The 55,649-nt window shown below is 64.9% G+C and carries 51 protein-coding genes, 1 tRNA gene and 1 other RNA gene (1 of these 53 only partly in view); 31 read left to right on the top strand and 22 right to left on the bottom strand.

Going from position 1 to position 55,649, the window contains the following annotated elements; genetic code table 11:
• On the top strand, positions 1 to 59 hold the 3' end of the coding sequence (locus QAZ47_RS00270; protein ID WP_278232091.1) for an efflux RND transporter permease subunit. The gene continues 3,046 nt to the left of window position 1, outside the view; 59 of the gene's 3,105 nt are visible here — the last part of the coding sequence; its start codon lies off the left edge, out of view; the stop codon is at positions 57 to 59.
• A 10-nt stretch (positions 60 to 69) separates the two neighbouring features.
• On the opposite strand, the gene QAZ47_RS00275 is transcribed toward QAZ47_RS00270, so the two are convergent.
• From QAZ47_RS00275 to ffs, 11 genes are all read right to left on the bottom strand, one after another.
• Positions 70 to 816: an ABC transporter ATP-binding protein gene (locus tag QAZ47_RS00275; protein ID WP_278232092.1), complete on the bottom strand. Its 747-nt coding sequence runs from the start codon at positions 814 to 816 to the stop codon at positions 70 to 72.
• The gene (locus QAZ47_RS00280; RefSeq protein WP_278232093.1) at positions 813 to 1,661 is read right to left on the bottom strand and encodes an ABC transporter ATP-binding protein; all 849 of its coding nucleotides are present in this window, start codon (positions 1,659 to 1,661) and stop codon (positions 813 to 815) included. Before QAZ47_RS00280 ends, QAZ47_RS00275 begins: the two co-directional genes overlap by 4 nt.
• The gene (gene nikC / locus QAZ47_RS00285) at positions 1,658 to 2,578 is read right to left on the bottom strand and encodes a nickel transporter permease (RefSeq protein ID WP_278232094.1); all 921 of its coding nucleotides are present in this window, start codon (positions 2,576 to 2,578) and stop codon (positions 1,658 to 1,660) included. The genes QAZ47_RS00280 and nikC overlap by 4 nt, the downstream gene beginning before the upstream one ends.
• Positions 2,575 to 3,642, bottom strand: a complete 1,068-nt coding sequence (locus tag QAZ47_RS00290; RefSeq protein ID WP_278232095.1) for an ABC transporter permease — start codon at positions 3,640 to 3,642, stop codon at positions 2,575 to 2,577. The genes nikC and QAZ47_RS00290 overlap by 4 nt, the downstream gene beginning before the upstream one ends.
• Before the next feature lie 13 nt (positions 3,643 to 3,655).
• Positions 3,656 to 5,281 (bottom strand): ABC transporter substrate-binding protein, encoded by a 1,626-nt coding sequence (locus QAZ47_RS00295; RefSeq protein WP_278233927.1) that lies wholly within the window; start codon positions 5,279 to 5,281, stop codon positions 3,656 to 3,658.
• A 271-nt stretch (positions 5,282 to 5,552) separates the two neighbouring features.
• Positions 5,553 to 6,827 carry a lytic murein transglycosylase gene (locus tag QAZ47_RS00300; RefSeq protein ID WP_278232096.1) on the bottom strand — a complete coding sequence of 425 codons (1,275 nt, stop codon included), beginning with the start codon at positions 6,825 to 6,827 and terminating at the stop codon, positions 5,553 to 5,555.
• 194 nt (positions 6,828 to 7,021) lie between these two features.
• Positions 7,022 to 7,627 (bottom strand): recombination mediator RecR, encoded by a 606-nt coding sequence (gene recR, locus QAZ47_RS00305; RefSeq protein WP_278232097.1) that lies wholly within the window; start codon positions 7,625 to 7,627, stop codon positions 7,022 to 7,024.
• A gap of 104 nt (positions 7,628 to 7,731) precedes the next feature.
• On the bottom strand, positions 7,732 to 8,712 hold the full coding sequence (locus QAZ47_RS00310; protein WP_278232098.1) for a cell wall hydrolase: 981 nt from the start codon (positions 8,710 to 8,712) through the stop codon (positions 7,732 to 7,734).
• Positions 8,713 to 8,929: 217 nt separating this feature from the next.
• Positions 8,930 to 9,253 (bottom strand): YbaB/EbfC family nucleoid-associated protein, encoded by a 324-nt coding sequence (locus QAZ47_RS00315; protein WP_071101772.1) that lies wholly within the window; start codon positions 9,251 to 9,253, stop codon positions 8,930 to 8,932.
• A 118-nt stretch (positions 9,254 to 9,371) separates the two neighbouring features.
• Positions 9,372 to 11,183: a DNA polymerase III subunit gamma/tau gene (locus QAZ47_RS00320; RefSeq protein ID WP_278204966.1), complete on the bottom strand. Its 1,812-nt coding sequence runs from the start codon at positions 11,181 to 11,183 to the stop codon at positions 9,372 to 9,374.
• A gap of 106 nt (positions 11,184 to 11,289) precedes the next feature.
• Positions 11,290 to 11,386: signal recognition particle sRNA small type (ffs, locus tag QAZ47_RS00325), an RNA gene on the bottom strand.
• Positions 11,387 to 11,566: 180 nt separating this feature from the next.
• On the opposite strand from ffs, the gene QAZ47_RS00330 reads away from it, so the two are divergent.
• The 3 genes from QAZ47_RS00330 to QAZ47_RS00340 are packed head-to-tail and all read left to right on the top strand — an operon-like array spanning position 11,567 to position 13,289.
• Positions 11,567 to 11,986 carry an HIT family protein gene (locus QAZ47_RS00330; protein ID WP_278204967.1) on the top strand — a complete coding sequence of 140 codons (420 nt, stop codon included), beginning with the start codon at positions 11,567 to 11,569 and terminating at the stop codon, positions 11,984 to 11,986.
• Positions 11,987 to 12,031: 45 nt separating this feature from the next.
• Entirely contained in the window at positions 12,032 to 12,973 is a 942-nt protein-coding gene (gene nudC, locus QAZ47_RS00335; protein WP_278204968.1) for an NAD(+) diphosphatase, read from the top strand.
• A gap of 13 nt (positions 12,974 to 12,986) precedes the next feature.
• Entirely contained in the window at positions 12,987 to 13,289 is a 303-nt protein-coding gene (locus QAZ47_RS00340) for a Dabb family protein (RefSeq protein ID WP_278204969.1), read from the top strand.
• 260 nt (positions 13,290 to 13,549) lie between these two features.
• Here QAZ47_RS00340 and QAZ47_RS00345 read toward each other — a convergent pair whose 3' ends face one another.
• Complete coding sequence (locus QAZ47_RS00345) at positions 13,550 to 14,413, bottom strand: prephenate dehydratase (RefSeq protein WP_278204970.1); 864 nt, start codon at positions 14,411 to 14,413, stop codon at positions 13,550 to 13,552.
• A 26-nt stretch (positions 14,414 to 14,439) separates the two neighbouring features.
• Positions 14,440 to 15,168: a 3-deoxy-manno-octulosonate cytidylyltransferase gene (locus QAZ47_RS00350; protein ID WP_278232099.1), complete on the bottom strand. Its 729-nt coding sequence runs from the start codon at positions 15,166 to 15,168 to the stop codon at positions 14,440 to 14,442.
• Between the two features lie 191 nt (positions 15,169 to 15,359).
• Here QAZ47_RS00350 and QAZ47_RS00355 point away from each other — a divergent pair, with 191 nt between their 5' ends.
• The 7 genes from QAZ47_RS00355 (at position 15,360) to QAZ47_RS00385 (ending at position 25,157) form a co-directional block, all read left to right on the top strand.
• Positions 15,360 to 16,025, top strand: a complete 666-nt coding sequence (locus QAZ47_RS00355; RefSeq protein ID WP_278204972.1) for a cytochrome c family protein — start codon at positions 15,360 to 15,362, stop codon at positions 16,023 to 16,025.
• 257 nt (positions 16,026 to 16,282) lie between these two features.
• Positions 16,283 to 18,163, top strand: coding sequence for an extracellular solute-binding protein (locus QAZ47_RS00360; RefSeq protein WP_278204973.1), 1,881 nt, complete (start codon positions 16,283 to 16,285; stop codon positions 18,161 to 18,163).
• A 14-nt stretch (positions 18,164 to 18,177) separates the two neighbouring features.
• On the top strand, positions 18,178 to 20,040 hold the full coding sequence (locus tag QAZ47_RS00365) for an extracellular solute-binding protein (RefSeq protein WP_278233741.1): 1,863 nt from the start codon (positions 18,178 to 18,180) through the stop codon (positions 20,038 to 20,040).
• Between the two features lie 279 nt (positions 20,041 to 20,319).
• The gene (locus tag QAZ47_RS00370) at positions 20,320 to 21,414 is read left to right on the top strand and encodes a microcin C ABC transporter permease YejB (protein WP_278232100.1); all 1,095 of its coding nucleotides are present in this window, start codon (positions 20,320 to 20,322) and stop codon (positions 21,412 to 21,414) included.
• On the top strand, positions 21,414 to 22,553 hold the full coding sequence (locus QAZ47_RS00375; protein ID WP_278076056.1) for an ABC transporter permease: 1,140 nt from the start codon (positions 21,414 to 21,416) through the stop codon (positions 22,551 to 22,553). The genes QAZ47_RS00370 and QAZ47_RS00375 overlap by 1 nt, the downstream gene beginning before the upstream one ends.
• On the top strand, positions 22,550 to 24,178 hold the full coding sequence (locus QAZ47_RS00380) for an ABC transporter ATP-binding protein (RefSeq protein ID WP_278232101.1): 1,629 nt from the start codon (positions 22,550 to 22,552) through the stop codon (positions 24,176 to 24,178). The genes QAZ47_RS00375 and QAZ47_RS00380 overlap by 4 nt, the downstream gene beginning before the upstream one ends.
• A 37-nt stretch (positions 24,179 to 24,215) precedes the next feature.
• A complete protein-coding gene (locus QAZ47_RS00385) occupies positions 24,216 to 25,157 on the top strand; it encodes a glyoxylate/hydroxypyruvate reductase A (protein WP_278232102.1) in 942 nt (313 codons plus the stop codon).
• On the opposite strand, the gene QAZ47_RS00390 is transcribed toward QAZ47_RS00385, so the two are convergent.
• Both QAZ47_RS00390 and QAZ47_RS00395 read right to left on the bottom strand, forming a co-directional pair.
• Positions 25,151 to 25,537 (bottom strand): hypothetical protein, encoded by a 387-nt coding sequence (locus QAZ47_RS00390; RefSeq protein WP_278232103.1) that lies wholly within the window; start codon positions 25,535 to 25,537, stop codon positions 25,151 to 25,153. The genes QAZ47_RS00385 and QAZ47_RS00390 overlap by 7 nt on opposite strands.
• Before the next feature lie 143 nt (positions 25,538 to 25,680).
• Complete coding sequence (locus QAZ47_RS00395) at positions 25,681 to 26,598, bottom strand: methyltransferase domain-containing protein (RefSeq protein WP_278232104.1); 918 nt, start codon at positions 26,596 to 26,598, stop codon at positions 25,681 to 25,683.
• Positions 26,599 to 26,705: 107 nt separating this feature from the next.
• Here QAZ47_RS00395 and QAZ47_RS00400 point away from each other — a divergent pair, with 107 nt between their 5' ends.
• Both QAZ47_RS00400 and QAZ47_RS00405 read left to right on the top strand, forming a co-directional pair.
• The gene (locus QAZ47_RS00400; RefSeq protein ID WP_278232105.1) at positions 26,706 to 27,716 is read left to right on the top strand and encodes a ligase-associated DNA damage response exonuclease; all 1,011 of its coding nucleotides are present in this window, start codon (positions 26,706 to 26,708) and stop codon (positions 27,714 to 27,716) included.
• 238 nt (positions 27,717 to 27,954) lie between these two features.
• Positions 27,955 to 29,556 (top strand): cisplatin damage response ATP-dependent DNA ligase, encoded by a 1,602-nt coding sequence (locus tag QAZ47_RS00405; RefSeq protein WP_278232106.1) that lies wholly within the window; start codon positions 27,955 to 27,957, stop codon positions 29,554 to 29,556.
• Positions 29,557 to 29,731: 175 nt separating this feature from the next.
• Here the strand turns inward: QAZ47_RS00405 and QAZ47_RS00410 are convergent, their stop codons facing one another.
• Complete coding sequence (locus QAZ47_RS00410; RefSeq protein WP_278232107.1) at positions 29,732 to 30,934, bottom strand: hypothetical protein; 1,203 nt, start codon at positions 30,932 to 30,934, stop codon at positions 29,732 to 29,734.
• A gap of 347 nt (positions 30,935 to 31,281) precedes the next feature.
• Here QAZ47_RS00410 and QAZ47_RS00415 point away from each other — a divergent pair.
• The 9 genes from QAZ47_RS00415 (at position 31,282) to QAZ47_RS00455 (ending at position 36,996) form a co-directional block, all read left to right on the top strand.
• A tRNA-Thr gene (locus tag QAZ47_RS00415) sits at positions 31,282 to 31,357 on the top strand.
• Positions 31,358 to 31,519: 162 nt separating this feature from the next.
• Entirely contained in the window at positions 31,520 to 31,651 is a 132-nt protein-coding gene (locus QAZ47_RS00420; RefSeq protein WP_278232108.1) for a hypothetical protein, read from the top strand.
• Between the two features lie 144 nt (positions 31,652 to 31,795).
• On the top strand, positions 31,796 to 32,227 hold the full coding sequence (locus tag QAZ47_RS00425; RefSeq protein WP_278232109.1) for an acid-shock protein: 432 nt from the start codon (positions 31,796 to 31,798) through the stop codon (positions 32,225 to 32,227).
• A gap of 45 nt (positions 32,228 to 32,272) precedes the next feature.
• Entirely contained in the window at positions 32,273 to 32,815 is a 543-nt protein-coding gene (locus QAZ47_RS00430) for an RNA polymerase sigma factor (protein ID WP_278232110.1), read from the top strand.
• 65 nt (positions 32,816 to 32,880) lie between these two features.
• A complete protein-coding gene (locus QAZ47_RS00435) occupies positions 32,881 to 33,330 on the top strand; it encodes a hypothetical protein (protein WP_278232111.1) in 450 nt (149 codons plus the stop codon).
• A complete protein-coding gene (locus tag QAZ47_RS00440; RefSeq protein ID WP_278232112.1) occupies positions 33,327 to 33,773 on the top strand; it encodes a periplasmic heavy metal sensor in 447 nt (148 codons plus the stop codon). The genes QAZ47_RS00435 and QAZ47_RS00440 overlap by 4 nt, the downstream gene beginning before the upstream one ends.
• 107 nt (positions 33,774 to 33,880) lie before the next feature.
• Complete coding sequence (locus QAZ47_RS00445; protein WP_278204992.1) at positions 33,881 to 34,165, top strand: hypothetical protein; 285 nt, start codon at positions 33,881 to 33,883, stop codon at positions 34,163 to 34,165.
• 102 nt (positions 34,166 to 34,267) lie between these two features.
• Positions 34,268 to 35,722: a DUF1800 family protein gene (locus QAZ47_RS00450; RefSeq protein ID WP_278232113.1), complete on the top strand. Its 1,455-nt coding sequence runs from the start codon at positions 34,268 to 34,270 to the stop codon at positions 35,720 to 35,722.
• A gap of 35 nt (positions 35,723 to 35,757) precedes the next feature.
• Positions 35,758 to 36,996: a DUF1501 domain-containing protein gene (locus QAZ47_RS00455; protein WP_278232114.1), complete on the top strand. Its 1,239-nt coding sequence runs from the start codon at positions 35,758 to 35,760 to the stop codon at positions 36,994 to 36,996.
• 354 nt (positions 36,997 to 37,350) lie between these two features.
• On the opposite strand, the gene QAZ47_RS00460 is transcribed toward QAZ47_RS00455, so the two are convergent.
• Positions 37,351 to 37,614, bottom strand: coding sequence for a hypothetical protein (locus QAZ47_RS00460; protein ID WP_278232115.1), 264 nt, complete (start codon positions 37,612 to 37,614; stop codon positions 37,351 to 37,353).
• Between the two features lie 226 nt (positions 37,615 to 37,840).
• Here QAZ47_RS00460 and QAZ47_RS00465 point away from each other — a divergent pair, with 226 nt between their 5' ends.
• A complete protein-coding gene (locus QAZ47_RS00465; protein ID WP_278232116.1) occupies positions 37,841 to 38,287 on the top strand; it encodes a pyridoxamine 5'-phosphate oxidase family protein in 447 nt (148 codons plus the stop codon).
• Positions 38,288 to 38,407: 120 nt separating this feature from the next.
• Here the strand turns inward: QAZ47_RS00465 and QAZ47_RS00470 are convergent, their stop codons facing one another.
• The 5 genes from QAZ47_RS00470 to QAZ47_RS00490 form a co-directional block, all read right to left on the bottom strand.
• On the bottom strand, positions 38,408 to 39,994 hold the full coding sequence (locus QAZ47_RS00470; protein WP_278232117.1) for an indolepyruvate oxidoreductase subunit beta family protein: 1,587 nt from the start codon (positions 39,992 to 39,994) through the stop codon (positions 38,408 to 38,410).
• Positions 39,987 to 42,140 (bottom strand): indolepyruvate ferredoxin oxidoreductase subunit alpha, encoded by a 2,154-nt coding sequence (locus QAZ47_RS00475; RefSeq protein ID WP_278232118.1) that lies wholly within the window; start codon positions 42,138 to 42,140, stop codon positions 39,987 to 39,989. Before QAZ47_RS00475 ends, QAZ47_RS00470 begins: the two co-directional genes overlap by 8 nt.
• A gap of 61 nt (positions 42,141 to 42,201) precedes the next feature.
• On the bottom strand, positions 42,202 to 42,684 hold the full coding sequence (locus QAZ47_RS00480) for a MarR family transcriptional regulator (RefSeq protein WP_278232119.1): 483 nt from the start codon (positions 42,682 to 42,684) through the stop codon (positions 42,202 to 42,204).
• Positions 42,684 to 44,255: an NAD(P)/FAD-dependent oxidoreductase gene (locus tag QAZ47_RS00485; protein ID WP_278232120.1), complete on the bottom strand. Its 1,572-nt coding sequence runs from the start codon at positions 44,253 to 44,255 to the stop codon at positions 42,684 to 42,686. Before QAZ47_RS00485 ends, QAZ47_RS00480 begins: the two co-directional genes overlap by 1 nt.
• Before the next feature lie 304 nt (positions 44,256 to 44,559).
• Entirely contained in the window at positions 44,560 to 45,351 is a 792-nt protein-coding gene (locus QAZ47_RS00490) for a cyclase family protein (RefSeq protein ID WP_278232121.1), read from the bottom strand.
• A 117-nt stretch (positions 45,352 to 45,468) separates the two neighbouring features.
• On the opposite strand from QAZ47_RS00490, the gene QAZ47_RS00495 reads away from it, so the two are divergent.
• The 8 genes from QAZ47_RS00495 to QAZ47_RS00530 all read left to right on the top strand — a co-directional run bounded on the left by QAZ47_RS00495 (position 45,469) and on the right by QAZ47_RS00530 (position 55,526).
• Complete coding sequence (locus tag QAZ47_RS00495) at positions 45,469 to 47,043, top strand: NAD(P)/FAD-dependent oxidoreductase (protein ID WP_278232122.1); 1,575 nt, start codon at positions 45,469 to 45,471, stop codon at positions 47,041 to 47,043.
• A 110-nt stretch (positions 47,044 to 47,153) separates the two neighbouring features.
• Positions 47,154 to 48,683 carry an ABC transporter substrate-binding protein gene (locus tag QAZ47_RS00500; protein WP_278232123.1) on the top strand — a complete coding sequence of 510 codons (1,530 nt, stop codon included), beginning with the start codon at positions 47,154 to 47,156 and terminating at the stop codon, positions 48,681 to 48,683.
• A 187-nt stretch (positions 48,684 to 48,870) separates the two neighbouring features.
• Positions 48,871 to 49,878, top strand: coding sequence for an ABC transporter permease (locus QAZ47_RS00505; RefSeq protein ID WP_278232124.1), 1,008 nt, complete (start codon positions 48,871 to 48,873; stop codon positions 49,876 to 49,878).
• Positions 49,871 to 50,719, top strand: a complete 849-nt coding sequence (locus QAZ47_RS00510; protein WP_278232125.1) for an ABC transporter permease — start codon at positions 49,871 to 49,873, stop codon at positions 50,717 to 50,719. Before QAZ47_RS00505 ends, QAZ47_RS00510 begins: the two co-directional genes overlap by 8 nt.
• Positions 50,716 to 51,594, top strand: coding sequence for an ABC transporter ATP-binding protein (locus tag QAZ47_RS00515; protein WP_278232126.1), 879 nt, complete (start codon positions 50,716 to 50,718; stop codon positions 51,592 to 51,594). The genes QAZ47_RS00510 and QAZ47_RS00515 overlap by 4 nt, the downstream gene beginning before the upstream one ends.
• Positions 51,587 to 52,417 (top strand): ATP-binding cassette domain-containing protein, encoded by an 831-nt coding sequence (locus tag QAZ47_RS00520; protein WP_278205006.1) that lies wholly within the window; start codon positions 51,587 to 51,589, stop codon positions 52,415 to 52,417. The genes QAZ47_RS00515 and QAZ47_RS00520 overlap by 8 nt, the downstream gene beginning before the upstream one ends.
• A gap of 78 nt (positions 52,418 to 52,495) precedes the next feature.
• Entirely contained in the window at positions 52,496 to 53,095 is a 600-nt protein-coding gene (locus tag QAZ47_RS00525; RefSeq protein ID WP_278205007.1) for a VOC family protein, read from the top strand.
• Positions 53,096 to 53,231: 136 nt separating this feature from the next.
• On the top strand, positions 53,232 to 55,526 hold the full coding sequence (locus QAZ47_RS00530; RefSeq protein WP_278205008.1) for a bifunctional salicylyl-CoA 5-hydroxylase/oxidoreductase: 2,295 nt from the start codon (positions 53,232 to 53,234) through the stop codon (positions 55,524 to 55,526).
• Positions 55,527 to 55,649 lie beyond the last annotated feature (123 nt).

The raw sequence follows: 55,649 nt of genomic DNA on the forward strand, positions 1-55,649 counted from the left end.
GGGGACCGGAGGACGAGACTGGGCACAACGAAGCGGTATCGGAGGGCGCGACAGCCTGAGGCGGTCGCCCTACACTCTCACAAACCCCTCGCTCGCCCTGAGCAGATTGCGCGTATAGTCCTCGCTGACGCGATGGCCGATAAGCTGGCTGGCGGTCAGCGTCTCGACCGCCTCGCCGTTCTGCATCACCATCAGCCGCTCGCACATATGGGTGATGATGGCGAGGTCGTGGCTGACCATCAGGAAGGTGAGCTTGCGCCGCCGCCGCACCTCTTCGAGCAGGTTCAGCACCTCGGCTTGCACGGAAGCGTCGAGCGCCGAGGTCGGCTCGTCGAGCAAAAGGATCGAGGGTTCGAGGATCAGTGCCCGGGCAATCGCCACGCGCTGGCGTTGGCCGCCGGAAAGCTGGTGCGCGTAGCGGAAGCGGAAGCCCTTGCCGAGGCCGACCTCGTCCAGTGCGCGCTCGATGCGCTTCTCGCCGTCGGCAATGCCGTGGATGGCTAAAGGCTCCTGCAGCAGCCGGTCGATCGTCTGGCGCGGATGCAGCGAGCCGTACGGATCCTGGAAGACCATCTGCACATCGCGGTAGAAGGCCTTGTCGCGTGTCTTGCCGAGCGTTTTGCCGTTGACGGTGATAGTGCCGCCGGCGACAGGAGCAAGGCCGGTGATTGCTCTCAGCAGCGTCGACTTGCCGGAGCCGCTTTCGCCGACCAGACCGTAGGATTCGCCTTCCCGCACTTCGAGGTTGACGCCCTTCAGCGCACGAAAACGGTCGAAGACCACCTCCAGCCCTTCGACGGAAAGTGCTGCCGTCATGCCGCCCACTCCGGCTTGCGGTCGAGCACCGGCAGCGGGTGGCGCTCGAAGCCGATCCTCGGCATGCAGTTGAGCAGGCCGCGCGTGTAGGGATGCCGGGCATCGCGCAGCTCGGAGGCCTTGAGCTGCTCGACCACCTTGCCCGCATACATGACGACCACGCGGTCGCAGAATGACGAGACCAGGCGCAGATCGTGCGAGATGAAGATCAGCCCCATGCCGCGCTCGGCGACGAGCCTGTCGAGGATGTTGAGCACATCGAGCTGCACGGTGACGTCGAGAGCCGAGGTCGGCTCGTCGGCGATCATCAGCTCCGGCCCGGCGATCAGCATCATGGCGATCATGGCGCGCTGGCCCATGCCGCCCGAGACCTCGTGCGGGTGGAGATCGAAGACACGCGCCGGATCGCGTATCTGCACCGCCCGCAACATCTCCAGGGCACGCTCGCGGGCTTCCGCCTTTCCGACCTTCTCATGCGTGCGCAGCGTCTCGACGATCTGGCGGCCGATGGTCATCACCGGATCGAGCGAATATTTGGGATCCTGCAGTATCATGGCGATGCGGTTGCCGCGCAGCGCCCGACGCTGGCTGGATGACACCGAGAGCAGATCGATGCCGTCGAAGCTGAGCTTCTTCGCCGACACCTCAGCCTGCGGTGGGGTCAACCCCATGATGGCGCGGCCGGTCTGCGACTTGCCGGAGCCGCTCTCGCCAACGATGCCCAGCCGCTCGCGGCCGAGCGAGAAGGAAACGCCGCGCACGGCCTGCATGATGCCGGTGCGGGTCGGGAAGGTGACGCGCAGGTCGTCGACTTCGAGAAGCGCGCCTTTTGCATTGCCGCTCATTGGTCGCCGCTCCGTGGGTCGAGCGCGTCGCGCAGGCCGTCGCCGAGCAGGTTGAAGCCGAGGCTGACGATGAGGATGGCAGCACCCGGCGCGGCGGCTACCCACCACTGGTCGAGGATGAAGCGGCGGCCCGACGCGATCATCGCGCCCCATTCGGGCAGCGGCGGCTGCGCGCCGAGCCCAAGGAAGCCGAGGCCGGCGGCGGTAAGGATGATGCCGGCCATGTCGAGGGTCACCCGGATGATCAGCGAGGAGATGCAGAGCGGCATGATGTGGCGGAGCACGATGCGGAAGGGCGAAGCGCCCATCAGCTGCACCGCCTTGATGAAATCGGAGTTGCGCACCGTCAGCGTCTCGGCGCGGGCTATGCGCGCATAAGGCGGCCATGACGTGATGGCGATCGCCAGCACCGCGTTCTCGATGCCGGGCCCGAGCGCCGCGACGAAGGCAAGCGCCAGAACCAGCTTCGGGAAGGCGAGGAAGATGTCGGTGATGCGCATCAGGATGGTGTCGGTCCAGCCGCCGGCATAGCCGGCGACAGTGCCGACCAGCAGGCCGATGGGGGCGGCGATGACGGCGACGAGGATGACGACGTAGAGCGTCCAGCGCGAACCGTAGACGATGCGCGAATAGATGTCGCGGCCAAGGTCGTCGGTGCCGAACCAGTGCGCCGCGCCGGGCGGAAGCAAGCGGGCGTTCTTCAGATCGCCCACGGTCGGCGAATAGGGCGCCAGCACGTCGGCAAAGGCGGCGACCGCGACCAGCGCGAGGATGATCAGCAGACCGACGAGGGCCAACCGGTTGGCAGAAAAACGCCGCCACGCCACATAGGCGCGGCCGAGCCGCGCCTGCACGCGCGAGGCCGGCCGCTCGCTGAGCAGCCATTCGCGCCGGCTTTGGACGACTTCTGTGCTCATCCGGCCTTCGTCCTTGGGTCAAGAAGCCGATAAAGCAGGTCGGACAGAAGATTGATGGCGATGAAGACCGAGCCGATGATGATGGTGCCGCCGAGCACCGCGTTCATGTCGGCGTTCTGCAGCGAATTGGTGATGTAGAGGCCGATGCCCGGCCAGGAGAAAACGGTCTCGGTCAGCACCGAGCCTTCAAGCAGGCTGGCATAGGAGAGCGCGATCACCGTCACCATCGGCACTGCTGCATTGCGTAGCGCATGGCCCCAGATGATGCGCGTTTCCGACAGGCCCTTGGCGCGCGCGGCGACGATGTATTCCTGCGCCATTTCGTTCAGCATGAAGGAGCGTGTCATGCGGCTGATATAGGCGAGCGCGAAATAGCCGAGCAGCGAGGCCGGCAGGATGATGTGGCGGTAGGCGTCATAAAAGACATCCCACTGGCCCTGCATCGCCGCGTCGAGAAGGTAGAAGCCGGTGATCGGCGTGAAGGTGTATTCATAGACAACGTCGAGCCGCGCCGGAAAGGCGACCCATTGCAGCTTGGCGTAGAACAGCACGAGGCCGAGCAGTCCCAGCCAGAAGATCGGCACGGAGTAGCCTATCAGGCCGATGATGCGCACGATTTGGTCGATGAGGCTGCCGCGCCGCACCGCCGCCAGCACGCCGAGCGGCACGCCGATGACGGCGCCGATGATGGTGCCCAGCGTGGCGAGCTCGATCGTCGCCGGGAAGACGCGGCGGATGTCGGACATAACCGGATTGGTGGTCAGCACCGAGGTGCCGAAATCGCCGCTCAGCGCGCTTTTGACATAGATGTAAAACTGCTCGATCAGCGGCAGGTCGAGGCCCATTTCGCGGCGCGTGCGCTCGACGACGGCCGTCGGCGCGCGGTCGCCGAGCACGGCCAGCACCGGATCGATGGGGATGACGCGGCCGATGAAGAAGGTCACCGCGAGAAGACCGAGATAGGTCGTCACCGCGATGACCAGGAAGCGGCCAACCGATGATAAAATAGCGACGGCACGGGCGCTGCCGCGCCCTGCCGCCGCCTGGTTTTCAGCTACGCTCACGCGTCCGACGAGCCTACTTGGAGACCGTCCAGACGAAATTGGTATCGAAGCTCGGGCCGAGCTTGAAATCCTTGAGGTTCTTGCGAAGTCCTGCCACTTCCAGCTGCTGATGGATGATGACGAAGGGGCTGGTATCGAGGATCTTCTGCTGCAGGTCCTTGTACATGTCGGCGCGCTTGGCCGAATCCTTCTCCAGCAGCGCCGCCTCGGTTTCCTTGGTCAGATCCGGAATGTCCCAAGCATTGCGCCAGGCCAGCGTCTTGATCTTGGCCGCGTCGGAATTGTCCGGGTTCGAGGCGAAGGTCTGGGCGTTGGAGTTCGGATCGAAATAGTCCTGGCCCCAGTTGCCGATATAGATGTCGTGGTTGCGCGCACGGTACTTGGTCAGCGTCTGCTTGCCGTCGCCAGGGATGATCTCCAGCTTGATGCCGGCCTGGCCGAGCGTCTGCTGGATCGATTCCGCCATGCCGGTGGTCGGCTGGCCGGTGCGCACGTCCATGGTCACCTTGAAGCCGTCGGCTAACCCGGCCTTGGCCAGCAGCTCCTTGGCCTTGGCGACGTCGAGCTTGAAGGGATTCTCGTCGACGGCGCCGAGGTCGCCCTTGGGCAGGAAGGACTGATGGATCTCGCCGATGCCCTTGAGGATGGTCGAGGCCATCGCGTCGTAGTCGACCAGATATTTGAACGCCTGGCGAACCTCCGGCTTGGCAAGGTTCGGATTCTTCTGGTTGAGGCTGATGTAGTAGACCGTGCCTTTCGGGGCGCTGGTGGTGGCGAGATCGGCGTTCTTTGCGACGGCGTCGAGGTCGTTCGGCTCGAGGTTGCGGGCAACGTCGATGTCGCCAGCCTCGAGCGCCAGACGCTGTGCGGAGCTTTCCTTCATGTTGCGGTAGATGACGCGGGCCAGCTTCGCCTTTTCGCCGTTGTAGTTGTCGTTGCGCTCCAAAACGACGGCTTCATTGGCGCGCCATTCACGCAGCTTGTAGGGGCCGGAGCCGGCATAGCCGGTCTTCAGCCAGGCATTGCCGAAGTCGTTGTCCCATTTGTAGTCGGCGCTGGGCGTTACGGCCGCGACATGTTCCTTGACCAGCTTGCTGTCGACGACGGAAGCGACGGTGGCCGACAGGCAGTTCAGCACGAAGCTCGGCGCGTAGGCCTTGTCGACGACGAATTGGAAAGTCGTGTCGTCGACCGCCTTGGCCTTCTCGGTGACGTTGTCGCCGCTGATGCCGAACTGATTGATGATGAAGGCTGGGCTCTTGTCGAGCTTGATGGCGCGCTCGAAGGAGTAGGCGACGTCGGCCGCGGTGATCGGATTGCCGGAAGCGAACTTCATGCCGGGCTTGAGCTTGAAGGTGTAGGTCAGGCCGTCGTCGGAAACGGTCCAGCTCTCGGCGAGGTCACCCTTGACCTTGGAGGTGTCGCTGAGGTCGAGTCGTACCAGGAGATCATAGGTGTTGCCGGTGACTTCGGCGGTCGACAGCTCGAACGCCTCGCCCGGATCCATCGAGATGATGTCGTCGATGGCGAAGCCTTCGACCAGCGTGTCGGCAGGCGTGACCGCAAAAGCGGGCGCCGCAAGCAGCGCAGATATCGCCACACCCGCAAGCAAGCTACGGAGAGCAAACTTTTCCAGCATCATGATGATCGTTCCCTGTTTTGTTGACCTGAGGTTCCCGGCTCAGGGCTGCTTTGTTCTTCTCGAAGCCGACGGCGGCTTGAACCACTTACCGTCGTGGTTTTTGTCCAGTTGGTCAACACCCTATTCGGCAGCGTTCGAACCGGCAACGCGCATTTTGCGAAACAGCTTATTGGGCCAGAACGGGTGTCACGAGTCGACCCGTGCGCTGGCTAATCGAAGCCTTCAATCAGGAAAAATCTGCTAGACTTTCGACCCTTGGAGGTCGCCGTCATTTCAGTTGCGCAACCAAGCTCGCGTCGGGAAAGCAGGTCGCAGGCTTGCCGTTCTTCGCTTGCCAGACGCCGATCGAGCGGCGCGTCTTGAAGCCGGGCAGGCCGTCGGCGCTGCCGACGTCGTAGCCCTTCGCCTGCAGCGCCTGCTGGAGTGCCGCGATGTCGGACCGGTGGAGATCGCCCACCAGGCCCCAGGTGCCGGAGAAGGTGGCGTCACCCTTGGCGATGCGGTCGGCGGCGTGGCCGATGAACAGCGCATAGAGGTCGCTGGTGTTGTATTCCTTCAGCACATAGAAGTTCGGCGTGACGATGAAGGCCGGGCCGCTGCGCCCGGCCGGCATCAGGAGGAAGCCTTCGGCCTTCAGCTCGCTGGCCTGGAACGCCCTGCCGTCGGCGCGCCTGATACCCATCGCCACCCAGTCGGAAATCTTCTTGCCCTGGTCCGGTCCTTCAAGCGAGCAGGAGACGTTTGCCGGCGCGATCACCTCGGTCCCCCAGCCGCGGCCCCTCACCCAGCCATAATGGACGAGGTAGTTGGCGATGGAAGCGAGCACGTCGGGCGTCGAGTTCCAGATGTCGGGCCGCCCGTCGCCATCGAAATCGACGGCGTGCTTCAGAAAGGACGTCGGCATGAATTGCGGCTGGCCGAGCGCGCCGGCCCAGGACGACTTCATCGCATCGACCGGGGCGAGCCTGCGCTCGACGATGTCGAGCGCGGCCAGCACCTCGATGCGAAAGAAATCCTTTTTCGTCGACATGAACGCCTTGGTGCCCAGCACCTCGAAGGCGTCGTAAGGCATCTTGGCGGCGCCGAAGCCGGTCTCGCGGCCCCAGATCGCCAGCACGATGTCGCCGGGCACGCCGTAGCGCTTTTCGATCAGCCCGAGCACCCTCGCATTGGCGCTCTCGCGCGCCCGTCCACCGGTGGTGACGGCGCGAATGATCTTCTCGGCGAAATAATTGGCGGGCGGACCGAACTCGGCCTGGTGCTGCTTTTCGGGCGTCGTCGGCTTCACGCCGGGCATGACGAGGTCCGGCAGCTTCAGGTTCGGCTTCACGCCGATGAAGGCGGCATCGAAGGTTTTCTTGGAGATGCCCTTGGCCTTGGCTTCGGGCCAGAGGTCGTTCTGCAGCCAGGCCTGGAATTGGCCGTCGATGGGGGCGGCGCGGGTGGGGATGGAGAGGAACAGCCCGACAAGTGCTGCAAGGAAGGAAAGTACAGCCAATCTGAGAAGCCGGCGCCAGGCACCCCCCTCTGTCCTGCCGGACATCTCCCCCTCAAGGGGGGAGATTGGATGTCGCCCTGGCTTTCGCCAATCGCCAACGTTGAAAGGAAAATGTTGCCGGCGAAACTGCCAATCTCCCCCCTTGAGGGGGAGATGTCCGGCAGGACAGAGGGGGGTGCTTAGCGCCAACTTCGAAGGATGCATTCCAGTCATAGCGCGCATCCTCCGTCTCGCTGCGCTCAAAACGCCGTCCTCGAGCGCAGCGCCGCGGCCAGCGTGCCTTCGTCGAGGTAATCGAGCTCGCCGCCGACCGGAACGCCGTGCGCGAGCCGTGTCACCTTGACTTCGAAGCCCGAGAGCTGGTCGGTCAAGTAATGCGCCGTCGTCTGGCCCTCGACGGTGGCGTTGACGGCGAGGATCACCTCCTTCACCTCGCCGCCGGCGACGCGGTCGATCAATGAGCGGATGTTGAGCTGGTCCGGGCCGATGCCGTCGAGCGGCGACAGTGTGCCGCCGAGCACGTGGTAGCGCACGTTCATGGCGGCGGCACGCTCCAGCGCCCAGAGATCGGAGACGTCCTCCACGACGATCAGCGTGCCGGCATCGCGACGCGGGTCGGTGCAGATCATGCAGGGGTCGGAGGTGTCGACATTGCCGCAGGTCGAGCAGATGCGCACCTTGTCGACCGCCTCGCCCATGGCGGCGGCGAGTGGCTGCAGCAGTTGCTCCTTCTTCTTGATCAGATGGAGGGCCGCTCGCCTTGCCGAACGCGGACCGAGCCCCGGCACCTTGGCCAGGAGCTGGATCAGGCGTTCGATCTCTGGACCGGCGATTCGCTTCGACATCGCTCTGATCTAGGATTTTTCGGAGCGCTTTGGAACAGTCGCAACGATGCACGGCCCGCCTTGCTGCCAAGGCGGGCCGTGTGCCGAGGGTCGACTCAACAGGTTTAGAGCGGTCGGTTCTGGCTGACGATCAGCGCGCCAATGGCATCGGTGTTCTCAGGCGTCGATTGGAATCCCATCGCCGCTTCCTGGGGAGCGCTCGGAACGGAGGTGACATACCGGCCTTTCAGCGTGCCGCCGAAGCGGGACGCGTCCGGCTCCTCCATCGGCTCCTGCATCGCCACCACGGTCGGCTTCGCCGTGACGCGGCCGGACTTCTGCGAGGGCGCGGCGGAAGCAGTCATGACGGTCTGCTCGGCCGGAACGGCTGCTGGCTTGGCCGAAGGCACCGGCGCCGCTACCGCGGTCATTGCGGCCTGCTTGGCCGGATCGGCATGGACAATGGTCTTGACCACCGGCTCGGCGGAAGCGACGAGCACCGGAGCGGCGGGGTCGGTCTTCTGCGACTTGTCGGAGGCCATGGCGACCACGGGCTCGTCCGGCAGCGGCTGCCAATTGCGGCCGCGCTTCTCATAGAAGGCGTTGCCGCCGGCCACCATCGTGTAGTGCATGTTCTTGTAGGGGAAGCGCAGGCCGGCGGTGTGGAAATACATCGTGTTCATGAGCTTGGCCTTGCGCTCGCCCTTGAGCACCGCCTGGGCGGCCTCCTCGACATCGGGCAGCGCCCGCGAGTTCATCGGCCGCGTCATCACGCCGGGGGCGAACTGGCCCCTCTCGCCGACGACCTCGCAGATGGTGCTGCCGTGCTGGCCCGAGCGCAGCCGGTTCATGACGACCGTGCCGACGGCGATCATGCCGTCACGGCTCGACCGGTTCGACTCGAAGAACATCGCCCTTTGCAGGCACTCCTTGTCCTTCATCGAGTATTTGTAGGAGCGCGAGCTAAGGAAGCTCGGCGTGACGGCGTCGGTCAGGCTCGCCACCGACATGCCATGTGACGTGGTCTGGCTGCAGCCGGCCAGGAACAAGGGGGAAGCGGCGATGCCGATGAGCAGCAGCGGCGTCTTCCATCGCGTCGCGATCAACAAAAAAGCCTCATTTCCAGATGCCAGCCCGCCCCGAGATGTGGCAAGAATGAGACTCTTTCAGGCAAAAAGATGGCTAGATGGTTAGCAATCCCTGGACTTGGGTAAAACTTTATGAATGCCTCGAAATGAGCCCGTGAGCAAAGCCGGCAAAATGGTTAATATTGCGGCCCGCGCTCGATTTTCATTCATAATCAATTAACTGGCGGCAGGCGCCTCAGAATGGCAATTTCATTCCGGGTGGAATCGGCAGGCCGGCAGTCAAGGCCTTGGTCTTTTCCTGCATGACCTGCTCGACCTTATTTTTGGCGTCATTGTGAGCGGCCAACAGCAGGTCTTCGAGGATCTCGACCTCGTCGTCCTTGAGCAATGACGGATCGATCTTCAGCGCCTTCATTTCGAACTTGCCTGTCAGCGTCACGCTGACCAGGCCGCCGCCCGCCTGCCCGGTGGCTTCGAGCGTCGCGATCTCGTCCTGCATGGCCTGGAACTTGGCCTGCATTTCCTTCGCCTTGCCCATCAGGCCGAGAAGATCCTTCATCGCAAATATCCTCTTTGTTTCTTTTGTCGGAGCATGATCTTGTCCGAACCGTAGGTCAGCGAAGCAAAAACCGGTTCCCACTTTTCACTGACGCGGTCCTTCGGTTCGGGATCATGCTCTAGATTTCGTCATCGTCCGCCGCCGGCTCGACAGGCAGATCGGCCTCGGTGCCTTCGACCTCCGGCACATCCGGAATGCGCACGTCGATGATCTTGGCGCCGGGAAAGCGGGCGAGGATGGCGGCGACGGTCGGATCGCTCCTGGCGTCCGAGAAGGCGTTCTCGCGCTTCGTCGTCTCCTTCTCGGCCAGCGTCTGGCCACCCTCTTCCTTCGACAGCGACACCAGCCAGTTGCGGCCGGTCCAGGCGCGCAGCTTGGCGGTGAGGTCGTTGAGCAGCATCTTCGGCGCATCGTCGGTCAGGCTGACGTCGATGCGGCCAGGCTCGATGCGCACCAGCCGCACGCAGCGCTTCAAGAGCACCTTGAAGGCGATGTCGCGATTGGCGTCGGCAAGGGCCGCAATGTCGGCCAGCGACTTCACCGGAACGGCAGGCGTCTCGACGACCGGCTCGGGCGCAGGAACGAAGGCGGCAGGCACCGGCTGCGCCTCGACCAGCCGCATCGTCTGCGCGCCGCTGGAGGTCGGCATGCGTGTTTGCGCCACCGCGCTGGCGCCGCCATTGCCGGGACTTGCCGGCGCTCCGTTGGCACGCGGCGCGCCGTTCGGCACCGGCGCCGCGCCTTCCAGCGATTTCAGCGCTTCGTCCAGGGTCGGCAGGTCGGCGGCGTGCGCCAGCCGGATCAGCACCATCTCGCCGGCGCTGACCGGGCGGTTGGAGGACTGCACCTCGGGGATGCCCTTGAGCAGCATCTGCCAGGCACGCGACAGCACGCGCACCGACAGGGTGCTCGCGAATTCCGCGCCGCGCCGCCGCTCGTCCTCGGAGAGCGAGGCGTCCTCGGCCGCCGCCGGCACGAAACGCAGCCGGGTGACGAGATGATTGAATTCGGCCAAATCGGTGAGCACGGCGGCAGGGTCGGCGCCGGTGTCGTACTGCGCCCGGAACTCGGCCAAAGCAGCCGCCACGTCGCCCTTCATGACATGCTCGAACAGGTCGATGATGCGGGCGCGGTCAGCGAGCCCCAGCATCGCGCGCACCGCCTCGGCGCTGACCGTGCCGCTGCCATGGGCGATCGCCTGGTCGAGAATCGAAAGCGAATCGCGCGCCGAGCCCTCGGCGGCGCGGGCGATCATCGCCAGGGCCTCGTCGTCGACGGAAATGCCTTCCTTGGCGGCGATAGAAGAAAGATGCGCGACGAGCGCGCCGGCATCGATGCGCCTCAGATCGAAGCGCTGGCAGCGCGACAGAACCGTGATCGGCACCTTGCGGATCTCGGTGGTGGCGAAGATGAATTTGACGTGCGGCGGCGGCTCTTCCAGCGTCTTCAGCAGGCCGTTGAAGGCCTGGGTGGAGAGCATATGCACTTCGTCGATGATGTAGACCTTGTAGCGGGCCGAGACCGGCGCATAGCGCACGCGGTCGATGATGTCCCTGATGTCGTCGATGCCGGTGTGGGAGGCGGCGTCCATCTCGATGACGTCGACATGGCGGCCTTCCATGATCGCCTGGCAATGCTCGCCGGGAATCGAGAGGTCGACGGAGGGCTGGTCGACGGTCGCCGTCTTGTAGTTCAGCGCCCGTGCCAGGATGCGCGCCGTCGTCGTCTTGCCGACGCCGCGCACGCCGGTCAGCATCCAGGCCTGGGCGATGCGGCCAGTGGCGAAGGCGTTGGTCAGGGTGCGGACCATCGGCTCCTGGCCGATCAGCTCGGAGAAATTGGAGGGCCGATATTTGCGTGCCAGCACGCGATAGGCGCCGGCCTTTCCTGTCTCCAGGCTTTCTGGCCCCAAATTTCCGGCTTCGCTCATTCGCCGTCAAAAGCTCCAAGGACCGCGACGGAAGGCGGCCGATTCCTGCGCATAGTCTCGCCCGCACGGCTTGGCGCCGTCAATGTCGCGGGAGAAAGGCGAAGAGGCGGGAGGCTGGAACAATGACCCGTTCCGGGCTCGTTAGGGCTGCTTCCTTCCGGACCTGACCCGGTTGGCGAGTGGATCGTCCACCACCAACCTCCCGCGCTCCATATCGGCAATTCGGCGCCGAAATGCAAGGGCGGAGGTGAATGGCCGGCCCGGCCAGGCGGGCAAGAAGCCTTCAAATCAACAATAGCGGCCAATGATTCGCTTGCAGCCATCTTGCCGCCGCTCTAGCGTTCCCCGGTTTGAAAAAAGTTACAAAAGCGAAGGAAACGCCCATGCTGCCTGGCCTCAAGGCCGGTTTCACACTAGACGCCCGGTTGGAGGCGGACAGTGAGCAGCTCATGTGGCTCGGCCTGTGCGAGCTCAGGGTGATGAACGATCGTCGCTGGCCGTGGCTTATCCTGGTTCCGCAGCGGCCCGGCATCGAGGAGTTGCACGACATGACGCCGCTCGACCAGGCGATGCTGACCTTCGAGACCAACATGGTGGCGCAGGCGCTGAAGCGGGTGACCGGCTGCACCAAGATCAACACCGGCGCGCTCGGCAACATCGTGCGCCAGCTGCATGTCCACGTCATCGCGCGCACCGAGGGCGACCCGGGCTGGCCCGGGCCGGTCTGGGGGCACGGTATGCGCGAGCCCTATCAACGCCCCGATATCCGCCGGTTTGCCGAAACCATCAAGGCAGCGCTATAAGCCGACCAGTGTCCATCCCCCGCTTTCCCGAGACCCCGAGTCCACATGAGCTTCCGTCTGTTTGACGCGCCATTGCGCGAGCCGAGCCAGTTCGTCGGTTTCGCCGGAAACCGGATCGACCGGCAGTCGGAAAACCGCGCCGACGACGCGGTCGAAAAGGCGCTCGCCGAGCGATCGGCGCGGCTGATGCTGATGCATGGCGGCCGGCTCTATCTGAAACTCGCCGACGGCAGGTTCGACCCCTGGTTCGAGACGGCGGAAAGCCGGGCCTTCGAGGTTTCGCTCGACCGCGGCGTGCTGCTCGGCTTTTCCGAGGACGGCCCGGTGCTTGCCGTGCCCGCCGGCATCGAGCCGGAAAAGTTGCCCGAGACGATCAAGGCGATCGACTATCGTTCGGTCTACATGCAGGGTTTGATCGACGAAGCGGCCGCCGGCGCGCTGGCGCAAGGCGCGGCGCTGCTTGCCTGGCATGCCAGCCACGCTTTCTGCAGCAAGTGCGGCAATGCTTCCGAAATGCGCGCCGGCGGCTACAGACGGCACTGTCCGGCCTGCGGCACCGACCATTTCCCGCGCACCGACCCGGTGGCGATCATGCTGACGGCGACGCGCGAGAAATGCCTGCTCGGGCGCGGCCGGCATTTCGCGCCGGGCATGTATTCGGCGCTGGCCGGCTTCATCGAACCGGGCGAGACGATCGAGGCGGCGGTGCGCCGCGAGACGCTGGAGGAGGCCGGCATCCGGCTCGGCCGTGTCGTCTATCATGCCAGCCAGCCGTGGCCGTTTCCCTATTCGCTGATGATCGGCTGCTTCGGCGAGCCGCTCAACGAGGATATCCAGGCCGACCTCAACGAGCTGGAGGACTGCCGCTGGTTTTTCCGCGACGAGGTGCGCTCGATGCTGGTCAGGGAGCATGCCGGCGGGTTGATCACACCGCCGAAAGGGGCGATCGCCCACCACCTCATCCGCGCCTGGGTCGACAGCGAATAGGAGCAGCCGAAAAATGATCCGTCATACCGTCGTGTTCACGCTGAAGCATCCGCCGCATTCGCTGGAGGCGAAACGTTTCCTCCACGACGCGAAGAAGATCCTCACCGAGATCAAAGGCGTCACGCATTTCGAGCAGCTGCGCCAGGTGAGCCCCAAGAACGACTATCAGTTCGGCTTCTCGATGGAGTTCGCCGACCAGGCCGCCTACACCAGGTATAACGAGCACCCCGACCATATCGCCTTCGTACGCGACCGCTGGGTTCCGGAGGTCGAGGCGTTCATGGAGATCGACTACGTGCCGTTGGGTTGGGGCTGATAAGCGGGTTGAGCGCAAACGTCGCAGATTGGCGAAGGCCTTCGTGCTTCGTCATCCACGGGCGAAGCAAGGAGCGAAGCGACGCGCGTAGACCCGAGGATCCATTCCGTGACGTCGAAGCGTTACAACGGTCCAGAATTCTGCTCCGCTGCGCCCCTTGACTGAGGTAACGGCATGGATCCTCGGGTCTGCGCTCCGCTTCGCGTCGCTCCGCCCGTGGATGACGACCTCGCGAAGGCTCCCGCCAATCCGAAGACCGTTCAGTCCGCGACCTTCCACTGCTCGCGCGACGCGCTCGCCGGATAGACGCCGAGGATGCGCATCTCGCGCGAGAAGAAGCGCAGTTCGTCGAGCGCCAGCTTGACCAGCGGATCGTCGGGGTGGCCCTCGATGTCGGCGTAGAACAGCGTCGCGGTGAAGGCGCCGAGCTGATAGCTCTCGAGCTTGGTCATGTTGATGCCGTTGGTGGCGAAGCCGCCCATGGCCTTGTAGAGCGCGGCCGGCACGTTGCGGACGCGGAAGATGAAGGTGGTCATCATCTTGGCGTCGGGCGATGGCCGCTCGGCCCACTGCTTGTTCTTGGTCAGCACGACGAAGCGGGTGACGTTCGAGTCGGTGTCCTCGACATTCTTCTCGATGATGTCGAGGCCGTAGAGCTCGGCGGCGAGCGCAGGCGCCAGCGAGGCCATGGTGCGATCCTTGACCTCGGAAACCATCTTGGCCGAACCCGCCGTGTCGCCGGCGACCACCGGCTTCCAGCCGTTCTTGCGGATGTATTTGCGGCACTGGCCAAGCGCGTGGATATGGCTGTGCACCGTCTTGATCTCTTCGCGCCTGACACCCGGCAGCACCATCAGCTGGAAATGGATCGGCAGGAAATACTCGCCGACGATGTGCAGGCGCGATTCCGGCAACAGATGATGGATGTCGGCGACGCGCCCTGCGATCGTGTTCTCGATCGGGATCATGGCGAGATCGGCCTTGCCGGTCTCCACGGCGTTGAAAGCGTCCTCGAAAGTCGGACAGGGCAACGGATCCATCGACGGGAACATGTTGCGGCAAGCGGTGTCGGAGTTGGCGCCGGGCTCGCCCTGGAAGGAGATTCTGTTGGTCTTTTCGGGCATTCGCCAATGTCTCGCTTACGGATGTCTCAATTTGAAAGGATTTGCCTGGCGCGTTCGAGATCGTCGGGCGTGTCGACGCCGAGCGGCAGCGACCGGACGATCTCGGCATCGATGCGCATGCCGGCTTCAAGCGCCCGCAGCTGCTCCAGCCGTTCACGGCGCTCCAGCGGCGACGGCTTCAACGCGACGAAGCGTTCGAGCGCCGCGCGCCGATAGGCGTAGAGGCCGACATGGTGATAGAGCGGGCCTTCCCCCCAAGGCGCCGTGGCGCGCGTGAAATAGAGCGCCCTGAGCCGCGTCGGGGACAGCGGCGAGCCGACGATCTTGACGACGTTCGGATTGGTCCTTTCCTCGTCGCGGACGATCTCGACGCCGAGCGTGGCGATGTCGACCGACGGGTCGTCGAAGGGCCGCAGCGATGCGCCGATGATTTCAGGGTCGATGGTCGGCAGATCGCCCTGCACATTGACGATGGTTCCGACCTCTTTCCTCGGGTCAACCGCGGCAAGGGCCTCGAAGATGCGGTCGGAGCCCGATTCGTGGTCGGCACGCGTCATCACCGCTTCGAAACCGTGCTCCCGGACCGCCGAGGCAACCGCTTCCGTGTCCGTCGCCACGACCACGCGGCCAAGCCCGGCCTCGGCGCCACGGCGGGCGACATGGACGATCATCGGCGCGCCGGCGATGTCGGCCAGCGGCTTGCCCGGCAGGCGCGTCGAGGCCATGCGGGCGGGGATCAGGATCAATGTCGACATGGGACTTCAGGGCGGCCGGGAAAGCGGATGGAAAGTGGCAAAACGTCTCACTGGAAGCGCCCTTATAGGTGTTGCAACGCCGAAGCAAAAGACCTAGTTTCCGCGCGATTTGACTGGCCCTCCCGGGCCTTTAGCGATACCGACGGACGGAGTGGACGGGACGGTCCGCCGGAAAAGGGAGCAAGGGGCGTATGGATTCCAACGAAGTCAACAAGCTGCTCGGCGGATTCCTCGGAACCTGCTTCGTCGTCTTTTCCGTGGGCATCGTTTCCGACGCGCTGTTTGCTTCCCCCGCGCCCGAGAAGCCCGGCTTCGCCATCGAGGCTCAAGAACCGGCCGAAGGCGGCGGTGCCGCAGCGCCCGCCGCCGAAGCCAAGCCGATCGCCGACCTGCTCGCCACCGCCAATGCCGAGGCGGGCGCCGCCATCTTCAAGAAGTGCCAGGCCTGCCATTCCGGCGAGAAGGGCGGCCCGAACAAAGTCGGTCCGGACCTCTGGGATGTCGTCGACCGGCCCGTCGCCGAGCATGAAGGCTTCGCTTATTCGGCCGGCATGAAGGACTTTTCCAAGGGCGGCGCCGAGAAGTGGACCTACGACAACCTCAACCACTTCATCACCTCGCCGAAGAAGTTCGTGAAGGGCACGGCGATGGGCTTTGCCGGCCTGCCGAAGGATGAAGACCGCGCCAACGTGATCGCCTATCTGCGCACGTTGTCGGACAATCCGAAGCCGCTGCCGCAGCCGGGTGCTTCGGCCGAGGCCAAGCCCGCCGAAGGCGCCAAGCCCGCGGAAGGTGCCGCACCCGCCAAGCCGGCCGAAGGCGCCGCTCCGGCCAAGCCGGCCGCACCCGCTCAATAAACAATTTGTCATGAAGACACCTTGGAAAAGCCGGGTTCGTCCCGGCTTTTCTGTTAGGAAAACCGCATATGCGGCGACAAAAGCCGGCGCTTGCGGTTTTCACCGGCGTCAAATGATCTAGATTGCCGGTGGGCAGAGCAATTCCAGGAAAAGTGGGAACCGGTTTTCCGTCCGGAATTGCGTCGAAACAAAGCGAAGGAGCGGTCGTCGTTTCCGTGAAACGATGAACGCTTCAGAGCTCGCGACGAGGAGAACGCATGACGGTTGGCCGCTCCCGAACGTTTTTCGCATCGATGCTGGCGGTTGCTTTCGCCGCGAGCCTGCAGGCCAGCTTCGCCGACGAATGGCACACGACTTCCTCGCTGATCGGCCCCTCCAAATACGGCGACAATTTCCAGCGCTACGACTACGTCAATCCGGATGCTCCAAAGGGCGGCACCTACAACTCCGTGGTTACCGGCACCTTCGACAGCTTCAATCCCTACATCGTGCAGGGATCGCCAGCCTCCGGCTTCGCGCAGTTCGGCGGCGGCCTGCTCTACGACACGCTGATGGACCAGGCGACCGATGAGGGCAGCGTCAGCCACCCGCTGGTCGCAGAGGCCTACAAATACCCGTCCGACTATTCGTCGGCTACTTACCGGCTCAACCCTCAAGCCAAGTGGCATGACGGCCAGCCGATCACCGTCGACGACGTGGTCTGGTCGTTCCAGGTGCTGAAGGCCAACAGCCCGATGTACAATCGCTATTTCGAGAACGTGACCGAAGCGGTCGCCATATCGGACCGCGAGGTCGAGTTCCATTTCAACCAGAAAGGCAATCGCGAACTGCCCAAGATCCTCGGCGACCTCGTCGTTTTGCCGAAGCACTGGTGGGAGGGCACCGATGCCAGCGGCAAGAAGCGCGACATCACAAGGCCGACGCTCGAACCGCCGCTCGGCTCCGGCGCCTACAGAATAGCCAGCTTCAAGCCGGGCTCGGAGATCGTCTGGCAGCGCGTGACCGACTATTGGGGCGCCAAGCTGCCGGTGAAGATCGGCCGCGAGAATTTCGATACCCAGCGCTTCACCTATATCCTGGACGACAATGCCGCCTGGCAAGCCTTCAGCAAGGGCGGGCTCGACGACATCAAGCCGGAAAACAGTTCGCGGCGTTGGGCGACGGCTTACAACTTTCCGGCGGTGAACGCCGGCGACGTGATCAAAAAGGAATTCAAAACCACCTCGCCCGAGCCGATGCAGGCTTTCGTGCTCAATCAGCGGCGGCCGCTGTTCCAGGACCGGCTGGTGCGCGCCGCGCTGACCTATCCGTTCGACTTCGAAACGATGAACCGCACGCTGTTCTACAATTCGAACACGCGCACCCACAGCTATTTCGAGGGCACGGAGCTGGCGTCGAGCGGGCTGCCGCAAGGCAAGGAACTCGAAATCCTGGAGAAGTATCGCGACAAGCTGCCGCCGGAGCTGTTCACGCAGGAATTCAAGCTGCCGGTCTACGATTCACCGCAAGCGGAGCGGAAGAATCTGAAGCAGGCGGTCGACCTTTTTGCAAAGGCAGGCTGGGTCATCAAGGGCGGCAAGATGGTGAATGCCAAGACCGGCCAGCCCTTCAAGTTCGAGATACTCGGCTCGAACGACACCGACCAGGTCATCGCCAGTCCGTGGATCGCAAACCTGCGCAAGATCGGCGTCGATGCCACGCTGCGCATCATCGACCAGACGCAATACATCAACCGCGTCAACAATTTCGACTACGACGTCGTCACCAGCATACTCCAGCAATCGGAATCGCCTGGCAACGAGCAGCGCGATTTCTGGAGCTCGAAGGCGGCGGACACGCCGGGATCGCGCAACTATTCCGGCATCAAGAACCCGGTGGTCGACGCGCTCGTCGACCGCATCATCTTCGCCACCGACCGCGACGATCTCGTCGCCACCACCCATGCGCTCGATCGGGTGCTGTTGTGGAACTACTATGTCGTGCCGCAATACTACCGCGCGGTGGTTTGGCTCGCCTATTGGAACAAGTTCGGCATGCCGGAAAAGCAGCCCAGCTACCGTGGCGCCGACATCGATTCCTGGTGGGTCGACACAGCGAAGGAGAAGGCGCTGGCCGCCAAGTACAAGGGGCTCAATTGATGAGGCGGCAGACAATGCTTCCTCGTCGCGACTTCCTGGCGCTCGGCGCTGCAACGGCGGCCAGGGCACTGCTTCCCGGCCGCGCCTTTGCCGCCATTCCGACGGGCGTGAAGGTGCATGGCCTGTCGGCTTTCGGCGATCTCAAATACAAGCCCGACTTCACGCATTTCGACTATGTCAATCCGGGCGCCCCAAAGGGCGGCCAGATGAATTTCGCACCACCGAACGCAACTCTGAATCAAAGCTTTCTAACCTTCAACACCCTGAATTCCCTGGTGTTGAAGGGAGATTCACCGCCGCGCACCGAACTCTGTTTCGACTCGCTGATGACAAGCGCGCTCGATGAGCCGGATGCCGTCTACGGTCTGCTTGCGGAGTCCGTTACCTTGTCGCAAGACCGCAACGGCTTCCGCTTCGCCCTAAGACCGCAAGCGAGATTCCACGATGGCACGCCTCTGACCGCCGACGACGTCGCCTTCGCTTTGAAGCTGTACAAGGACCAAGGCCATCCAAACCTGTCCAAGGCGCTGCGCTATATGACGGAGGCGGTTGCCATCGATGCCGTCACCCTCAACCTCACCTTCAACGGCGAACAATCCGCGCAGAACATTCTTGCGGTCGTGGTGATGCCGATCGTGTCCAAGGCCTTTTACACGGCCAATGAGTTCGATGCCTCGACGATGACGCCGCCGCTCGGTTCCGGACCATACAAGATAGGACGCGTCGTGGCAGGACAGACCGTCGAGTATGAGCGCGTCGCCGACTATTGGGGCCGCGATCTCCCCGTGAACCGTGGTGTTAACAATTTCGATCGCATTCGTATCGACTTCTATCTCGACCGCCAGGCCGCATTTGAGGCCTTCAAGAAGGGCGACACCCATTTCCGCGAGGAATTTACCTCGCGGGTGTGGGCAACCGGCTATGACTTTCCGGCGCTTAAGGAGAGCAAGGTCGTCAAACGGGAATTTCCCGGCGAGAAATCGCCGGATATGCAGGCCGTCGCGCTGAATCAGCGTCGCGCGCAATTCCGTGATGTGCGCGTAAGGCAAGCGATCGCCAACTGCTTCGATTTCGAATGGACCAAGCGCGTCCTGTTTTTTGGCTCTTACGAGCGTTCGCAATCGAATTTCGAACGCTCGGACTACAAGGCCGAAGGACTGCCATCTCCCCAGGAACTGGCCCTGCTGGAGCCTTTTCGGGCCGAATTGCCGCCAGAGACGTTCGGCGAGCCGGTGATGCAGCCCGTATCCGACGGTTCGGGTCGCGACCGCAAGCTGATGGGCAAGGCTTCAAGACTGCTTGCCGAAGCCGGCTGGAAGCGAACAGGCGATTTCGTCGTCAATGAAAAGGGGGAGCGGCTGCGCGTGGAAATGCTCGCCGAGGACGATGGCATCGTCCGTCTCTTCACCAAATGGTTTGAGAATATGAAGGCGATTGGGATCGACGCGTCCATCCGGCAAGTCGATTCGACGCAGTATGAACAGCGGCAGAGCGATTTCGACTTCGATTTCAACCTGCTCCATTGGTCGATAGGGGCAACGCCCACTGCCGACGGGCTGGAGATGCTCTACGACTCGCGAATGGCGAAAATCCCGGGGCAGCGCAACTATCCAGGCACCGAGAGCCGGGCCATCGACGCGCTGATCGTGGCAGCGGGCAAGGCCGGCAATCGGGCAGAGCTCGTTACGGTGCTCCGAGCGCTCGACCGGGTCTTGCGCGCGCGGCTAGACTGGATTCCAACATATTATCTCGCGAATCACCGCGTCGCCTATTGGGACATGTTCGGCTTTCCAGAGCAGAAACCCGATTTCGGCTTTCCGGTCGAGACGACGTGGTGGATCGACAAGGAGAAGGCGGCAAAGATTGGCAAAGGGTGACTTTCTTGCGGACGTCGGCGCCGCCCCTCACCTGCCTGCCGGCATCCTCTCCCCGTGTAGGGACGGGGAGAGGGGGGCTTTCGTCGGCGGTTTCGCCAATCACGAGCATCGCAATAAGAGCGCCGAGATTGCGGCCAGCCCATTTCTCCCCGTCACTATACGGGGAGAAATGTCCGGCAGGACAATGAGGGGCGGCGCCGGCGTCTACAATTGGTCTGAAGCGATTGCCTTGGGATCACCCACAGACACAGCGGTTCTCCCGAAGGAGGATAATTTCTGATGGGCGCCTATATCCTGCGCCGCATCCTTTTGATGATCCCGACGCTGTTCGGCATCATGGCGATCTCCTTCGCCGTCATCCAGTTCGCGCCGGGCGGCCCGGTCGAGCAGGTCATCGCCAAGCTCACCAACCAGGGCGGCGCCGATCGTCTCGGCGGCGGCGGTGGCGATGCCGGCGCCACCAATCTCGATGTCGCCGGCGATGTCAGCTCGAAATATCGCGGCGCGCAGGGGCTGGACCCCGAATTCATCAAGAAGCTCGAAAAGCAGTTCGGCTTCGACAAGCCGCCGCTCGAACGCTTCGGCATGATGCTGTGGAACTATGCCCGCTTCGATTTCGGCGACAGCTATTTCCGCGACATCTCGGTGCTCGACCTGATCCTGGAAAAGATGCCGGTGTCGATCTCGATCGGGCTGTGGATCACGCTTCTGTCCTACCTGATCTCGATCCCGCTCGGCATCCGCAAGGCGGTGCAGGACGGCTCGACCTTCGACGTCTGGACGAGCGGCGTGGTGATCGTCGGCTACGCCATCCCCGGCTTCCTGTTCGGCATTCTCCTGATGGTGCTTTTCGCCGGCGGCTCGGTCTGGGACTGGTTCCCGCTGCGCGGCATCGTTTCCGACAATTGGGACCAGTTGTCCTGGCCGGACAAGATCCTCGACTATTTCTGGCACATGACGCTGCCGCTGACGGCGCTGGTGCTGTCGGCCTTCGCCACGACGACGCTTCTGACCAAGAACTCCTTCCTCGAGGAGATCCGCAAGCAATATGTGGTGACGGCGCGGGCCAAGGGCCTGTCGGAGCGCAAGGTGCTCTACGGCCACGTCTTCCGCAACGCCATGCTGATCGTCATCGCCGGCTTTCCCGGCGCCTTCATCTCGGCCTTCTTCACCGGCTCGCTGCTGATCGAGAACATCTTCTCGCTCGACGGCCTCGGCCTGCTCGGCTTCAAGTCGGTGATCGACCGCGACTATCCGGTCGTCTTTGCCAATCTCTACATCTTCTCGCTGCTCGGCCTGTTCGTCGGCCTGCTGTCGGACCTGATCTACACCTGGGTCGATCCGCGCATCGATTTCGAGCGGAGAGACGTCTGATGGCGGCAGTCTCGGCCGAAACCAAGCCGGCTCGTGCCGCCCGGCCGTGGTTGTCGCCGCTCAACCAGCGGCGGTTGCAGAACTTCAAGGCGAACCGGCGCGGCTACTGGTCGCTGTGGATCTTCCTGTTGCTGTTCGTGCTGTCGCTGTTTTCCGAGCTGATCGCCAACGACAAGCCGATCATCGCCTCCTACAAGGGCGAGATCCTGTTCCCGGTGCTGGTCGCCTATCCGGAAGAGAAGTTCGGCGGCTTCTATGCCGTCACCGACTATCGCGATCCGGTCATCCAGGACGAGATCAATGCCAATGGCTGGATGATCTGGCCGCCGGTCCGCTATTCCTACCAGACGGTCAACAACGCCATCCCCGAGGCGGCGCCCGCCAAGCCGTCCTGGCTCTATGACAAGAAGGCGCGCTGCAGCCAGTATCCGCAAGGCGAGGCCGATCCCAACTGCGTCGTCGGCAACTGGAACTGGCTCGGCACCGACGACCAGGCGCGCGACGTGCTGGCGCGCGTGCTTTACGGCTTCCGCATCTCTGTGCTGTTCGGGCTCATCCTGACGCTCGGCTCATCACTGATCGGCGTCGCGGCGGGCGCGGTGCAGGGCTATTTCGGCGGCTGGACGGACCTTCTGTTCCAGCGCTTCATCGAGATCTGGTCGGCGATCCCGGTGCTCTATCTGCTGCTCATCGTCTCCGCGATCCTGCCGCCCGGTTTCTTCATCCTGCTCGGTCTGATGCTTTTGTTCTCCTGGGTGGCGCTGGTCGGCGTGGTGCGCGCCGAATTCCTGCGCGCGCGCAACTTCGAATATGTCAACGCGGCGCGCGCGCTCGGCGTACCCAACCTCACCATCATGTTCCGCCACCTCCTGCCCAACGCCATGGTGGCGACGCTGACCTTCCTGCCCTTCCTGCTCAGTGGCTCGATCTCGACGCTGACCTCGCTCGACTATCTCGGCTTCGGCCTGCCGCCCGGCTCCGCCTCGCTCGGCGAGCTGCTGAAACAGGCGCAGCGCAATCTCAACGCGCCATGGCTCGGCATCTCCGGCTTCATCGTGATCTCGCTGATGCTGTCGCTGCTGGTCTTCATCGGCGAGGCGACGCGCGACGCCTTCGATCCGCGCAAGACGTTCAAATGAGCGAAGCCCTGCTCTCCGTCCGCGATTTGAGCGTCGCCTTCGCGCAAGGCGGCAGCCAGTCGACGGCCGTCGACCGCATCTCCTTCTACATCGCCAGGGGCGAGACGCTGGCGCTGGTCGGCGAATCCGGCTCCGGCAAATCGGTCTCCGCGCTCTCGGTGCTGAAACTTCTGCCCTACCCCGCGGCCAGCCATCCCTCGGGGAAGATCCTGTTCCACGGCGCCGATCTGCTGAGCGCCAACGAAAGGACGCTGCGCGGCGTGCGCGGCAACAAGATCACCATGATCTTCCAGGAGCCGATGACCTCGCTCAATCCGCTGCACACGATCGAGCAGCAGATCGTCGAGGTGCTGTCGCTGCATCAGGGGCTGGGCGACCGGCAGGCCCGCGCGCGCACGCTGGAATTGCTGACCGAGGTCGGCATCCGCGATCCGCAGAAGCGGCTCGACGCCTATCCGCACCAGCTCTCCGGCGGCCAGCGCCAGCGCGTCATGATCGCCATGGCCCTGGCCAACGAGCCGGAACTCTTGATCGCCGACGAGCCGACGACGGCGCTCGACGTCACCGTGCAGGCGCAAATCCTCGAACTGCTCGCGGACCTGAAGAGCCGCAAGGGCATGTCGATGCTGTTCATCACCCACGACCTCGGCATCGTGAGAAAGATCGCCGATCGCGTCTGCGTGATGACCAAGGGCAGAATAGTCGAGACCGGGCCGACCAAGGAGATTTTCGCCAACCCGCAGCACGCCTACACGAAGCACCTCCTGGCCGCCGAGCCGAAGGGCAAGCCGCCGGCGGCGAATGCCAATGCCACGGCGGTGATGACCGGCAAGGACATCAAGGTCTGGTTCCCGATCAAGCGCGGCTTCTTCCGCCGCACCGTCGATCACGTGAAGGCGGTGGACGGCATCGACGTCACCGTGCGCGCCGGCCAGACGCTGGGCGTCGTCGGCGAATCCGGCTCCGGCAAGACCACGCTCGGCCTGGCGCTCGCCCGGATAATCTCCTCGACGGGCGCGATCAATTTCAACGGCCGCGACATCAACGAGCTTTCCTTCAGCGCCATGCGGCCGCTGCGGCGCGAGCTGCAGATCGTCTTCCAGGACCCGTTCGGATCGCTCAGCCCGCGCATGTCGGTCGCCGAGATCATCGAGGAAGGGCTGAAGATCCACGAGCCGAAACTCTCCCCCGACGAGCGCGACGACAAGGTGGTCGACGTGCTGAAGGAAGTCGGGCTCGATCCCGAAACCCGCCACCGCTATCCGCATGAATTCTCGGGCGGCCAGCGCCAGCGCGTCGCCATCGCGCGGGCCATGGTGCTCAATCCGCGCTTCGTCATGCTCGACGAGCCGACCTCGGCGCTCGACATGAGCGTGCAGGCGCAGGTGGTCGACCTTTTGCGCAACCTGCAGGCCAGGCACAACCTGGCCTATCTCTTCATCAGCCACGACCTGAAAGTCATCCGCGCCCTTGCCAATGACGTCATCGTCATGCGCAATGGCCAGATCGTCGAAGCCGGACCGTCCGAACAGATTTTCGGCAGCCCGCAAACCGACTATACCCGGGCGCTGATCTCGGCCGCGTTCCGGATCGAGACCGCGCCGACCGGCGTGGTCAGCGAATAGGCTGACCACGCCGAAATACAGGGAAGACACTCCGCGAATGGAAAAAGGCAAAGTCCTGCTTGCCCTCACCGGCTTTCACCCGCAGCGCTGGCGCGAACTGCTCGCGGCCGAGCGTGATGTGGTGCTGGAGCCCGACGGTCCCAGCGATCCCTCGATCGCCTATGCGGTGGTGTGGAAGCAGAAACCCAACCTCTTGTCGTCGCTGCCCAATCTGCGCGCCATCTTCTCGATCGGCGCCGGCGTCGATCACATCTTCGCCGATCCAGGCCTGCCCGACGTGCCGATCGTCAGGATCGTCGCCGACAATCTCACGCAATACATGACCGAATATGTCGTTTGGCGTGTGCTCGATCACCATCGCCAGGGCATGCTCTACCGCACGCAGCAGCAGAAGAAGATCTGGCACGAGCCGCCGCAGCGGCCGGCCGGCGACATCTCCGTCGGCATCATGGGGCTCGGCCATCTCGGCCGCGCCTCGGCCTCGGTGCTGCTCTCGCTCGGCTTCGCCGTCAACGGCTGGTCGCGCAGCGAGCGCCCGATGCAGGGCGTTTCGACCTATTCCGGCGAGGCGGGGCTGATCCCGTTCCTCAACGCCACCGACATCCTGGTGGTGCTACTGCCACTGACGCCGCGCACCCACGGCATCGTCAACTACGGCGTGCTGAAGGAATTGCGCAGGCGCAACGGCCTCGGCGGCGCGGTGCTGATCAACGCCGGGCGCGGGCGGCTGCAGAAGGATGCCGACATCCTGCGCGCGCTGGACGACGGGACGCTGAAGGAAGCGAGCCTCGACGTGTTCGAAGTCGAGCCGCTGCCGAAGACAAGCCCGCTGTGGAGCCATCCGAAGGTGTTCGTGACGCCGCATGCGGCGGCGACCTCGGATCCCGCCCATCTGGTGCCGATCATGCTTAGGCAGATGGCGGCCTTCGAGCGCGGCGAAAAGCTCGAGAACCTAGTCGACCGCGAAGCGGGCTACTGAGCCGGCGAAGTCGGCTTCGAGGCCGGCAGCGCGAACTTGTCCTTCTTCTTCGGCTTGCCGCAGTCGCGGCGGTCGATCGAGCGGCTCATGGCGTCGATCTCGCCGCTCGCCTTGTCGCTGTCGCGCTTCGCCTTGGAGCGCATGTCCGGCATGAACGGGCCGAAACCCATCGCCGGGTTGGAGAAGTTCGGCTTGGCAGTGATCGGCAGATTGTATTGCTGCGCCACCTGATTGCGCTGCGCCACCAATTGGTCGCAAGGCACATCGTCATATCGCAGCGAGGACTGCACGGCCTCGTCCTGGCGTTCGGCCATCGAGGTGCCCCCGACGCAGCCCGCCACCATCAGGCAAGACGCCAACGCAACCATGTTCCAGCGCATGGGTTCCCTCCGTGCAGTATCCGCCCGGTATCACCCCGACACGCGATTCGGGCTTTTTCGCGGGCAGCGATTCGGGCTTTCTTCGTAGCACAGGATCAATACGAAGGTCGGCGGGACAGCACCCCGCAGCGTTGAGGATCCTTTTACACCGCGTGGCCCTTCCCAGCTACCACAGCCAACCCCTCTACCGGCTCGCTCCGATCCTGGCGGATGACGGCTGGATCGAGCGACAGGATGGAAAACCCGCTGGCGGCGAGAACGCGCCGCACATAACCCTCGGAATGCGCGTAGCGCCGCGACGGCAGCAGCGCGAAGTCGCCGCCGTCCGCAAGCGTCTCGACCGAGAACGCGAACAGGCCGCCATCGGCCAATGCGCCGGCGATCGCGCCGACGATGCGGTCGAGCGCGCCGACATAGATGAAGACGTCGGCCGCGACCACGAGATCGACTTTCGCGCCGTCATAGGAAAAATGCTGAAGGTCGGCCTTGGTCAGAAGATCGTAGATGCCCTTGGTCCTCGCCTTCCGCAACATGCTGGCCGAGATGTCGTAGCCTTCGAGCCGATCGACCATCGGACGCAGCCTTTCGCCCATCAGGCCGGTGCCGCAGCCGATGTCGAGGGCCAGGTGAAAACGGCCCGGCCTTGCCGCGCGAATGGCCCGGTCGAGAAAGTCCGGCATCCGGTAGCCGAGTTTTCCGACCAGCGATTCCTCGAACCTGTCGGCATAATGGTCGAACAGGGTTTCGACGAAAGCGCTGGGCGGAGCCGCTGCCGCCGGCGCATGGCCGATCAACTGCAGCTTGAGCGAGGCGCCCAGCCGGTCCGTGGGATCGAGCTTCAGCGCCATCGTCCAGGCCTGGGCGGCCTGGCCGAGAAGACCCGCAATCTCCTGCATCTCGCCGAGACGGAACCATCCGGCCGCCCATTGCGGCGCTAGTTCCAGCGCGCCAAGCAGAAGCTCGGCCGCCTGTACGGGCTCGCCGGAGGCCAGCAGCATCTCGGCGAAGTCGGCGCGACGGTCGGCGGTCAAATCGCCGGACGAGGCCTGAAGCGGTTTCATGGTTGACGGATCCAACCGGCAAAGCGGACCGGCGGCCGGCTGTAGGACGAGTCAGCAGCCTCTTGCAACAGGCTTCCCGCGGAGAATTTAGCCATTATCTTCAAGCCATGCGCGCCAGCGACCTGCTCAAGCCACGACCGGAAGGGCTCTACTGCCCGCCAGGCGATTTCTTCATCGATCCAGTGCGGCCGGTGGGCCGCGCGCTGATCACGCACGGCCATTCCGACCATGCGCGCTCCGGCCACCGTTCGGTGCTGGCAACGCAAGAGACGCTCGACATCATGGGGCTGCGCTATGGCGATGATTTCGCCGGCACGACGCAGGCAGCGATCCTCGGCGAGACGATCGATATCAATGGCGTCTCCGTCACCTTCCATCCGGCCGGGCACGTGCTGGGCTCGGCGCAGATCTGCGTCGAGCACCAGGGCATGCGCATTGTCGCCTCCGGCGACTACAAGCGTCAGAAGGACGCCACCTGCCTGCCGTTCGAGCCGGTGTCTTGCGATGTCTTCATCACCGAGGCGACCTTCGGCCTGCCGGTGTTCCGCCATCCGCCGGATCACGAAGAGATCGCGCGCGTGCTGAAATCGGCGGCGCGGTTTCCCGAGCGCTCGCATCTGATCGGCGCCTATGCGCTCGGCAAGGCGCAGCGGGTGATGCGGCTTTTGCGCGACGCTGGCTACGACAGGCCGATCTATATCCATGGCGCGCTGGCCAAGCTCAGCGAATATTACCAGAGCAAGGACATCGATCTCGGCGAGCTCGAGCCGGCAACGGTCGAGAGTGGCGGCAAGGCCGATTTCACCGGCGCCATCGTCGTCGGCCCGCCGGCGGCATTCGCCGACCGATGGGCGCGGCGCTTCCCCGACCCGATCTCCTGCTTCGCTTCAGGCTGGATGCGCATCCGCCAGCGCGCCAAGCAAGGCGGTGTCGAGCTGCCGCTGATCATTTCCGACCATGCCGACTGGAACGAGCTCATCGCCACGATCAAGGAAACGGGCGCCGAGGAGATCTGGGTGACGCACGGCCGCGAGGAAGCGCTGGTGCGCTGGTGCGAGCTGGAGGGCATAGCGGCAAGGCCGCTGCATCTGGTGGGCTACGAGGACGAGGGCGATTGATGCAACACGGTTCGGCAATCGTCACCGCCGAGTTCTACGACACCCCCCTCTGTCCTGCCGGACATCTCCCCCTCAAGGGGGGAGATTGGCAGCTTGAACGCCGGCCCCTCTCTACCGGCGCCGAAGATTGGCGAAAGCCGACGCGACGTCCAATCTCCCCCCTTGAGGGGGAGATGGCCGGCAGGCCAGAGGGGGGCGCCGCGCGCCGGTGTTGGCTATTGGCGCGGTGCATCCAGCCATGAACCGCTTCGCCGAGCTCCTCGACCGTCTCGTCCTGACGCCCTCGCGCAACGGCAAGCTGACGCTGCTCACCGATTACTTCCGCGGCGTCGAGGACCCCGACCGCGGGCTGGCGCTGGCGGCGATCACAGGCGATCTGTCGATCGCGGCGGTGAAGCCGGCGATGCTGCGCGCGCTGGTGGTCGAGCGCATGGATCCTGTGCTGTTCGGCTATTCCTACGACTATGTCGGCGATCTCGCCGAGACGGTGTCGCTGGTCTGGCCGCAGCCGGCCGGCCATCTCCCGAACCACGCGCCGACATTGGCCGAAGTGGTCGGCAAGCTGCAGGCGGCGAGCCGCTCCGACGGGCCGCAGGTGCTGGCGCGGCTGCTCGACAGCGCCGGCATCTCGGCGCGCTTCGCCATCATCAAGCTGGTGACCGGCGGCCTGCGCATCGGCGTGTCGGCGCGGCTCGCCAAGCAGGCGCTGGCCGATCTCGGCCAAGTCGATGTCGTCGAGATCGAGGAGCTCTGGCACGGGCTGACGCCGCCCTACACCGAGCTTTTCGCGTGGCTGGAAGGACGGGCGGAAAAACCGAGGAGCGCGGCGCTCGCATTGTTCCGCCCGGTGATGCTCTCCAATGCGGTCGACGACGGAGATCTCGAAAAGCTCAACCACGCCGACTATGCGGCGGAGTGGAAGTGGGACGGCATCCGCGTCCAGGCGGTGTGCGAGGGCGGCATCCGACGGCTCTATTCGCGCACCGGCGACGATGTCTCCAGCGCCTTTCCCGACCTTGCCGCGGCGATGGATTTCGAGGCGGCGCTCGACGGCGAGCTCTTGGTCGGCGATCCGCGCGAGGCGACCGGAACCTTCTCCGACCTGCAGCAGCGGCTGAACCGCAAGAGCGTGTCGCCAAAGATCCAGCAGCAATATCCGGCCTTCATGCGCTGCTACGACGCGCTGCAGATCGATGGCGAGGATTTGCGCGGCCTCACCTTCGCCGAGCGCCGAACCCGCCTCGAAGCCTTTGTCGGGACGCTCGACCCCAGCCGCTTCGACCTCTCGCCGCTGGTCGAGTTTCCGGATTGGGAAACGCTCGAACGGCTCCGCCAAGCGCCGCCGCATCCGATCATCGAAGGGGTGATGCTGAAGCGCTGGGATTCGCCCTATCTCGCCGGCCGGCCGAAAGGTCCCTGGTTCAAGTGGAAGCGCGACCCGCACACGGTCGACGCGGTGCTGATGTATGCGCAGCGCGGCCACGGCAAGCGCTCGAGCTTCTATTCCGACTACACTTTCGGCGTCTGGGCGGGACCGGAAGGCGCGGAAGAGCTGGTGCCGGTCGGCAAGGCCTATTTCGGTTTCACCGACGAGGAACTGCGGCAGATCGACAAATATGTCCGCGACAACACGGTCGAGCGTTTCGGGCCCGTACGCTCGGTGCGCGCCGACCGCAAGAACGGGCTGGTGCTGGAAGTGGCTTTCGAAGGCCTCAACCGCTCGACGCGGCATAAATCGGGCGTCGCGATGCGGTTTCCCCGCATCTCGCGGCTGCGCTGGGACAAGCCGGCCGCCGAGGCCGACCGCATCGAGACGCTGCAGGCGCTGCTCGACCGCTAGCAAAATCCAACGCCGGTGCTTCACCCCACCCGGCGCTTCGCGCCGACCTCCCCATCAAGGGGAGGTAGGGGTTGGCGCTGACCCTCTACCTCCCCTTGATGGGGAGGTCGCGCCGAAGGCGCGGGCGGGGTGAAGCGCCAGCGTCGGCAAGCTTGTCGCGCGCCGAAAGACCAATCTATTCCGCGATCGAAACGCGGATCTCGTAGATGTCGACGGACTTGCCCTGCTTGTCGAAGTCGGAATTGACCGCGATGGTACCTGCGGCCCCCGGGTGCTTGTTCGGGAACTGGACGTCGAACAGGTACTCGTTGCGTTCGTGGCCGACCGCGTAGCGCTTGCGGCCGCAGTCGCCGAACTCGCCGAAATTGCAGTCGACCGAGATCTGCGTCTCCTTGCCTTCTTCCGAGCGGGCGATGATGTCGAACATCGCGTGCTTGCTGGCGAGCTTTTCCAGCACGCCTTGGCCGACGTCGAAAGCGATCGCCGAGCCGGACGCGCCGGAGCGGATGCGCAGGAACTGGCCGGTGTCGTCCTTCATCACGTCGGCGGCGGCATCCGATGGCGTGCTGACATGGGTCGGATCGCTGGGCGAGAAGACGTTGACCCAGTTCTTCGACTGATCCGCCTCGCCCGACTTTTGCGGCGAGCCGGGTTCGGTGGGTTGCGAGGACTCCTCCCCTTCCAGCGTCGGCTCCGGCTCCGGCGGACCGGTGTTGAGCTCGGCCGCAGTCTTGAAGACGCCGGTCTGCTTAGCGAAATAGAGGCCGATGCCGGCGGCCGCGATAAGCGTCGCCGCGACGAAGATGGCGGTGAGCGGCAGGCGCCGTCCCCGGATCCGCCGTTCGTCGCGATCCGGCGCCACTTCGGCGCCGTTGCCGACCGACGCTCCGGGAGAATCATCGAGGGTCGGCGCGTTGGGAAGCGTTTCGTCCGGCATGATGTCGGGCACGCGGGGCAGCACGCGCGAGCGCGGTGCGTCCGAAGCGTCGGGCTGCACCGGACCATCGATGATGATCGACGGCGACGGCATCGCCTGGTCAGAACCCCGCGGCACATCCACCGACGGCGCGGAAGACCGGCTCGGCGTATCGACCGCGGGCGCCGGCGCGGCGTTGCCGGCAGACGTGCCGCTGTCCAGCGGAAGCGTCACATCCGGAACGGCCTGAACGGCCGGCAGGAATTCGGATTCGATCTCGGCGATCTTGGCCTGCACCGCCTTGCGGCGGTTGATGGCGGCCTCCACCGTCACATTCGGATTGGCCTGCAGGACACGGTCCAGCGCGGCGAAGGCCGAGCGATAGACCTTCTCGCGAAACACCCGGTCCTCGGCATTGCCTTTCTCGAAGGCGTTGCGGATCGCTTTCTCGATGGCGTCCAAGCGAGCTCCCTCTGCGCGTTCGCTCACAGTTCATCGATCGTTAGCCGCAGGCGACCAATCAATCAACGGGCGAGCGGCTGCCTAGCCGACGCATCCAGTGCCCATTTCGGCGTTTTTGTTTGAAGAATCAACGTTTTTTGTCGCCGTTGCCGGATCAGCCGGGGTGAACGAAATGCCAGCCCGCCGGTTTCCGCCAAGCCGCGCTGGCGCGAGCCTGACGCCGTCATGCGGCAGCAGCCGACGGGAATTGGCGCGCACGGGCGCAGGATTTCGCCGCCAGCCATCTTGAATTAGCTGACGGTTGAGTCTATCAACCGGCGCATCTTGGAAGCCCAGCGGCTTCCCGGGCCGCTTTAGCTCAGTTGGTAGAGCACATCATTCGTAATGATGGGGTCGCGTGTTCGAGTCACGCAAGCGGCACCAGTTTTCCTTGTATTTCCAGCCCTGTACCATTTTGTCGACGCATCTCGGCCATTGTCGGGAATCGCTGTTGGTGGGAAACTCCCGATGTCAGCATGGGAGGTCAAAATGCCCAATGGTTTCAAGACTGGAGATGTCGTCAGGCTGAAATCCGGAGGCCCGGACATGACAGTGAGCGATGGCGCTGCCTCGGGCACGTATCTCTGTCACTGGTTCAACCGCGAGGGCGACGTCTGGACCCCGCAGCATGCCGGCTTCAAGCCGGACCAGCTGGTGGTGGTCGACGAACGGAAATAGGTTTTCGGCCCCTGAAGGGCTGTTTGCCGGCGCTGCCGGACCCGTCGGTCTCGTTTGGCGGAACGATCGACGGATTTTCCCTGTCAGCGCGTTCAACGGTTGAAGCGTGGCCGCCAATGGCCGCGCGCAACCGGAGATGAGAGCATGATCCGCCGTACTATCCTTGTCGTTGCCCTTGGCCTGCAGGCCGTCGCCGCGGCCGCCCAGACAACGACGCCTGCCCCCGCCCCCGCGCCGGCCCAACCGGCGCCGAGCACTTCGGCTCCCGCCAAGCCCGGCACCACGCTGGAGACGTTCGAGGCGCGCCGGGAAAAGGCGTTCATGGCTGCCGACACTGACGGCGACGGCAAGGTCAGCCTCGCCGAGTGGACGGCGTTCCAGGAAAAGCGCAAGGCCAAGGGCGATCCGGCCAAAGCCTTCGCGCGCACGGATACCAACAAGGACGGCTTCGTCGACAAGTCCGAGCTCGACGCCTTCCTCGCCAAACGCTTCGCCAGGCTCGACAAGAACGGCGACGGCGTGCTCGCCACCGACGAGCGGCCGGGCCACAAAACCGCTCCCAATCAGGAGCAATGACCGAGAGGTTATGCAGCACGATGATCATCGGGAGCGCCCAGCTTGATGGGCGCCGATCCGGACGAGGAACTGGTAGGGCGCATCGGTGCCGGCGACCAAGCCGCCGTGCAGGCGATGGTGGCGCGCAAGCTGCCGCGCGTGCTTTCGCTTGCCACCCGCATGCTCGGCGACGCGGCCGAGGCCGAGGACGTCGCCCAGGAGACCTTCGTGCGCATCTGGCGCCATGCCTCGGGCTGGCGCCGGGGGCGCGCGCGTTTCGACACCTGGATCCACCGGGTGGCGCTCAACCTCTGTTACGACCGGCTGCGGCGGCGCCGCGAATGGACGACGGACGAACTGCCGGAGGTGGCCGATGAGGCGCCGCTTCCCGATGCCCTTCCCGGAGACGAAGGCCGGCGCGTCCAGCAGGCCTTGCAGCGCATCGCGCCGCGCCAGCGCGAGGCGATCGTGCTGGTCTATTATCAGGAGATGTCCAATATCGAGGCCGCCGGCGCCATGCAGGTCAGCGTCGATGCGCTGGAAAGCCTGCTCGCGCGCGGCCGGCGTTCGCTGCAGGCCATGCTCGTCGGAGATGATGACGATGACTGAGCACTTTGCAGTGGTTGGGACTGCGACTTGGGGGGCCACGTCAAAACCGTGGAAGGGGGAACGAGATGGCTGAGCAAAGAAAGACCCCAGACGGGCAGATGGATGCCCGGCGCTTCGCCGCGCTGGCGGACGCCTATGGCAGCGCCTTGCATCGCTGGCCGCGGGCCGAGCAGGCTGCCGCCACGCTGTTTGCCGAGAGCGAGGAGGGCCGCGCCATCCTCAAGCGCGCCGGCAGGCTCGACGCCATGCTCGACCGGCACCGCACTGAAGCCCCTGGCCATTCGTTGCATGCTGCGATTGTTGCCAAGGCGGCTACCGAGGTCAGGCAGGGACGGCATCGCCGGTTCTGGTGGCTGGGCTTCGGGCTGGCCGGCGTCGGCCTCGCCGGCGCCGTGGCCGGGCTGGCGCTGGTCACCGTCGTCGCTCCGGACGCCCCGTCAGACCATTATGCGATGGATGCCAACGCAACGTCGTTCGGCGATGCCGGTCCCGACGCCGACACGGAGGACCTATGAACACTCGTCTTTTCGTGGCATCGCTGGTGCTTAACGTCTTTCTGATCGGTGCTGTCGCCGGCGGTGCAGGCTGGCTGATCGGCCGTTCGGGAGTGGCTTATTCGCTGGAATCGGCCGGCGGGCAGCTTCCCGCCAACGACCGCAAGGCGTTCCGCCAGGCATTGCGCGAGGTGCGCCGCGAGTCGAGGCAAATCATCCTCGACGGGCAGCAGGCACGACGCGAGGCGGCAAACCTCTTGCAACAGCCGACGCTCGACACCGACGCGCTGGCCGCCGCCCTGGAGCGGGCGCGCAACGCCGACGCCACCATCCGCAGCCGGCTCGAACAGCGTATCGTCGAATTCGCCGCGTCGAGCTCGCCGGAGGACCGCAAGCTGCTGGCCGACGCCTTGCTGCGGCATGTCGGCAGGCAGCGGCCGATTCCGGCAAAAAATACACCCTGACCAGCGACGGAAACCGCCGCCCCCTCCGTTCAAGGGAAAGAGGGACAGGCCTGCCCGCGAGAACGCGGGCAGGTTCTCTTCAACCTCGATAACTTCGGGAGTATCCCATGAACGGTCTGACGAAATATTCGCTCGCTGCCGCGCTCGCCGTCGGCGGGACGGTTGCCGCAAGCGCCGCTTCGGCGACGCCGATCGCGCCGGTTGCGGCCCCGGCAATCGTCGAGCATGTCGCCTGGGGCTGCGGCCCCGGCTGGCACCCCAACCGGTGGGGACACTGCGTGCCCAATCGCCGCGTGATCTATCCGGGCTATTACTATTGGGGCGGACCGCGCGTCTATATCGGCCCGGCCTGGCATCCGTATCACCGCTGGCACCACTGGCGCCGCTGGTAGACCGCTGCCAGCCTCATGATGCCAGTGCCGACATCACGAGGCGCTTCGACAATTAGGACGTGCGGCCGGCGCGACCTGCGTCGGCCCGCGACGGAGGCTGCGTTGGCCTTATCCGCTTCAAGTCCCGCTCCGCCCGATCCGGCGCTTGTCGCGCTCAATCGCTTCGGGCTCGGCGCGAGACCCGACGACGATCTCGGCAAGATCGCAGCCGACCCGCGCGGCTATCTCAAGGCGGAGCTCAAGCAGCAGGACATCGCGCTCATCCCGGCCGACGCTTCGAAGAATGCCGGATTGTTGGACAGCGCCGCCGCGATCCAAGCCAGCATGGCCGCCGCCGCGGAACGCAAGGCGGCGCGGGACGCGAAGGCGGCGCCCGCCATGCAGCCTGCGACCGACACTGCGAACAACCCGACCGACGCAAAGGAGAAGCCGGTCGCGCCGCCGGTCGAGGCCGATATCTACAGGGATGAAGCCCAAGCCCGTTTCGACAGGGCGCTCGGTGCCGCACCCGGCTTCGTCGAACGGCTGGTCGGTTTCTGGTCGAACCATTTCTGCATCTCGGTCGCCAAAGGCCAGATCGTGCGGGCCTGCGCCGGCGCTTTCGAGCGCGAGGCGATCCGGCCCTTCGTGCTCGGCCGCTTCGCCGACATGCTGCTGGCGGTCGAGCATCACCCGGCGATGCTGTTCTATCTCGACAACCAGCAGTCGATCGGGCCGGATTCCCGCGCCGGCAAAAGGCGCGGCCGCGGCCTCAACGAGAACCTCGCCCGCGAGATCCTGGAACTGCATACGCTCGGCGTCGGCAGCGGCTATGCCCAAGCCGACGTCACCAGTTTCGCCGGCATGCTGACCGGCTGGACGATGGCGGGACGGAGGGGGCGGCTCGGCGAACCCGGCACTTTCGTCTTCAACGCCAATGCGCATCAGCCCGGCGAAGCGGTGCTGCTCGGCAAGACCTATCCGGCCGGCGGCATGGGCCAGGCGGAGGCGGCACTGAACGACATCGCCCGCCAGCCGGCGACCGCGCGGCACATCGCCACCAAGCTCGCGCGCCACTTCCTCGCCGACGATCCTTCCCCTCAGTCGGTCGCGCATCTCGCCGAAGTCTTCACCAAGACGGACGGCGACCTGCGCGCGCTGGCGCTTGCCCTGGTCGATCAGCCCGAAGCCTGGTCGATGCCGCTGACAAAACTGCGCTCGCCGTTCGACTATGTCGTGGCGGTCCGGCGTGCCATCGGCGCAAGCGCCGGCAACGAACCGCAACGGACGCTTCGCTGGCTAAGGGCGCTGGGCGAGCCGCTCTGGCAGCCGCCCGGGCCGAACGGCTTTTCCGACCGGACGGACAACTGGGCTTCGGCCGAGGGCCTGAAGACGCGCCTCGACATCGCGTGGCAAGCCGCGCGACAGGCCGACAACGTCGGCAATCCCGACGCCATGCTTTCCACCCTGATCGGCGCCTCAGCTTCGGCCGAGACGCGAGAAGCGATCGCGCGCGCCGAATCCAAGCAGCAGGGCCTGGCGCTGCTGCTGATGGCGCCCGAATTCCAAAGAAGATGATTTCAGCGCCGGTGAACAACAATGGAGAAGCGGCCATGAGCCTTCTATGTGAAACGCCGAATCCATCCCGCCGCGCCGTGCTGATGACCGGCGGCGCGCTGTTTGCCTGGGCCTATCTGCCGCGCTTCGCGCGCGCCGCCGACAATCGCGATCCGCGCCTGATCGTCATCGTGCTGCGCGGCGCGCTGGACGGCCTGTCGACGGTCGGCCCGGTCGGCGATCCCGACTATGCCGGCCTGCATGGCGACATCGCGCTCTCGCTTTCAGGCGCCAATCCGGCGCTGCCGCTGGACGGTTTCTTCGCGCTCAATCCGGCGATGCCGGTGTTCGCGCGGCTGTTCAAGGCAGGCCAGGCGGCGGTGGTGCACGCGGCTGCGACCGGCTATCGCGACCGCTCGCATTTCGACGGCCAGGACGTGCTGGAAAGCGGCCTCCCCGGCCCCGGCAATGCCACCACCGGCTGGCTCAACCGGGCGCTTGCGAGTCTGCCGGCAGGCGAACGGATAGCGAAAGCTGGCGGGCTAGCTGTCGGGCCGTCGACGCCGCTGGTGATCCGAGGCTCCGCGCCGGTGCTCGGCTGGGCGCCGCAGGCGTTGCCGACGCCGGGCGATGCGCTGGCCGAGCGCGTGCTCGATGTCTACAACCACCGCGATCCGGTGCTGGCGGCGGCGCTGCAGAAGGGGCTCGACGCCGACCGGATGGCGCTCGGCGACCAACTCGACGGCAGGACGATGAAGCCCAAAGGCGGCCTCGACAACGCCGCCGGCATGCGGCAGTCGGCGCAGGGCGCGGCGAAGCTGATGGCGAGCGACGACGGGCCGCGGATCGCAGCGCTCGCCTTCGACGGCTGGGACACGCATGTCAACGAAGGCGGCGCGACGGGGCGGCTCGCCAATCTGCTCGGCGGCCTCGACGGCGCCTTCGAAGAATTCGAGGAAGGGCTCGGTGAGCGCTGGAAAGATACGGCGGTCGTCGCCATCACCGAATTCGGCCGCACCGCCCGCATCAACGGCACCGTCGGCACCGATCACGGCACCGGCACGGTGGTGCTTCTTGCCGGTGGCGCGATCAAGGGCGGTCGCGTCATCGCCGACTGGCCCGGCCTGAAGCCGGCTCAGCTTTACGAAGGCCGCGACCTGGCGCCGACCAGCGACGTGCGCGCGGTGCTGAAGGGCTTGCTTGCGGATCAGGTCGGCCTGTCCGCTGCGGTGCTCGGCGACAGGGTATTTCCGGACTCGGCGGCGGTGAAGCCTATGCGGGATTTGGTGGTGTGAGTTCTGAGTATGCCTGTCAGCGATGAGCTTCGGCGCCCGTCAGTTCGTCATCCACGGGCGGAGCGGGAGCGAAGCGGACGCGGAGACCCGAGGATCCATTCCGTTACCTTAATCGAAGGGGCGCAGCGGAGCAGAATTCTGCATCGGGGCAACGCCTCAACGTCACGGAATGGATCCTCGGGTCTGCGCCGCGTCGCTTCGCTCCTTGCTTCGCCCGTGGATGACGAGGCTGATGGGCTTCGGCCAGTGACGATTGCTGGCACGAAGGCCCACCGAATGAACCCCTGCATGGCGAAAACTCGACAAAAGCCCGCGCCGTTTCCGGGCGCGGGCGTCCACGCTTTCTGAAAGCGATCAATAGCTCCAGTAACCTGGGTGCCAGCGATGGTGATACCAGAAGCCGGGGTGCCAATGGCGCACGGGCCGGATGATCACGCGGCGGTTCGGCACACACCTGCCCCAGCGATTCACATGCCAGCCGGGGCCGCAGCGCCAGCCGACGGTTTCGACCGGCAGCGGCGCAGCACTTGGCTTGGCCATCGGCATCGCCTGTGCGCCGGCGGCGGACAGCAAAGTGCCCGCCGCCAAAGCGAGCGGTAGAAAATACTTGGTGAGCATAAAGTTCGTCTCCGTGATTCACCCCCATCACGGTTGAACGGGGCGCACGGCCGAATTCCGTCGGAGCGGGGCTGATCACGTCTTTGTTAAAGCCGGGCAACCCGGTGGAGCGCCTTAGCGAGGCCCCAGCACGATCCGATCAGGCTGCGCCTGCGGTGTAGTTTGATTCACGTCAACGCGAGCAGTTGCAAAGATGTGAAAATATAGCAAACAGGAGATCGTACCGATGATGATCCGCACGCTCTCTACCTTGGAATGCACGAAATTGCTGATAGCCAATCGCGTCGGCCATCTGGCATGCGCGAAGGATGGGCAACCTTACCTCGTGTGCTTCAACTACGCCTATGCCGACAATCACCTCTATGCATTCTCCCTGCCGGGCAAGAAGATCGACTGGATGCGGGCCAATCCTCTGGTGTGCGCCCAGGTCGACGAACACACCCAGGGGCGCGGCTGGAGAAGCGTGATTGTCGACGGCCGCTATGAGGAATTGCCGGACAAAATCGGCCACCGGGTCCAGCGCGACCATGCATGGGCGGTGCTGAGCAAGCACACGGACTGGTGGGAGCCTGGCGCACTCAAGCCCGTCATGCCTCCCGTCTCAGACAGCTTGCCGCACATCTTTTACCGGATCCATGTCGAGCAGGTCTCGGGACGGGAAGCAAGTGAATAGGCTAGAGCAATTCCAGGAAAAGTGTGAGCGGTTTTCCGCCCGGAATTGCGTAAAAACAAAGAGTTAGAGCGGTTCGGCGTTTCCGTGAAACGGTGAACCGCTCTAGCGACTTTCGGATGCTTATGAAGCCGGGCTGTCGGCAAGCGTCGCCACGGTCTTCAGCGCGCCGTCGAGCATGTCGCCCTTCTCGTCCTTCAGCGCGGCCTCGCGCAACCGCCTGATCCAGTCGGCGGCGTCTTCGCGGCTCTCGAGCATGGGAAGCGCCGAGAGCACACGGTCGAATTTCGACTGGGCGCGGGCATGGGTGTCGCTGTAGCCCTTGATCAGCCGGCGGCAGTTCAGGATTTCGGTGGCGAGCGCATAGTTTTCGCGCGCATGGGCGAGCGCCAGTTCGTACCAGCGTTCCAGATGCTCGACTTCGACCTGGTGGCGCAGCAGGCGGCGGCGCCAGCGGCGCAGGCCGCCGATGAACCAGAGCATGGCGAAGCCGGCAAAACTGTCGGTGCGGATATGGCGGCCGCGATTGATGCGGCGGTCGAGGAAGGCTGCGAGCTTGGGACGGTCCTCGATATAGCTGCCGAGCCCCACGGGAAGCGTGCCGCAGAACTCCTCGATGCGCGGATGGAAATATTCGGTCACCTGCAGGACCGAACCTTCCTTCACGCCGACCTCGTTGCGCACGCGGCGGTCGCGGGTCGAGCGGGTCTTGAGGTCGGCGACGCGGATCATGTCGTCATAGCACATGGCATTGGCGAGGTGCTTTGCGGCAGCGATCGACAGCGCATAGCCGCGCTCCGCTTTGTCCAGCATGACGGCCTTGTCCAGCCGGCCGAGATATTCGCCGCCATAGGCGATGTCCTGGAAGTCGACGACCTTCCTCAGGCCGCGCCCGGCCATGTCGCGCACCGGCGCCGGCAGCGCCGCGACGCGGGCAGCAAGCTCCTGCCAGCCCTTCAGCAAGGTTTCGGGACCACTGACCCTGGCCGTTGACTTGGCTTCACGAGCGGCCGGCGTCGCCGCTGCCTTGTCCCCGTCCGGCGCGGCCGCGATGCCGCGCGCGCGGTCATAGGCGGCGGCGAAGGCGGCAAGGCTCGCCTTGACGCCGCGGCCGCCGGCGCCGATCGCCTCCTCGTAGCTTTCGCGCGCAAACGGCAGCGCGTCGGAGCCGGCCAGCGCGCCAAGCAGGCTGGCCGAAATCATGGTGCCGTTCTCGGCGGCGATCTTTTCCATGTCGAAGGCGATGAAGCGTTTCGCCGCGGTTTGCGCCGTTGCGTGCACCTTCTCCGACGAGGCGCGGCCGTCGCCCGGCTCGATCTTTTCCGAGACTGCGGCGATGCGGTGCGAGGAGGCGATCAGCGTGGTCCGCTCGGGCGTGACGAAGCCGCGGATGATCGCGCGGCCGGCTTCCATCAGCTCGGCGGCGATCAATATGTCGACGTCGCCCTGCGAGGGCGACAGCGCGAAGACTGGCAGCCGGCCGATGTCGCGGGCCATCTCGATGTAATAGATCGTGGCGCCCGTGCGCTGGGCGACGCCGGCCACCGATGTCGACTGCGCGATATAGCCGCTGCGCTCCGCGACGTCGGTGATCCAATCGGCGAGCACGCCGCCGCCCTGGCCGCCGACCGCGAGCACGGCGAGTTTTATCACCCGCTCGTCATCAGGGGCGCCCGTCTTCGGGCGCAAGGGTGAAGCCTGCTCAAGCATCGGCGAACATCAGGCGGCGGCTCTCGCGGCGGCGCTGCAAAAGGCCGATCGCGGCGCGGCGCGCGCTTTCCAGGAAACGATCCCAGCGGTTGGGATTGTGCACGATATCGGCGCGGTAGAAGGACGGGCAGAGCACGGCGGCATCCGCCACCTCGCCGCAGTTGCCGCAGCCGACGCAGTTCTGGTCGATCGAAGCGACAGGATCGTCGCGCAGCGGATCGTCGAGCGTCTTCACCGACAGCGACGGACAGCCTGAGAGCCGCATGCAGGCGTGGTCGCCGGTGCAGACGTCCTCGTCGACGCCGAATTTCGGCTTCACCACCCGCTCACCCCCCTTGATCGCCTTGTCGACCAGCGGCTTCTCGCGGCGCTGGCGGTTGAGCATGCATTCGGAGGAGGCGACGATGACTTTCGGGCCTTTCTCCTCGGTGGTCAGCGCCTCGCGCAGCGCGGCGCGCATCTTGCCGACATCATAGGTGCGATCGATGTGGCGCAGCCATTTGACGCCCATGCCTTTCACCGCTTCGGTGATCGGATGTTTCGTCGACTTCGTCCGGTTCGAGGCGCGAGAGGACAGGATGTCCTGGCCGCCGGTGGCGGCGGAGTAAAAATTGTCGACGATGACGATGACGCCGTCATTCTTGTTGAAGACCGCATTGCCGATCGAGGACGTCAGCCCGTTGTGCCAGAAGCCGCCGTCGCCGACGAAAGAGATCGAGCGGCGTTTGGCTTCCGGCGAATTGAAGGCGGAAGCCGAGGCCGGGCCCAGCCCATAGCCCATGGTGGTGGCGCCGAGCTCGAAGGGGGGCATGATCGAGAACAGATGGCAGCCTATGTCGGACGCGATGTGATGCTTGCCGAGCTCCTGCTCGACCAGTTTTGTCGCGGCAAAGATCGGCCGCTCGGGACAACCGACGCAGAAGCCCGGCGGGCGGCCTGGAACGACGTTGATGAGATCGGCGGTATCGATGCCCTCGCCCAGCTTGTTCGGCGCGCGAACCTCGCCCGGCAGCAGATGCGGGGCGTAGGCGCGCAGAAAAGAGCCGATGCCGTCGAGCATCACCTGTCCGGTATATTCGCCCGCCATCGGCAGATGCTCCTTGCCGACCAGCTTGGTGCCGCGGCCGGCCTTGTGCAGCATCGCCGCGAAAGCCTGCTCGATATAGTTGGGCTGGCCTTCCTCGACCACCAGCACCGCCTGCTTGCCCTCGCAGAAGGCGAGGAACTCGTCATCGATGAGCGGATAGACGGCGTTCAAGACATAAAGCGGCACGTCGGTGTCGCCATAGGTATCGGCAAGGCCGAGCCGCTGCAGCGCGCGGACAACGGAATTGTACATGCCGCCCTGCATGACGATGCCGACCGAGCCGTGGTCCGATCCGAAGATCTCGTTGATCTTGCACTCGCGAATGAAATCGACCGCCGCCGGCCAGCGTTTCGCGACCTTCTCCTTCTCGTGCAGGAACGAAGCTGGCGGCAGCACGATGCGGCCGGTGTCGCGGCGCGGCGCGGCAAGCGCATCGGCCACCGACATTGGCGGGCGCCTGTTGTCCTTGGCGATGAAGTGACCGTGGACGTGGCAGCAGCGTATGCGCACCTGCAGCATGACCGGCGTGTTCGACGCCTCCGACAGCTCGAAGCCGTCCTCGACCGCCTTGACGATGGAAGGCAGGTTCGGGCGCGGATCGAGCAGCCAGACCTGGCTCTTCATGGCAAACGCATGGCTGCGCTCCTGCATGATCGAGGAGCCCTCGCCATAGTCCTCGCCGACGATGATCAGCGCGCCGCCGGTGACGCCGCCGGATGCCAAGTTGGCAAGCGCGTCGGAAGCGACGTTGGTGCCGACCGTCGACTTGAAGGTGGCCGCACCCCGGATCGGGTAATGCACGGAGGCGGCGAGCATGGCGGTGGCGGTCGCCTCCGAGGCACTCGCCTCGAAATGCACGCCGAGCTCGCCGAGAATGTCCTGCGCGTCGGCGAGCACGTCCATCAGATGGCTGATCGGCGCGCCCTGGTAGCCGCCGACATAGCCGACGCCGCATTGCAGCAGCGCCTTGGTGATGGCGAGGATGCCTTCGCCGGCGAATTCCTGGCCGGCGCCGAGCCTCAGCTTTTCGACTTCCTTGGCAAAAGACCGTTCGGCCATCTCTGCCTCCTTCCGTTGCCGCCTGCCCGTTGCCATTTGGCGGGCGGCGCGTATGTCAAACTCAGATATCGTGCTTGCGGATGTTCTTCAGCATCTTCTGCAGAATCGTGATCAGCGCGGCATATTCGGCATCGTCGACACCGTCGAACATGGCCTCGAAGGCGTCGTGCATGGCCGGCCAGGCGCGGGTGAACAGCGCGCGGCCGTCATCGGTCAGGAACACATGGCGGAAGCGGCTGTCGGTGACGCCCTGCTCGCGCCGCACGAGGCCCTGGCCTTCCAGCGTGTCGAGCGTCCGGCTCAAGGTCGACTGCTCGATCACCGTATAGACCGAGAGGTCGTTCACGGTGACGCCGTCGGTCACCGAGAGCACGGCCAGCGTGCGCACCTGCGGAATGGTCAGGCCCTGCTTACGGAAATCCTCGCGCAAAGTGGCGTTGTAGCGGCCCATGATGCGGTTCATCAGATAGGGCGCGAATTGCTGCAGGCCGATCTGGCCGAGAGTCGAGATGCGCTGACGCTTTTCGGGAAGCTTCTGTTCCATCAGAGCCTCCCCGCCAAGAGGAAGCCGGAGCCGCCGCCGAGGCCGGCGCCCGGATGGGTCGAGGCGCCGATATGGTAGAGGCCTCGGATGCCGGTCTCATGGTTGCGGCTTGCCTTGAACGGCCGCCACAGGAAGGACTGATCGATGGTCGACGAGCCGCCGTAAGGATCGCCGCCGACAAGGTTGATGTTCATCGCTTCGAGATCGGCCGGCGAGTAGGCGCGGCGCGCGATCACCGTCTCCCGGAAGCCGTCGATGTGGCTGGCAAGGATCGCCTCAATCCTGTCGGCAAAGGCTTCGCGCAATGCGTCGCTCCATTGTCCGTCGGCCGGTGTTTCCAACTGGCCCGCCGCATCGCCTTTGATAACGCGCGGTGCCTCCGGCAGTTGCAGCCACAGGATCGCCTTGCCCTGCGGGCAGCGCGAGGGATCGAGCGCGTGCGGCTGGCCGACGCAGATGGTCGGCACCTCCGGCAGCAGGCCGCGCACCGCCTCGTTGCAGGCCTTCGACACGCCGTCGAGCCCCGGCGTGAGGTGCAGCAGCGCCACCTTGTCGAGGCCCTCGCCGCGCCAGGCCGGCGGCTTGTCGAGCGCATAGTGAATTTGGAAATTGCCCTTGCCGTAGCGGTATTTCAGCGTCGCCTCAGCGGCTGCCGCAGGGGCATCCCTGCCAAGCAGGCGGCTGTAAAGCTGTGTCGGCGTGACCGAGCAGATGACGCTCCTCGCCGCCGTCAGCGTCTCGCCGGAAGCAAGCCGCACGCCGCTGGCACGGCCGCCGCTCTGGACGATCGAGACGACATCGGCATTGACGCGGATTTCGCCGCCGCGTTCCTTGATCAGCGCCTCGAAGGCGGCGAGCAGGTTCTTCGCGCCGCCCTTGACGATCGGCGCGCCGGCCGCCTCCAGCGCGAAGGCTATAACCTTGGCGATCTGGCCGGAAAAAGCGTCTTCCGGCCCGAGCCCGGCATGCAGCACCCAGGGCGCCCAGAGCGCGCGGACGGTTTCCGACTTGTAAGCGGTCTCCAGCCAGCCGCGCGCCGGCACCAGCGCCTCGCCCATGAAGGCGGCAAGCTCGCGCGGACCGCGCCGCCAGGCCTCGCCGGCCAAGAGCTTGGTCGTCGGATAAGACCAGAGCGCGCCCCCGAGCAGGCCGAACAGCAGCCCGGCATTGCGCTCGATATCGCCGACATCGCCGCCATGGCGGTCGCCGTCGCCGGAGGCAATTGCGTTCAGCGCCGCGATGTTGGCGGCGCGGTCGGTGGTGAGCACGGCATGGCTGCCGTCGGGCCTGAGCACGCCGGTGGGCGTCGCGGTGTGGCAGAACTCCAGCCCGTGCCGCGCGAGGTCCTTGCCAAGTGCTGCATAGGCCGGCGAGGTGATGAACAGCACGAAGGTCGTCGCCATCACGTCATGGACGAAGCCCGGCGCCGTGATCTCCTCGGTGCGCATGCAACCGCCGGCGCGGTCGTTGCGCTCGAGCACGAGCACCTTGGCGCCCTTGGCACCGAGCATCGCCGCGCAGACCAGGGCGTTGATGCCGCTGCCGACGATGATGTGATCGGCGGCGGTCATTGGATGCTCCCAGGTGCTGGCAGTTGAAGGTCAATCGCGCAAAGCCGCGTTCCTTCGCGCCCCCCTCTGTCCTGCCGGACATCTCCCCCTCTAGGGGGGAGATCGGATGTCGCGACGACCTTCGCCAATCGCCCGCGTCGCGAAAATGAGCGGGGCGCTGGAACAGCTAATCTCCCCCCTTGAGGGGGAGATGTCCGGCAGGACAGAGGGGGGTGAGCGCCAGCGCTGCGAGGCTGCCACTCTCTACCCATCATCACTCCATCGCCCGCAAGCATGATCTTCTCCCGAAGACCGCCGCCTCGCCCTATTTGCCCGGCACCAGCGCCAGCGCGCGGACCGGGCTGCCGGTGCCGTGCTCGATCTTGAGCGGAGCGGCGATCAGGATCGCGCCTTTCGGCGGAAGCTGGTCGAGGTTGCAGAGGCTGGCCAGCCCGTAGCGATTGGCCTTGTGCATCAGCGTGTGCGCGGGAAACGGCGGCTCCATGCCGCCGGCCTTGCCGGCATCGGTGCCGATCGTCTCCGAGCCCCAGCCCTTGATGTCCTTGCCGATCAGGAACTGGATGGCTTCGGCCGTCGGTCCCGGCGTGTGTGGGCCGGTCTCGTTGGCGTTGAGGAACTCGGCCTCCGAGCCGTTGCGCTTGTACCAGTCGGTTCGCATCACCACCCATTCGCCGGGGTTGATCGCGCCGTGCTTGACCTCCCAGGCCTTGATGTGATCGACGGTGAGCAGGAAGTCGTGGTCGGCGGCGGCTTCCTTCGAGCAGTCGATGACGTTGACCGGGCCGACGAAATTCTGCGCCGGAATGGTGTCGGTGGCGCCGTCCGGATAGTCCTTGCCGGTGATCCAGTGCTGCGGCGCGTCGAAATGCGTGCCCGAATGCTCGCCAAGCTTCAGCCAGTTCCAGGCCCACCACGGCCCGTTCTTGTCATATTTGGAGATCGAGTGGATCTCGACCTTCGGCGTGTCGACGGCGAGTTCCGGCGGCAGCTTGATCAGCGGCGTGTCCGGTCCGAGCGGCGCCGACAGGTCGACCACCTTGATGGCGCCCGAAAGCAGCTGGCCGGCGACCTCGCCGAGGAGTTTTTGCGTGTCCATGGTTCTGTTCCCTCTTGTTCGTGACCTTCAAGGCTCGTTGCGGCCCTTAATATCCTACTAGACGAAAACATATGCATCTGCAATTATCTTTAAGCATAAAGCATTTTGGGGAGGGGCGTGAGCGAGTTCGACGCCATCTTTGTCGGGGCGGGCCACAACAGTCTGGCCTGCGCGGCGCATCTGTCGCTCAAAGGCTGGAAAACCGCGGTTTTCGAGCGCAGCCAGGCGATTGGCGGCGCCGTTCGGACCGCCGAATACACGCTTCCCGGTTTTCGTCACGATTTCGGCGCGATGAATCTGAGCCTGTTCGCCGGCTCGGCCTTCCATCGGAAATATGCAAATGAATTGAAAAGCCATGGGCTGGAATTCGCGCCCGTCGCCGATTGTTTCGCCAGCGCTTTCCCGGACAGGAAATGGTTCGGCGTCAGCAACGATCTCGAAAAGACCGTCTCGCGGCTCGCCACCTTCTCCGCCGCCGATGCCGCCAGCTGGCGCAGGCTGGTCGGCGCTTTTCCAGGCGAAGCGGAGCACCTCTTCCGCCTGCTGGGTTCGCCGATGAGCGCGCGGGCCCTGGCCGGCACGGCTGGGCACCTGTGGCGCAAGAAGGGTTTTGCCGGCGCGCTCGACACGGGCCGGCTGCTTCTCGCCTCGCCGCGCGCGTGGCTGGAGGAAAATTTCGAGACGCCGCATGTCAGGACGACGCTCGCCGCCTGGGGCATGCATCTCGACTTCGCTCCGGATATCGCCGGCGGCGCCGTGTTCCCGTACCTGGAATCGATGGCCAACCAGAGTTTCGGCATGGTGCTCGGCAAGGGCGGCGCCGACACCATCATCCGCGCGCTCGCCGGCATGGTCAAAACGGCCGGTGGCAAGATCACGCCCGGCGCGGAAGTATCGGAGATAATGGTTGCCGGTGGCCGGGCGACCGGTGTGCGTCTGGCTTCCGGCGAAACCCATGTCGCGAGCAAGGCCGTCGTTGCCGGCGTCGCGCCAGGAGCGCTTCCGGGCAAGCTTCTGCCCAATAGCTCCGGCGACGCCATCTTCGATACGGCGATGAAAAACTTCCGCCATGCGCCGGGCACGATGATGATCCATCTGGCGCTGGACGACCTGCCGCACTGGAGCGCCGGCGCCGAGCTTCGCCGGTTCGCCTATGTGCATCTGGCGCCCTCGCTCGATGCGATGTCGCGCGTCTACCAGCAAGCAATCGCCGGCATGCTGCCCGACCAGCCCGTGCTCGTCGTCGGCCAGCCGACGGCCGTCGATCCGTCGCGGGCGCCGTCAGGCAAGCATGTGCTGTGGGTGCAGGTGCGCATGCTGCCGGCTGAGATCCTTGGTGACGCGGCCGGCGAGATCGCGCCCGGTTCCTGGGACGCGGTCAAGGATGCCTATGCCGAGCGCGTGCTCGACATCATCGAGAGCTATGCGCCTGGTTTGAGGCAGAGGATCCTTGGCCGCGCCGTCTTCTCGCCGATCGATCTCGAGCGCGAGAACCCGAACCTCGTCGGCGGCGACCAGATTTGCGGCAGCCACCATCTGGCGCAGAATTTTCTCTTCCGTCCGGCGCGCGGCTTCGCGCGCTGGAACACGCCGGTCTCGAACCTCTACCTCACCGGTGCCGCGACCTGGCCCGGCGCCGGCACGGGTGCGGGCTCCGGCTACATGCTCGCCCAACAGCTCGGAGGAAACTAGCAGCCGGGATTCCAGGATGGACAAGGCGCGGTTGCCCACCAAACCTGGCGAATGAAAACACCGCGCGGACAATGACAGTCAAAGATGGACAACCAACAAGGGGAACGACCATGACCATCAACAGACGCGATTTGCTTGGATACGGCGCGGCGGCGATCGGCGCCGCCACGCTCGGCCTGCCGAGGGCAGCGAAGGCGGCGGACGAGCTCACGATCGCTTACAACGTCAACCTGCCCTCCTGGGACCCGACGACCGGACCTTCGGCGGTGAACCCGACCATCCAGGGGCTCTACCAGTCGGTGTTCGACCAGTTCATTCCGCAAAAGCCGGACCTCTCCTTCACGCCCGGCCTGCTCACCGAGTGGGGCTGGAACGACGACCGGAGCAAGGTGATGATGACGGTGCGCGAGGGTGTGAAGTGGCATGACGGCTCGCCCTTCACACCGGAAGACGTCGTGTGGTCGCTGCAGCGCGCGGGCGACGAGAAGACCGGCAATCCGATCCAGTTCGTCTGGAAGAACGTCAACAACTTCAAGATCGACGGCAACAAGATCACCGGCGACGTGGTGCAGTTCGACCCGGTCTATTTCAAATGGATGTCGTTCCTGACCGGCTACATCATGCCGAAGGCCTATTACGAGAAGGTCGGCGCCGAGGGCTTCGAGAAGGCGCCGATCGGCACCGGGCCCTATATGGTCGACAAGTTCGAGCGCAACGCCTTCCTGCGGCTCAAGGCCAATCCGAATTACTGGGGCAACAAGCCGGCCTTCGAGAATGTGACGATCAAGTTCGTCACCGACGCGGCGAGCCGGGTCGCGGAGGTCGAGTCCGGTTCCTCGCAGGTTACGCTCGAAATTCCTTACGAGGAATATGACCGGCTGATCGCCAAGGACGGGCTCGCCGGCTCGATCAAGAACGTCTCCGATATCGGCATGATCTTCTTCAACGACATCGAGGCGATGCTGGACAAGAACGTCCGCCAGGCGGCGGTGATGGCGGTGGACAAGGAGCTCTTGGTCAAGCGGCTGCTGCGCGGCTACGGCCAGCCGATCGCGACGCTGGAGACGCCGGAATACACGGCCTTCGATCCATCGATCAAGGTCGAGCACAATCCGGAAAAGGCCAAGGAGTTGCTCGCCGCTTCCGGCTATTCGCCGAAGAAGCCGGTGAAGTTCACGATACAGACGACCAAGGGCTTCAAGCCCAAGGACTACGAGATGATCCAGGCGATCGTCGGCATGTGGCGCAAGGTGGGCATCGAGGCCAAGATCGAGGTCTACGAGATCGCCAAGCATTACGAGCTGCGCGCCGCCGACAAGCTGGCGCCGGCCGCGTTCTACAATTGGGGCAACGCCATCGGCGATCCGACCACGTCGACCGGTTTCGCCATGTATGGCCCGAGCCCGCATTCGGTGTGGGACAGCCAGGACCTGATCGACAAGATCAACCCGCTTTGGGGTGAGAAGGACGAGGCCAAGCGTATCGCCGGCTGGAAGGCCGTCGACAAATACATCGCCGAGCAGGCCTATGTGCTGCCGCTGATGCAATATGCGCAGCCGATCGTGCATTCCAAGAAGGTCAATGTCGTGCAGCATGTTTCAGGAGCGTTGCTGCCGGCGCTGATGACCCCGGCTGCGTGATCGAGATGAGGAGGCGCGGTAGCGTGTCTCCTTCAACGACGCAGCCCCTCATCCGCCCTTCGGAGCACCTTCTCCCCGAGGGGAGAAGAGGTCGCCGACGGCTGAGCCAGCCTCTTCTCCCCGCCGGGGAGAAGGTGGCCGCGAAGCGGCCGGATGAGGGGGAGTTCGTTAGAGTGATTACACACGCATGCTGCTGCAGAGATTCCTCGTTCGTCTTGTGACGATGCTGGTCACGCTGTTCGGCGTCGCCGTCGTCGTCTTCGTCGTCATTCGCGTGGCGCCCGGCGATCCGATCGCCATGATGCTGCCGCCCGGCGCCAGCGACGACGACATCGCGCGGCTGCGCGCGCTCTATGGGCTGGACAAGAGCATCGTGCAGCAGTTCTTCATCTGGCTCGCGGGCGTGCTGCATGGCGATTTCGGCACCTCGATCTCGCTGCGCCAGGACGTGCTGGGGCTGGTGTTCAACCGGCTGCCGGCGACGCTCGAACTTGCAACCGTCGCGCTGCTGATGGCGATTGCGATCGGCGTCAGCGCGGCGATCCTCGGCGCCCGCTCGCGCGGCACCGCGGTCGAGGCCGGCATCGATATCGCAAGCGGCGCGACGCTCTCCATCCCCGACTTCCTCTGGGGGCTGGTGCTGATCCTGCTGTTCGGAGTGCTCATCCCCGTGTTCGACATTTCCGGCCGCGTGTCGCCGCAGCTCGACCTGCCCTTCGTCACCCAGTTCTATCTTGCCGAAAGCATTCTCAGGCTCCGCTTCGATCTCACCTGGGATTTGCTGAAGCACATGCTGATGCCGGCAGTTGCGCTGGCTCTCCCGTTGGCGGCGATCATCGCGCAGCTCCTGAAACAGTCGCTGAAGGAGGTGCTCGACCTCGACTATGTCGTGCTGGCGCGGGTGAAGGGTTTTTCCGAAACGCAGGTGATCCTGCGCGAGGCGCTGAAGAACGCGGCGCTGCCGACGCTGACGCTGGTCGGCGTGCAATTCACCTTCCTGATCGGCGGCACCGTCATCGTCGAGCGGCTGTTCTCCTATGAGGGGCTCGGCAACATGGCGATCGATGCCGTCATCAACCGCGACCTGCCACTGATCCAGGGCATCGTGCTGGTCTTCGCGCTGCTCTTCGTGCTGATCAACTTGGCCGTCGACATGATGTATGCGCTGCTCAATCCGAGGCTGCGCCATGGATGAGGCGCGCATCTCGCGACGCGGTCTGAGTCCAAGGCTGTGGCTGGCCGGCGGCTGGCTGCTCCTTGCGCTGCTTGCGGCCATCTTCGCGCCGCTGATCGCGCCGCAGGATCCATTGGCGCAGGACCTGATGCTGGAGCGGCTGCCGCCCTTCTGGCTGGACGGCGCCGAACCCGGCTACTGGCTGGGCACCGACAGCCTCGGCCGGGATCTGTTGTCGCGGCTGATCTTCGGCGGCCGCATCGCCTTCATCGTCGCCTTTGCCGCGGCGTCCGCGGCCTGTATCGTTGGCTCGGCGCTCGGGCTGATCGCAGGCTATTTCGGCGGCTGGGCCGACCGCATCATCTCGCGCGTCGTCGATGTCTGGATGGCGTTCCCGCCTGTGCTGTTCGCGATCCTCTTGGTCGCGGTGCTGGGCACGGGCTTAAACTCCGTCATCATAGCCATTGCCGTCATCGATTGGACGCGCTTCTGCCGGGTGATCCGCGCCGAGGCGATGAGCCAGGCGCGCATGGACTATGTCGAAAGCGCGCGCATCGCCGGCTATGGCCGCATCGGCATCATGCTGCGCGAGGTGCTGCCCAACGTGGTGCCTTCCGTGGTCGCGTTGCTGTCGCTGGAGATGGGCATCGCCGTCATCGTCGAGGCGATCCTGTCCTTCGTTAATCTGTCGATCTCGACTGACGATCCGACCTGGGGCGGCATCATCGCCGAAGGACGGCTGTCGATCCACCAGGCCTGGTGGGTGCTGGTGTTTCCGCTGGTCACGCTGATCCTCACCGTGCTTTCCTTCAGCCAGTTCGGCGAGGGATTGAAGGCGCGCTTCGATCCGGTGCTGCGATGAGCCCGTGCCTCGACATTCGTCGCTTGAGCGCCGTGCTGCCCAACGGCCAGCGCGTGCTGCGCTCGGTCTCGCTCGCCGTCCAGCCTGGCGAGGTTCGCGCGCTGGTCGGCGAGAGCGGCGCCGGCAAGACGATGATCGGCAAGGCGGTGCTCGGCGTCCTGCCGAAGAGCGTGCGCATCGTCGAAGGCGAGATGCTGATCGAGGGCGAGGATCTCGGCCGCCTCGATGCGAAAGCACGACGGGCCCTGATCGGCGCGCGTACGGCGCTGATCCCGCAGGACCCGCTCACCGCGCTCAACCCGTCGCGCCGCATCGGCCCGCAGATGACCGACCGGTTGGTGCGCATCCTCGGCTGGAGCGGCGAGAGGGCGGACAAACGCATCCGCCAGCTGCTCGACGAGGTGCAGATCCGCGATCCCGAGCGCGTGCTGAAAAGCTATCCGCATGAATTGTCCGGCGGCATGCGCCAGCGCGTGCTGATCGCTGCCGCCTTTGCCGCTGAACCCAGGCTGATCGTCGCGGACGAGCCGACGACAGCGCTGGATGTGACCGTGCAGAAGCAGATCCTGCGGCTGATCGCACAGCTGCAGCGCGACCACGGCACCGCGATCCTGTTCGTGACCCATGATCTCGGCGTCGTCGCCAAGATCAGCCAGAAGGTGTCGGTGCTCTATGCCGGCAAGGTTGTGGAAGAAGCCGAGACTACGGCCCTCTTCGCGTCCCCGCAGCATCCCTACACGCGGGCGCTGATCGCGGCGACGCCGCGGTACACCGATCCGCATGCGTCGCTGAAGCCGGTGGACGAGACGGTGCTCGCCGGGCTCACGGCCGAGATCGCGGCGGCCGACAAAGCGTGGAGGCCCGGCCATGGCTGAGCCGCTGTTTTCCGTGCGCGGGCTGAAGGTGGCGCTGCCCGACATGACGCGCAAGCCGCTGATCGGCCGCGCGCCGCTGGCCGAGATCCTCAAGGGACTGGACTTCGACCTGCCCAAGGGATCGGTAACCGGCATCGTCGGCGAGTCCGGCTCGGGCAAGTCGACGCTCGGCCGCGCGCTGGTGCGGCTGATCGAGCCAAGCGCGGGAGCCATCAACTTCGAAGGACGCGACATCAGCCATCTTTCGGAAGCCGAGCTCCGGCCGCTTCGCCGCGATCTGCAGATGATCTTCCAGGATCCGATGTCGTCGCTCAATCCGCGACACACGATCTTCAACATCATTGCCGCGCCGCTCAGGCAGAACGGGCTTGGCGACAGGCTCAAGGAGCGCGTGGCGGAAGCCTTGCAGCGTGTCGGCCTGCCGCAGAATTTCGCCGGCCGCTACCGCCACGAGCTGTCCGGCGGCCAGCGCCAGCGCGTCGGCATCGCCAGGGCGCTGGCGCTGTCGCCGAAATTCGTGCTGGCTGACGAGATCGTCTCCGGCCTCGACGTCTCGACACAAGCGCAGATCCTGACGCTGCTGGAGAAACTAGCGGCCGAGATGGGACTGACGGTCGCCTTCATCAGCCACGACCTGTCGGTGATCCGGCGGCTCTGCCAGCAGGTCATCGTCATGCGCGAAGGCAGGATCGTCGAGGCCAGCGCCACCGACGCGCTGTTCGACGATCCGCAGGAGGCCTACACGCGCGACCTGCTCGCCGCCATTCCGCTGCCTGAGATCGACGCGGACTGGCTGCGGCCGCCTGCCAAGGCGCCTGTGTGAGGAGAGCTTGACTACCCGCACGCCGAATAGCGGGCCTCGGATGTGCGTCTTCAAGTCAGCCCGCGAACGGAGGGTGACATGAACTACGCAACCCGCGGCACGATGGTCGCCGCGATCCTGCTCGGCGCAATGGGAGCGGCCTCGGCCGACTCGATACCCGGCATGCGCGGCCACGACCACACCGGCATCACCGTGCCCGACATGAAACAGGCCGTCGGCTTCTTCACCGATGTCGTCGGCTGCAAGAAGGCGATGTCGTTCGGTCCGTTCGCCGACGACAAGGGCACCTTCATGCAGGACCTGCTCGGCGTCGATCCGAAGGCGGTGATCGAGGAGATCACCATGGTCCGCTGCGGCACGGGATCGAACATCGAGTTGTTCAAATATACGGCACCGGACCAGAAGAACCTGCAGCCGAAGAACAGCGACATAGGCGGCTTCCACATCGCCTTCTATGTCGACGACGTCGCCGCGGCGAAAACCTACCTCGACGCCAAAGGCGTGAAGACCAGGCTGGGGCCGCTGCCGGTCAAGGAAGGGCCGGCGGCCGGCCAAACCATCATCTATTTCCAGGCGCCCTGGGGATTGCAGCTCGAAGCAATCAGCTACCCGCAAGGCATGGCCTACGAGAAGGGCGCGGAGACTGTGCTGTGGAGCCCGAAGGATCCGACCAAGTGAGCGGATCCGCTAGAGCGTCGAGCAATCGTTCAATTATGAAACTTCAAGCTTGAAATAATTGATCGCTGGCGCAATACTGAACATTGGGATCGCCGGCCTCGCCGGCGACTCCTATGCGAAGAGGAGATCGCAAGACATGAAGGTTGCGGTTCTCGGCGGCGGACCGGCCGGACTCTACTTTGCCATCTCGCTGAAATTGCGCGATGCCGCGCATGAGGTGACGGTCTATGAACGCAACCGCCCGGACGACACGTTCGGCTGGGGTGTAGTGCTATCAGCCGAGACGCTGGAGAACCTGACCAGGAACGACCCGGTCAGCGCCGTCTGGATCAAGAAGCATTTCGCCTATTGGGACGACATCGCCGTCATCCATGACGGCGTGCGCACCGTCTCCACCGGCCACGGCTTCTGCGGCATCGGCCGCAAGCGGCTCCTGATCCTGCTGCAGCGGCGAGCGCGTGAGCTCGGCATCAAGATGATGTTCGAGACGGAGATTTCCGACCCGAGGCCGTTCATGGAAACGCATGACCTGGTGGTCGCGTCCGACGGGCTGAACTCGAGGTCACGCGCGGCTTTCGCCGATGTCTTCAAGCCGGACATCGACACCCGCAAGTGCAAGTTCGTGTGGCTCGGCACGACGCAGAAATTCGACGACGCCTTCACCTTCATCTTCGAGAAAACGGAGCATGGCTGGGTGTGGGCGCATGCCTACCAGTTCGACAGCGAGACCGCGACATTCATCGTCGAGTGCAGTCAGCAAACGTGGGAGCGCTTCGGCTTCGGCGCGATGACGCAGCAGGAGTCGATCGCGGTCTGCGAGCGCATCTTCGAAAAACATCTCGGCGGCCATCCGCTGATGACCAACGCCAACCACATTCGCGGTTCGGCCTGGATCAACTTCCCGCGCGTGCTGTGCGAGCGCTGGTCGCACAAGAACCTGGCGCTGATGGGCGATGCCGCGGCCAGCGCCCATTTCTCGATCGGCTCCGGCACCAAGCTCGCGCTCGAAAGCGCGGTGGCGCTCGCGGACTATGTCGAGTCCGAGCCCGACCTCGAGGCCGCCTTCCGCAAATACGAAGACGCGCGGCGCACCGAGGTGCTCAAGCTGCAATCGGCGGCGCGTAACTCACTCGAATGGTTTGAGGAGGTGGAACGCTATCTCGGATTAGATCCTGTTCAGTTCAACTATTCGCTGCTCACCCGCTCGCAGCGCATCAGCCACGAGAACCTTCGTCTGCGCGACGCCGAATGGCTGGCGGGCGCCGAAGAGTGGTTCCAGCGCAAGGCCGGCGCCGGCGGCAACAGCTTACGCCGCGCGCCGATGTTCGCGCCGTTCAGGCTGCGCGACATGGCGCTCAGCAACCGCATCGTCGTCTCGCCGATGGCGCAGTACAAGGCGGTCGACGGCTGCCCGACAGACTGGCATTTCGCTCACTATGCCGAGCGCGCCAAGGGAGGCGCCGGTCTGGTCTATATCGAGATGACCTGCGTCAGCCCGGAAGGACGCATCACGCCCGGATGCCCCGGCTTCTACAAGCCGGAACACGAGGTCGCCTGGAAGCGCCTGGTCGATTTCGTCCATGCCGAGACCGAGGCGAAAATCTGCGCCCAGATCGGCCATTCCGGCGCCAAGGGCTCGACCCGCCTCGGCTGGGAAGGAACCGACGAGCCGCTCGCCTCCGGCAACTGGCCGGTCATGGCGCCGTCGGCGGTGCCATGGTCGCCGCAGAACCAGGTGCCGAAGGCGATGGACCGCGCCGACATGGACGTCGTGCGCGACCAGTTCGTCGCTGCGGCTAAGATGGCCGGGCGCTGCGGTTTCGACATGCTGGAGATCCATGCCGCGCATGGCTATCTGCTCTCCGCTTTCATCACGCCGCTCACCAACAGGCGCACCGACGACTATGGCGGCTCGCTTGAAAACCGCATGCGCTATCCATTGGAGATCTTCCATGCGGTGCGCGCGGTGTGGCCGGCCGAGAAGCCGATCTCCATGCGCATCTCCGCCAATGACTGGGTGGGCATCGAGGGCGTCACGCCGGCCGACGCGGTCGAGATCGCAAAGTTGCTACATCACGCAGGCGTCGACCTCTGCGACGTCTCGGCCGGCCAGACCACGATCGCTGCCAAGCCTATCTATGGCCGCATGTTCCAGACGCCGTTCTCCGACCGCATCCGCAACGAGGTCGGCATGGCGACGATGGCGGTCGGCAACATCTATGAGCCCGACCACGCCAATTCGATCCTGATGGCCGGCCGCGCCGACCTGGTGGCACTGGCCAGGCCGCATCTCACCGATCCCTATTGGACGCTGCATGCGGCGGTGACCCTCGGCGACCGTGGCGTCAAATGGCCGGATCCCTATCTGCGCGGACGCGACCAGATCTATCGCCTGGCCGAACGCGAAGCAGCGGCGGGGCTGAAGGTATGAGCGCTTCCATGTTGTTAGGTCGGCGCCGCCCCTCATCCGCCTGCCGGCACCTTCTCCCCACAATAGCATGCAGGGCAGCTTGGCGCATGCATTGTCTTGCGCTGCGCTGGTCGACCCCCACTC

This window comes from Mesorhizobium sp. WSM4904 (assembly GCF_029674545.1).
In the GTDB taxonomy this organism is placed as follows: domain Bacteria; phylum Pseudomonadota; class Alphaproteobacteria; order Rhizobiales; family Rhizobiaceae; genus Mesorhizobium.

What these genes read in the sequence shown, in the direction of transcription:
- QAZ47_RS00380 (WP_278232101.1), top strand. Translation starts at nt 22,550, where the DNA reads ATGAGCGAAGCCCTGCTCTCCGTCCGCGATTTGAGCGTCGCCTTCGCG.
- QAZ47_RS00510 (WP_278232125.1), top strand. Translation starts at nt 49,871, where the DNA reads ATGGATGAGGCGCGCATCTCGCGACGCGGTCTGAGTCCAAGGCTGTGG.
- QAZ47_RS00350 (WP_278232099.1), bottom strand. Translation starts at nt 15,168, where the DNA reads ATGTCGACATTGATCCTGATCCCCGCCCGCATGGCCTCGACGCGCCTG.
- QAZ47_RS00515 (WP_278232126.1), top strand. Translation starts at nt 50,716, where the DNA reads ATGAGCCCGTGCCTCGACATTCGTCGCTTGAGCGCCGTGCTGCCCAAC.
- QAZ47_RS00530 (WP_278205008.1), top strand. Translation starts at nt 53,232, where the DNA reads ATGAAGGTTGCGGTTCTCGGCGGCGGACCGGCCGGACTCTACTTTGCC.
- QAZ47_RS00370 (WP_278232100.1), top strand. Translation starts at nt 20,320, where the DNA reads ATGGGCGCCTATATCCTGCGCCGCATCCTTTTGATGATCCCGACGCTG.
- QAZ47_RS00485 (WP_278232120.1), bottom strand. Translation starts at nt 44,255, where the DNA reads ATGACCGCCGCCGATCACATCATCGTCGGCAGCGGCATCAACGCCCTG.
- QAZ47_RS00400 (WP_278232105.1), top strand. Translation starts at nt 26,706, where the DNA reads ATGCGCGCCAGCGACCTGCTCAAGCCACGACCGGAAGGGCTCTACTGC.
- QAZ47_RS00360 (WP_278204973.1), top strand. Translation starts at nt 16,283, where the DNA reads ATGACGGTTGGCCGCTCCCGAACGTTTTTCGCATCGATGCTGGCGGTT.
- QAZ47_RS00340 (WP_278204969.1), top strand. Translation starts at nt 12,987, where the DNA reads ATGATCCGTCATACCGTCGTGTTCACGCTGAAGCATCCGCCGCATTCG.
- QAZ47_RS00430 (WP_278232110.1), top strand. Translation starts at nt 32,273, where the DNA reads ATGGGCGCCGATCCGGACGAGGAACTGGTAGGGCGCATCGGTGCCGGC.
- QAZ47_RS00480 (WP_278232119.1), bottom strand. Translation starts at nt 42,684, where the DNA reads ATGGAACAGAAGCTTCCCGAAAAGCGTCAGCGCATCTCGACTCTCGGC.
- QAZ47_RS00320 (WP_278204966.1), bottom strand. Translation starts at nt 11,183, where the DNA reads ATGAGCGAAGCCGGAAATTTGGGGCCAGAAAGCCTGGAGACAGGAAAG.
- QAZ47_RS00460 (WP_278232115.1), bottom strand. Translation starts at nt 37,614, where the DNA reads ATGCTCACCAAGTATTTTCTACCGCTCGCTTTGGCGGCGGGCACTTTG.
- QAZ47_RS00440 (WP_278232112.1), top strand. Translation starts at nt 33,327, where the DNA reads ATGAACACTCGTCTTTTCGTGGCATCGCTGGTGCTTAACGTCTTTCTG.
- nikC (WP_278232094.1), bottom strand. Translation starts at nt 2,578, where the DNA reads ATGAGCACAGAAGTCGTCCAAAGCCGGCGCGAATGGCTGCTCAGCGAG.
- QAZ47_RS00275 (WP_278232092.1), bottom strand. Translation starts at nt 816, where the DNA reads ATGACGGCAGCACTTTCCGTCGAAGGGCTGGAGGTGGTCTTCGACCGT.
- QAZ47_RS00420 (WP_278232108.1), top strand. Translation starts at nt 31,520, where the DNA reads ATGACAGTGAGCGATGGCGCTGCCTCGGGCACGTATCTCTGTCACTGG.
- QAZ47_RS00500 (WP_278232123.1), top strand. Translation starts at nt 47,154, where the DNA reads ATGACCATCAACAGACGCGATTTGCTTGGATACGGCGCGGCGGCGATC.
- QAZ47_RS00295 (WP_278233927.1), bottom strand. Translation starts at nt 5,281, where the DNA reads ATGCTGGAAAAGTTTGCTCTCCGTAGCTTGCTTGCGGGTGTGGCGATA.
- nudC (WP_278204968.1), top strand. Translation starts at nt 12,032, where the DNA reads ATGAGCTTCCGTCTGTTTGACGCGCCATTGCGCGAGCCGAGCCAGTTC.
- QAZ47_RS00330 (WP_278204967.1), top strand. Translation starts at nt 11,567, where the DNA reads ATGCTGCCTGGCCTCAAGGCCGGTTTCACACTAGACGCCCGGTTGGAG.
- QAZ47_RS00475 (WP_278232118.1), bottom strand. Translation starts at nt 42,140, where the DNA reads ATGGCCGAACGGTCTTTTGCCAAGGAAGTCGAAAAGCTGAGGCTCGGC.
- QAZ47_RS00280 (WP_278232093.1), bottom strand. Translation starts at nt 1,661, where the DNA reads ATGAGCGGCAATGCAAAAGGCGCGCTTCTCGAAGTCGACGACCTGCGC.
- QAZ47_RS00435 (WP_278232111.1), top strand. Translation starts at nt 32,881, where the DNA reads ATGGCTGAGCAAAGAAAGACCCCAGACGGGCAGATGGATGCCCGGCGC.
- QAZ47_RS00300 (WP_278232096.1), bottom strand. Translation starts at nt 6,827, where the DNA reads ATGTCCGGCAGGACAGAGGGGGGTGCCTGGCGCCGGCTTCTCAGATTG.
- QAZ47_RS00425 (WP_278232109.1), top strand. Translation starts at nt 31,796, where the DNA reads ATGATCCGCCGTACTATCCTTGTCGTTGCCCTTGGCCTGCAGGCCGTC.
- QAZ47_RS00315 (WP_071101772.1), bottom strand. Translation starts at nt 9,253, where the DNA reads ATGAAGGATCTTCTCGGCCTGATGGGCAAGGCGAAGGAAATGCAGGCC.
- QAZ47_RS00490 (WP_278232121.1), bottom strand. Translation starts at nt 45,351, where the DNA reads ATGGACACGCAAAAACTCCTCGGCGAGGTCGCCGGCCAGCTGCTTTCG.
- QAZ47_RS00355 (WP_278204972.1), top strand. Translation starts at nt 15,360, where the DNA reads ATGGATTCCAACGAAGTCAACAAGCTGCTCGGCGGATTCCTCGGAACC.
- QAZ47_RS00345 (WP_278204970.1), bottom strand. Translation starts at nt 14,413, where the DNA reads ATGCCCGAAAAGACCAACAGAATCTCCTTCCAGGGCGAGCCCGGCGCC.
- QAZ47_RS00470 (WP_278232117.1), bottom strand. Translation starts at nt 39,994, where the DNA reads ATGCTTGAGCAGGCTTCACCCTTGCGCCCGAAGACGGGCGCCCCTGAT.
- QAZ47_RS00390 (WP_278232103.1), bottom strand. Translation starts at nt 25,537, where the DNA reads ATGCGCTGGAACATGGTTGCGTTGGCGTCTTGCCTGATGGTGGCGGGC.
- QAZ47_RS00365 (WP_278233741.1), top strand. Translation starts at nt 18,178, where the DNA reads ATGCTTCCTCGTCGCGACTTCCTGGCGCTCGGCGCTGCAACGGCGGCC.
- QAZ47_RS00505 (WP_278232124.1), top strand. Translation starts at nt 48,871, where the DNA reads ATGCTGCTGCAGAGATTCCTCGTTCGTCTTGTGACGATGCTGGTCACG.
- QAZ47_RS00385 (WP_278232102.1), top strand. Translation starts at nt 24,216, where the DNA reads ATGGAAAAAGGCAAAGTCCTGCTTGCCCTCACCGGCTTTCACCCGCAG.
- QAZ47_RS00405 (WP_278232106.1), top strand. Translation starts at nt 27,955, where the DNA reads ATGAACCGCTTCGCCGAGCTCCTCGACCGTCTCGTCCTGACGCCCTCG.
- QAZ47_RS00375 (WP_278076056.1), top strand. Translation starts at nt 21,414, where the DNA reads ATGGCGGCAGTCTCGGCCGAAACCAAGCCGGCTCGTGCCGCCCGGCCG.
- QAZ47_RS00465 (WP_278232116.1), top strand. Translation starts at nt 37,841, where the DNA reads ATGATGATCCGCACGCTCTCTACCTTGGAATGCACGAAATTGCTGATA.
- QAZ47_RS00395 (WP_278232104.1), bottom strand. Translation starts at nt 26,598, where the DNA reads ATGAAACCGCTTCAGGCCTCGTCCGGCGATTTGACCGCCGACCGTCGC.
- QAZ47_RS00455 (WP_278232114.1), top strand. Translation starts at nt 35,758, where the DNA reads ATGAGCCTTCTATGTGAAACGCCGAATCCATCCCGCCGCGCCGTGCTG.
- recR (WP_278232097.1), bottom strand. Translation starts at nt 7,627, where the DNA reads ATGTCGAAGCGAATCGCCGGTCCAGAGATCGAACGCCTGATCCAGCTC.
- QAZ47_RS00520 (WP_278205006.1), top strand. Translation starts at nt 51,587, where the DNA reads ATGGCTGAGCCGCTGTTTTCCGTGCGCGGGCTGAAGGTGGCGCTGCCC.
- QAZ47_RS00525 (WP_278205007.1), top strand. Translation starts at nt 52,496, where the DNA reads ATGAACTACGCAACCCGCGGCACGATGGTCGCCGCGATCCTGCTCGGC.
- QAZ47_RS00445 (WP_278204992.1), top strand. Translation starts at nt 33,881, where the DNA reads ATGAACGGTCTGACGAAATATTCGCTCGCTGCCGCGCTCGCCGTCGGC.